At 69.1% G+C, this 57,671-nt stretch carries 42 protein-coding genes and 1 riboswitch (2 of these 43 cut by a window edge); of the genes, 21 read left to right on the top strand and 21 right to left on the bottom strand.

Annotated elements, in window-relative coordinates:
• On the bottom strand, positions 1–384 hold the 5' end (the start) of the coding sequence (locus KRR26_RS23635) for a PEGA domain-containing protein (RefSeq protein WP_217080906.1). 690 nt of this gene lie to the left of the window's left edge; the window shows 384 of its 1,074 coding nt (coding positions 1–384); its start codon is at positions 382–384; its stop codon lies beyond the left edge, outside the window.
• Positions 385–441: 57 nt separating this feature from the next.
• The gene (locus KRR26_RS23630; RefSeq protein ID WP_233576720.1) at positions 442–1,626 is read right to left on the bottom strand and encodes a serine/threonine-protein kinase; all 1,185 of its coding nucleotides are present in this window, start codon (positions 1,624–1,626) and stop codon (positions 442–444) included.
• A 499-nt stretch (positions 1,627–2,125) separates the two neighbouring features.
• Between KRR26_RS23630 and KRR26_RS23625 the strand changes: the two genes are divergently transcribed.
• The 17 genes from KRR26_RS23625 to KRR26_RS23545 all read left to right on the top strand — a co-directional run bounded on the left by KRR26_RS23625 (position 2,126) and on the right by KRR26_RS23545 (position 24,449).
• Positions 2,126–3,322, top strand: a complete 1,197-nt coding sequence (locus KRR26_RS23625) for an OmpP1/FadL family transporter (RefSeq protein ID WP_120203640.1) — start codon at positions 2,126–2,128, stop codon at positions 3,320–3,322.
• A gap of 103 nt (positions 3,323–3,425) precedes the next feature.
• A riboswitch (SAM-I-IV-variant riboswitch) is annotated at positions 3,426–3,545 on the top strand.
• 282 nt (positions 3,546–3,827) lie between these two features.
• On the top strand, positions 3,828–6,323 hold the full coding sequence (thrA, locus tag KRR26_RS23620; RefSeq protein ID WP_217080905.1) for a bifunctional aspartate kinase/homoserine dehydrogenase I: 2,496 nt from the start codon (positions 3,828–3,830) through the stop codon (positions 6,321–6,323).
• 10 nt (positions 6,324–6,333) lie between these two features.
• Positions 6,334–7,461, top strand: a complete 1,128-nt coding sequence (locus KRR26_RS23615) for a trans-sulfuration enzyme family protein (protein ID WP_217080904.1) — start codon at positions 6,334–6,336, stop codon at positions 7,459–7,461.
• Positions 7,373–8,527: a trans-sulfuration enzyme family protein gene (locus tag KRR26_RS23610; protein WP_217080903.1), complete on the top strand. Its 1,155-nt coding sequence runs from the start codon at positions 7,373–7,375 to the stop codon at positions 8,525–8,527. The genes KRR26_RS23615 and KRR26_RS23610 overlap by 89 nt, the downstream gene beginning before the upstream one ends.
• Before the next feature lie 253 nt (positions 8,528–8,780).
• Positions 8,781–10,061: an OprO/OprP family phosphate-selective porin gene (locus KRR26_RS23605; protein WP_217080902.1), complete on the top strand. Its 1,281-nt coding sequence runs from the start codon at positions 8,781–8,783 to the stop codon at positions 10,059–10,061.
• A gap of 15 nt (positions 10,062–10,076) precedes the next feature.
• Positions 10,077–11,105: a sulfate ABC transporter substrate-binding protein gene (locus KRR26_RS23600; RefSeq protein WP_217080918.1), complete on the top strand. Its 1,029-nt coding sequence runs from the start codon at positions 10,077–10,079 to the stop codon at positions 11,103–11,105.
• Positions 11,106–11,115: 10 nt separating this feature from the next.
• Complete coding sequence (gene cysT, locus KRR26_RS23595) at positions 11,116–11,955, top strand: sulfate ABC transporter permease subunit CysT (RefSeq protein WP_120203630.1); 840 nt, start codon at positions 11,116–11,118, stop codon at positions 11,953–11,955.
• Between the two features lie 3 nt (positions 11,956–11,958).
• Positions 11,959–12,807 (top strand): sulfate ABC transporter permease subunit CysW, encoded by an 849-nt coding sequence (gene cysW / locus KRR26_RS23590; protein ID WP_217080901.1) that lies wholly within the window; start codon positions 11,959–11,961, stop codon positions 12,805–12,807.
• Positions 12,804–13,868: a sulfate/molybdate ABC transporter ATP-binding protein gene (locus KRR26_RS23585; RefSeq protein ID WP_217080900.1), complete on the top strand. Its 1,065-nt coding sequence runs from the start codon at positions 12,804–12,806 to the stop codon at positions 13,866–13,868. Before cysW ends, KRR26_RS23585 begins: the two co-directional genes overlap by 4 nt.
• Before the next feature lie 489 nt (positions 13,869–14,357).
• The gene (locus KRR26_RS23580) at positions 14,358–15,104 is read left to right on the top strand and encodes a phosphoadenylyl-sulfate reductase (protein ID WP_217080899.1); all 747 of its coding nucleotides are present in this window, start codon (positions 14,358–14,360) and stop codon (positions 15,102–15,104) included.
• Positions 15,091–15,747: a precorrin-2 dehydrogenase/sirohydrochlorin ferrochelatase family protein gene (locus tag KRR26_RS23575; RefSeq protein ID WP_236069099.1), complete on the top strand. Its 657-nt coding sequence runs from the start codon at positions 15,091–15,093 to the stop codon at positions 15,745–15,747. The genes KRR26_RS23580 and KRR26_RS23575 overlap by 14 nt, the downstream gene beginning before the upstream one ends.
• On the top strand, positions 15,744–16,538 hold the full coding sequence (gene cobA / locus KRR26_RS23570) for a uroporphyrinogen-III C-methyltransferase (RefSeq protein ID WP_217080898.1): 795 nt from the start codon (positions 15,744–15,746) through the stop codon (positions 16,536–16,538). Before KRR26_RS23575 ends, cobA begins: the two co-directional genes overlap by 4 nt.
• The gene (gene cysD, locus KRR26_RS23565) at positions 16,535–17,452 is read left to right on the top strand and encodes a sulfate adenylyltransferase subunit CysD (RefSeq protein WP_120203621.1); all 918 of its coding nucleotides are present in this window, start codon (positions 16,535–16,537) and stop codon (positions 17,450–17,452) included. Before cobA ends, cysD begins: the two co-directional genes overlap by 4 nt.
• The gene (locus tag KRR26_RS23560) at positions 17,452–19,164 is read left to right on the top strand and encodes a sulfate adenylyltransferase subunit 1 (protein WP_217080897.1); all 1,713 of its coding nucleotides are present in this window, start codon (positions 17,452–17,454) and stop codon (positions 19,162–19,164) included. The genes cysD and KRR26_RS23560 overlap by 1 nt, the downstream gene beginning before the upstream one ends.
• Complete coding sequence (locus tag KRR26_RS23555) at positions 19,161–20,990, top strand: assimilatory sulfite reductase (NADPH) flavoprotein subunit (protein ID WP_328707199.1); 1,830 nt, start codon at positions 19,161–19,163, stop codon at positions 20,988–20,990. Before KRR26_RS23560 ends, KRR26_RS23555 begins: the two co-directional genes overlap by 4 nt.
• A gap of 14 nt (positions 20,991–21,004) precedes the next feature.
• Positions 21,005–22,675, top strand: coding sequence for an assimilatory sulfite reductase (NADPH) hemoprotein subunit (gene cysI, locus KRR26_RS23550; protein ID WP_217080895.1), 1,671 nt, complete (start codon positions 21,005–21,007; stop codon positions 22,673–22,675).
• A gap of 67 nt (positions 22,676–22,742) precedes the next feature.
• Positions 22,743–24,449, top strand: coding sequence for a dipeptidase (locus KRR26_RS23545; protein ID WP_217080916.1), 1,707 nt, complete (start codon positions 22,743–22,745; stop codon positions 24,447–24,449).
• 192 nt (positions 24,450–24,641) lie between these two features.
• Here KRR26_RS23545 and KRR26_RS23540 read toward each other — a convergent pair whose 3' ends face one another.
• From KRR26_RS23540 to KRR26_RS36990, 10 genes are all read right to left on the bottom strand, one after another.
• Positions 24,642–26,462: an Ig-like domain-containing protein gene (locus tag KRR26_RS23540; RefSeq protein ID WP_120203613.1), complete on the bottom strand. Its 1,821-nt coding sequence runs from the start codon at positions 26,460–26,462 to the stop codon at positions 24,642–24,644.
• Between the two features lie 17 nt (positions 26,463–26,479).
• A complete protein-coding gene (locus KRR26_RS23535; RefSeq protein WP_217080894.1) occupies positions 26,480–30,700 on the bottom strand; it encodes a M4 family metallopeptidase in 4,221 nt (1,406 codons plus the stop codon).
• Between the two features lie 255 nt (positions 30,701–30,955).
• Complete coding sequence (locus tag KRR26_RS23530; protein WP_217080893.1) at positions 30,956–31,993, bottom strand: ABC transporter ATP-binding protein; 1,038 nt, start codon at positions 31,991–31,993, stop codon at positions 30,956–30,958.
• The gene (locus KRR26_RS23525; RefSeq protein WP_217080892.1) at positions 31,993–33,654 is read right to left on the bottom strand and encodes an ABC transporter permease; all 1,662 of its coding nucleotides are present in this window, start codon (positions 33,652–33,654) and stop codon (positions 31,993–31,995) included. Before KRR26_RS23525 ends, KRR26_RS23530 begins: the two co-directional genes overlap by 1 nt.
• Entirely contained in the window at positions 33,651–34,697 is a 1,047-nt protein-coding gene (locus KRR26_RS23520; protein ID WP_217080891.1) for an ABC transporter substrate-binding protein, read from the bottom strand. Before KRR26_RS23520 ends, KRR26_RS23525 begins: the two co-directional genes overlap by 4 nt.
• Positions 34,698–34,763: 66 nt before the next feature.
• Positions 34,764–36,098, bottom strand: a complete 1,335-nt coding sequence (locus KRR26_RS23515) for a TolC family protein (RefSeq protein WP_236069126.1) — start codon at positions 36,096–36,098, stop codon at positions 34,764–34,766.
• 5 nt (positions 36,099–36,103) lie between these two features.
• The gene (locus tag KRR26_RS23510; protein WP_217080889.1) at positions 36,104–37,279 is read right to left on the bottom strand and encodes an efflux RND transporter periplasmic adaptor subunit; all 1,176 of its coding nucleotides are present in this window, start codon (positions 37,277–37,279) and stop codon (positions 36,104–36,106) included.
• The gene (locus tag KRR26_RS23505) at positions 37,276–40,521 is read right to left on the bottom strand and encodes an efflux RND transporter permease subunit (RefSeq protein WP_217080888.1); all 3,246 of its coding nucleotides are present in this window, start codon (positions 40,519–40,521) and stop codon (positions 37,276–37,278) included. Before KRR26_RS23505 ends, KRR26_RS23510 begins: the two co-directional genes overlap by 4 nt.
• 127 nt (positions 40,522–40,648) lie before the next feature.
• On the bottom strand, positions 40,649–41,422 hold the full coding sequence (locus tag KRR26_RS23500; RefSeq protein ID WP_328707198.1) for a LysR family substrate-binding domain-containing protein: 774 nt from the start codon (positions 41,420–41,422) through the stop codon (positions 40,649–40,651).
• Positions 41,423–41,587 carry a LysR family transcriptional regulator gene (locus tag KRR26_RS36990; RefSeq protein ID WP_236069097.1) on the bottom strand — a complete coding sequence of 55 codons (165 nt, stop codon included), beginning with the start codon at positions 41,585–41,587 and terminating at the stop codon, positions 41,423–41,425.
• A 275-nt stretch (positions 41,588–41,862) separates the two neighbouring features.
• On the opposite strand from KRR26_RS36990, the gene KRR26_RS23495 reads away from it, so the two are divergent.
• Positions 41,863–42,651, top strand: a complete 789-nt coding sequence (locus KRR26_RS23495; protein WP_120203598.1) for a tetratricopeptide repeat protein — start codon at positions 41,863–41,865, stop codon at positions 42,649–42,651.
• A 78-nt stretch (positions 42,652–42,729) separates the two neighbouring features.
• Here KRR26_RS23495 and KRR26_RS23490 read toward each other — a convergent pair whose 3' ends face one another.
• From KRR26_RS23490 to KRR26_RS23475, 4 genes are all read right to left on the bottom strand, one after another.
• Positions 42,730–44,058, bottom strand: coding sequence for an MFS transporter (locus KRR26_RS23490; RefSeq protein WP_236069095.1), 1,329 nt, complete (start codon positions 44,056–44,058; stop codon positions 42,730–42,732).
• Positions 44,059–44,100: 42 nt separating this feature from the next.
• Positions 44,101–44,316, bottom strand: a complete 216-nt coding sequence (locus KRR26_RS23485) for a DUF3185 family protein (protein WP_217080887.1) — start codon at positions 44,314–44,316, stop codon at positions 44,101–44,103.
• Positions 44,317–44,376: 60 nt separating this feature from the next.
• Positions 44,377–47,379: a ribonuclease R gene (gene rnr / locus KRR26_RS23480; RefSeq protein WP_217080886.1), complete on the bottom strand. Its 3,003-nt coding sequence runs from the start codon at positions 47,377–47,379 to the stop codon at positions 44,377–44,379.
• A 128-nt stretch (positions 47,380–47,507) separates the two neighbouring features.
• Positions 47,508–48,923, bottom strand: coding sequence for a protease inhibitor I42 family protein (locus KRR26_RS23475; RefSeq protein ID WP_120203593.1), 1,416 nt, complete (start codon positions 48,921–48,923; stop codon positions 47,508–47,510).
• Positions 48,924–49,116: 193 nt separating this feature from the next.
• On the opposite strand from KRR26_RS23475, the gene KRR26_RS23470 reads away from it, so the two are divergent.
• From KRR26_RS23470 to KRR26_RS23460, 3 genes are all read left to right on the top strand, one after another.
• Positions 49,117–50,346 (top strand): molybdopterin molybdotransferase MoeA, encoded by a 1,230-nt coding sequence (locus KRR26_RS23470; RefSeq protein WP_217080885.1) that lies wholly within the window; start codon positions 49,117–49,119, stop codon positions 50,344–50,346.
• A 120-nt stretch (positions 50,347–50,466) separates the two neighbouring features.
• On the top strand, positions 50,467–51,141 hold the full coding sequence (gene ribA, locus KRR26_RS23465) for a GTP cyclohydrolase II (RefSeq protein ID WP_217080884.1): 675 nt from the start codon (positions 50,467–50,469) through the stop codon (positions 51,139–51,141).
• 73 nt (positions 51,142–51,214) lie between these two features.
• Entirely contained in the window at positions 51,215–52,015 is an 801-nt protein-coding gene (locus KRR26_RS23460) for an MBL fold metallo-hydrolase (protein ID WP_328707197.1), read from the top strand.
• Here KRR26_RS23460 and lipB read toward each other — a convergent pair.
• From lipB to KRR26_RS23435, 5 genes are all read right to left on the bottom strand, one after another.
• The gene (gene lipB, locus KRR26_RS23455) at positions 52,005–53,096 is read right to left on the bottom strand and encodes a lipoyl(octanoyl) transferase LipB (RefSeq protein WP_217080882.1); all 1,092 of its coding nucleotides are present in this window, start codon (positions 53,094–53,096) and stop codon (positions 52,005–52,007) included. The genes KRR26_RS23460 and lipB overlap by 11 nt on opposite strands.
• Complete coding sequence (locus KRR26_RS23450; protein ID WP_217080881.1) at positions 53,093–54,652, bottom strand: ClpX C4-type zinc finger protein; 1,560 nt, start codon at positions 54,650–54,652, stop codon at positions 53,093–53,095. Before KRR26_RS23450 ends, lipB begins: the two co-directional genes overlap by 4 nt.
• Positions 54,653–54,790: 138 nt before the next feature.
• Positions 54,791–56,050 carry a dihydrolipoamide acetyltransferase family protein gene (locus KRR26_RS23445; protein WP_217080880.1) on the bottom strand — a complete coding sequence of 420 codons (1,260 nt, stop codon included), beginning with the start codon at positions 56,048–56,050 and terminating at the stop codon, positions 54,791–54,793.
• Positions 56,051–56,098: 48 nt separating this feature from the next.
• Complete coding sequence (gene lipA, locus KRR26_RS23440; protein ID WP_120203581.1) at positions 56,099–57,028, bottom strand: lipoyl synthase; 930 nt, start codon at positions 57,026–57,028, stop codon at positions 56,099–56,101.
• Positions 57,029–57,191: 163 nt separating this feature from the next.
• Positions 57,192–57,671, bottom strand: the 3' portion of a protein-coding gene (locus KRR26_RS23435) for a hypothetical protein (RefSeq protein WP_236069093.1). The gene runs 426 nt beyond the window's last position; 480 of the gene's 906 nt are visible here — the last part of the coding sequence; its start codon lies off the right edge, out of view — the gene reads right to left on this strand; it ends in the stop codon at positions 57,192–57,194.

Here is a 57,671-nt window from a genome sequence, read left to right as displayed (position 1 = left end):
TTCATGGGGCGCGCGCGCCGGCTCGGCCGCCTTGCGTGACTGCTCGCGGGTACGCAGATCCGCCGCGATGCGCAGCAACTCCACGAGGTCGCCCTTGTCCTTGCGCAGGCTGAGCGCCTCGGTGAACTCAGACACGGCCTTGTCGTAGTCGCGGTCCTCCAGCGCCGCGAGCCCCGCGGCGCGACGCGCGCGCGCCAGCCCCGCGTTCGCATCCTCGACGGCCGGTGCGGCCACGGGCGCGGAGGGGGCCACCTCGGCCGCGACTGGAGCGGACGGAGGCGGCACTGGAGTCGCGGCGCGGCGCCCACGCACCACCATGTACGCGAGCGCGTTGAACGCCAGGGCGCCCACGAGAATGACCACGATCCACGTCTTCTGTTTCATCAATGTCTCACTCCCGCGCCGCGCCGCCTCACGGGCAAAGGCGGCGGCCCAGGTCGATCAGCCGGCGAAGTACCAGAACAGGGCGGAGCCAATGAGCGCGACGCCCGCGGCCGCCGCGATGCCCCATGGGAATCCCTCGGCCACGGCCATGGACCCGCCCCCCGCCACACCCAGCCCCACCGTCGCGGCCGTGGGCATGCGCCCCCCCGAGCCCGCCGATCCGGGGACCGACGCGGGCTCGAGATCCGGCTCGGGCTCGATCACCGAGCGCGGTGCCGACACGCCGCTCGGCGTGCGCGCGGAGCCCGAGCCGCTTCCGCCCGTACCTCCGGGCTGAGAGCCCTGCGCGGGCATGGCCGGCGCGTGACGCCCCGCCTTGTCCGGGGGGAACAGCGTCGCCATCAGCGAGGCCAGCTCGCGTCCGCCCGAGGTCCAGTTCTGCGCCGACCGATAGCGCTCCAGGTCCTCGTGCAGCTCGCGCGCGGTCTGATAGCGGGCGTTCGGATCCTTCTGGAGCAGCTTCAGGATGATGCGCTCCAGCGCCGGATCGAACCCGGGCACCACGTCCGAGGGGCGCGGCACCTCCGCGTGCGACGCGGCCAGGATGGTTGCCTCCATCGAGTCACGCTTGTAGAGCCGGCGCCCCGTCGACGCCTCGTACAGCACGATCCCCAGGGAGAAAAGATCCGAGCGGTGATCCAACTCGCGGTTGGTGATCTGCTCCGGGGACATGTACGCGTACTTCCCCTTCACCACCCCCGCGACGGTGCGCTCGACGTTGACGCTCGTCTTGACGATGCCGAAGTCCGCCAGCTTGATGATGCCGTCGCGCGACACCAGCACGTTGCCCGGCGTGATGTCCCGGTGCACCAGCCCCAGCGGCGTTCCGTCCGGCAGCGTCTTCGTGTGCGCATACGCCAGCGCGTCCGACAACGCCATGCCCACGTCCACCGCGAGCCGAGGCCCCACCGGCAGCCCCGCCGCGCCCGCGTGCCGCAGCAGCCGGTCGAACGACTGCCCTTGGATGTACTCCATCGCGATGTAGTACTGGCCGTCGATCTTCCCGAAGTCGAAGACCTGCACGATGTTCGGGTGCGTCAGGAGCGCGGCCACCTTCGCCTCGTCCACGAACATCCGGCTGAACGCCTCCAGGTTCGCGTACTCCGGCAACACGCGCTTGATGACGCAGGCCTTGGAGAACCCGTCAGGTCCATCCAGCGTCGCCACGAAGAGGTGCGCCATCCCTCCCGCGGCCAGCTGCTGGACTATCCTGTATTTCCCGAAATGAGTTTCGGGCGCTGGAGATGCTGTCGCGTTCCTATCCAACTTTTACCCCGAGACCAGAACTGGAAATTCGAGGAAGATACAGACGCACTTCAGGGTTCACAAGTTTACGCCCGCACTTCAACGAGAATTTCAGCTTAATCAGACTTGTGCACGCCTGATACCTGCTGGGTCTCTCGGAATTGTCCGGTTCTGGACCGGAAGCACTGGAGCCGCGGCGAGCCTGTCTCTCGGCCAGAGCTGTCCGGGAATCCAATGACAGTCATCGCGGGGCGGGCGGTGATACGGCGTGAGCCTGTCTCACCGCGTCACTCACAGGTCGAGTTGGACCCGCATTGTCCGAGCAGGCGAACAGGCTACCGTTCGTCTGTTCCGCGCCCGCGCACGGTCTCCGGCAGTCCGAGTCTCCCGTGCAACCTCACCCTCCTGCGCGTGGCCGGGACCAGAGGATGCACACATGAAGAAGTACGTCTCCCTCGCGACCCTGCTCCTCGCCGGCGGCAGTCAGGCTGCTGGCTTCGCCAACACCACCCACACCGCCCGAGCCACCGGCATGGCCAGCGCCATGACGGCGCACGTCCAGGATGCCTCGTCCGTAGCGTTCAACCCCGCGGGTCTCTCCGCGCTGACGACATATGATCTGGAAGTGGGTGGCAGCGCCGTCATCCCCGTGGCGAACCTCACGCCGCAGGGCTCCAACACCGCGGAGGCCACGAAGTTCGCCGTCTCGCCGCCGCCGCACCTGTTCGCCGCGTTCCCGCTGACGCAGGGGCTGGTGGCGGGCGTGGGCGTGTACACCCCGTATGGCGCCGCGCTGGAGTGGAAGGACGGCTTCTCCGGCCGCTTCGTGGCCACGTACTCGCAGATGGCCACGTTCAACCTCAACCCCACGCTGGCCTACGCGGCCACGGACTGGCTGCGCGTGGGCGTGGGCGCGGACATCCTCTACGGCATGCTGAAGATTCGTCAGCGCGTCCCGCTGCCGACGAACACCGAGGCGGGCGCGAGCATCTCCGGTGACGACGTCGCGTTCGGATTCAACGCGGGCGTGCAGGCGGACCTGGTGAAGAACAAGCTGTCCGCGGGCATCACCTACCGCAGCGCCACCACGCTCGACTTCAAGGGCGACGCGGAGTTCAGCGACGTCCCCGAGCCCCTCCAGGCCGCCTTCGCCAAGCAGGGCGTGCGGGTGAGCATGCCCATGCCGCAGTCGATGGGCCTGGGGCTGGCCTACCATCCGGTCGATCGCATGACGATCGCCGCCGACGCCACCTGGTGGAACTGGTCGCGCCTGCAGAGCCTGAACCTCGAGTTCGACAACGCGGCGTTCAGCACGAGCCAGCCCAAGAACTGGCACAACCGCTGGTCCTTCGACCTGGGCGCCGAGTACGCCGTGACGCCCGCGGTCACCGTGCGCGCGGGCGTGGGCTATGACCCGACGCCCATCCCGGACGCCACGCTCACCCCGGAGCTGCCGGACTCGGATCGCTACCAGGGCGCGCTGGGAGTGACCTATGGCATCGGCAAGCTGTCGCTGACGGCGGGCTACCAGCTGCTCCTGTTCGCGAAGAAGGAGAGCACCACGCCCGCGCTGCCCGGCACGTACACGGGCTCGCTGCACGTGCTGACCTTCACGCTCGGCTACCACGGCTAATCCCTCTCGCTGACGCGGTGAGCTGAACCCGGGGCCGCCCGGGGCCATCTGGCCCTGGCGCGGCCCTTGTCTTGACAAGTGATGCCCTTCAAGGGCTATATGCGCGCAACATCAAGAGCGGCCTCGCTTGCGCGGGTGCCCGACAACCTGGAGACGGACCTCCAAGGTGTCCAAATGATGCGGCCCGGGAGAAGTGATTCCGCGGGCAATCCAAGCGTCCGAAGCCAGGGCCCTCGCCCCATGCTTCGGTGAGAGAGTCTCGCCGTGGTTCACGCGCCTCGACAGACGACGGTCCCCCGCCCCGCTCAGGGTTGTTGCTCGCGCTGTCGCGCGGGGTCGGCGCGAATGCGTCAGCCCTGGCTCGCGCGCTAGGGCTTCGCGTCTATCCCTCTCACGTCTGTCGTTGGCTTCGAGCCCGCTCGCGCGTCCGCGCGCGGTGACGGCGAGCCATTCCCTTTCAATTCCTATCGACGCTCGTCAGCGGGCGTCTGTCTTGGGTTCAGTCATGAACAGTCCTCGGTTCAGGGTCATGAAGTTCGGCGGCTCGTCGGTGGGTTCTCCCCCTCGGCTGCGACAGGTGGTGCAGCTCATCGCGCAGCACTCGCGGAGCGGCCCGCTGGCCGTGGTGGTCTCCGCCATGGGAGACACCACGGACTGGCTGCTGGAGGCAGCGAGCCTCGCGGCGGCCGGCAACCTGGAAGGTGCGCGCGCGGTGCTCTGGCGCATCACCGAGCTGGCGAAGAGCAACGTCGCCGCGCTCCATCCCTCCCCCAGCACGGCCCTCGCGGCGCGCATCGACCTCTTGCTCGCGCCGCTTCAGCTCCTGCTGCAAGGCATCGCGCTCACCCGCGAGTGTTCCCCGGCATCGAAGGACCGGGTGCTGTCCTATGGAGAGCTGCTCACCTCCACGGTGCTGCCGGAGCTGCTCCAGGCCGCGGGTGTGGAGTCACGCTTCTGTGACTCGCGTGCGCTCATCGTGACGGATGACCGGTTCGGCGCCGCGAGAGTGGACGTGGAGCGGACCCGGGCGTTCATCCAGGAGGCCGCGCACACGTGGGGCAACGCGGTGCCCGTCCTCCCCGGGTTCATCGCGGCGACGCCGGATGGGCGCACCACCACGCTGGGGCGCAACGGCTCGGACTACACCGCCGCGCTCGTGGCGCAGGGCCTCGCGGCCTCCGAGGTCACCGTGTGGACGGACGTGCTCGGCCTGCACACCGCGGATCCCGACCTCGTGGCGGATGCGTACCCGGTCGCGCACCTCACGCACGGCGAGGGCCTGGAGCTGGCCGCGGTGGGCGTGCGCATGCTGCACGCGCGCACCATGATTCCGCTCATCGAGTCCGGAATCCCGCTGCGGATCCGCAACACGATGTCGCCCGAGCACCCCGGCACGCTCATCGACGCCGTGGGTTCGCTCGATGGCCAGCGCCCCACCTGTATCGCCACGCGTGAGGACCTCGCCCTCCTCGACATCGAGGTGCGCAAGCTGTCCGACCAGTTCCAGCTCGGAGAGCGGGCGCTGTCCGCGCTGCGACAGGCGGACGTCACCGTGTGGATGACGGCGCAGTCGTCCAACGGGCAGTCCATCGCCGTGGTGGTTCCTCGCCCCGACGCGGAGCGGGCCCGGACGGCGCTGGAGTCCGAGCTGGCGCAAGAGCTCGCCCGTCGCGAGGTGGAGCCGCTGAAGATTCGCCAGCCCGTCACGTTGCTGACGCTCGTGGCCGAGGCGATGGGTCACGGCGTCAACGTGGCCGGCCGCTTCTTCCGTGCGCTGGGCGGCGTGGGCGTCAACGTGAAGGCCATCGCGCAGGGCGCCAGCTCGCGCTCCATCTCGTGCGTCGTCGATGCCTCGGACACGGCCATCGCGGTGCGCACCACGCACGCGGCCTTCAACCTCGCGCACCAACAGGTCAGCGTCTTCCTGCTGGGCAAGGGGACGGTGGGCGGGCAGCTCCTCGCGCAGCTTCGCGCCCAGGAGGCCCAGCTCCGGGAGCGCCATGGCATCGCGCTTCGCGTGGTGGGAATCGCGGACAGCCGTCGCGCGGTGTTCGACGCGCGCGGCCTGCCACTCGACCGCATCGAGGACCGCCTCTCGGGAGGAGACGCGCGCGAGGCCGGGCTCTCGCGGCTCGTCCCGCTGTTGGAGGAGCTGCGCCGGCAGCCCGTGCCCATCCTCGTGGACTGCACGGCCGCCGCGGGCATGGAGGCCGTCTACACGCAGGCGTTCCAGCGCGGCATTCACGTGGTGGCGGCCAACAAGAAGCCGCTCGCCCTGCCCTGGGCCGAGCACGAGCAGCTCCTCGCCGAAGCCCAGCGGCACCACGTGGCCTACCACTACGAGACGACGGTGGGCGCCAGCCTGCCCGTCATCGAGACGTTGTCGAACCTCGTGCGCACGGGCGACACGGTGCGGCTCATCACCGCGTCGCTGTCCGGAACACTCGGCTATCTGTGCAACGAGTTGATGGCGGGGGTCCCGCTGTCCGTCGCGGTGCGCACGGCGCGCGAGCGCGGCTTCACCGAGCCGGATCCACGGGATGACCTCAGCGGCATCGACGTCGCGCGCAAGGCGCTCATCCTCGCGCGCGAGTTGGGCCTGCCGCTCTCGCTCTCGGACGTAGCGCTGGAGTCCTTCGTTCCCGCCGACCTGTGCACAGCGCCCGTGGACGTGCTCCATAAGGGACTGGAGGCGCTGGATGGAACCTATTCAGAGAAGGTGGCCCGCTGCCGGCAGACCGGAACCGTGCTGCGCTATCTGGCGCGCATCGCCCCGGGCCGCTCTGGAGAGGGCCCCATCATCCGCGTGGGCCCCACGGTGGTGGAGGCGGGCCAGCCCGCGGCGGATCTCCGCGGCGCCGAGTCCCTCATCTCTTTCACCACCACGCGCCACAGCGACTACCCGCTCACGGTGCGCGGCGCGGGCGCGGGCGGCGCGGTGACCGCCTCCGGCCTCCTGGCCGACATCCTCCGCATCTCCCAGACCCTCCGCGGTCGCTGAAGGAGCCCCCATGAAGCTCGCCACGGCAGTCGTTCACGCAGGCGTCCGGCGCGATCCCTCCACCGGCGCCGTCGCCGTCCCCATCTACCAATCCGCCACCTTCCAGCACCCGGCGCTCGGGCAGTCCACGGGCTACGACTACTCGCGCACGCGCAACCCCACGCGCTCCGCGTTGGAAGAGGCCATCGCGCGCCTGGAGGGCGGCAGCCGCGGACTGGCCTTCTCCTCCGGCATGGCTGCCATCCACTGTGCGCTCCAACTCCTGGGGCCCGATGACCATCTGGTGCTGACCGAGGACCTCTACGGCGGGACGTATCGGCTCGTGGAGAACATCCTCCAGCGGCGCTGTACCTACGTCGACACCAGTCGCCCCGAAGCGGTGCGCGCGGCCCTGCGTCCCAACACCAAGGCCGTGCTGGTGGAGTCCCCCACCAACCCGGTGATGCGCACGGCGGACATCCCGGTCCTCGCGAACCTCGCGCACGAGGCTGGCGCGCTGCTCGTCGTGGACAACACGTTCCTCACGCCCTGTCTCCAGCGTCCGTTGGAGCTGGGCGCGGATCTGGTCGTCCACAGCGCCACCAAGTATCTGTCGGGCCACAACGACGTCGTCGCGGGCGCGCTCGTCGCGAAGGACGCGGCGCTCGGCGAGCGGCTGGCGTACTTCCAGAACGGCATCGGGGCCATCCTCGGGCCACAAGACTCCTACCTCGTGATTCGCGGGCTGAAGACGCTCGCGCTCCGTATGGAGCGCCATCAGGCCAACGCGCGTGAGGTGGCCGGTTGGCTCGCCTCGCATCCGCTCGTGGAGCGCGTCTTCTATCCAGGCGTGGGCGGCATGTTGTCCTTCACCGTCACCGACGCGGCGCTCGTGCCGCGCGTGCTCGCCTCCGTGCGCTTGTGTCTCTTCGCCGAGTCGCTCGGCGGCGTCGAGACGCTCATCACCTATCCGGCCACCCAGACGCACGCCGACATCCCCGCGGCCCGTCGCGAGGAGCTGGGAATCACTGACCGCCTGCTGCGCCTCTCCGTGGGAATCGAGGACGTCCATGACATCATTGCCGACCTTTCCGAAGCGCTCGCCGGAGCCCACACGTTGCGAGAGCTTCGCCACGCGCCTCTTGCACACGGGTCATGAGCTAGATCCGACGACGGGCGCGGCGGCCGTGCCCATCTACCAGGTGTCGATGTTCGATCAGCCGAGCCTGGACCAGCCCGGCGAGTTCGACTACGCGCGCTCGGGGAACCCCACGCGGCGGGCGCTCGAAGGCGTGCTCGCCAGCCTCGATGAGGCCGCGGGTGCGTTCGCGTTCGGCTCGGGCATGGCGGCGGTCTCCACCGTGCTGATGTTGTTCAGCGCGGGCGACCACCTCGTCGTCACCGACGACTGTTACGGCGGCACCTATCGCGTGCTCACGCGGGTGTTCCGGCGCTTCGGGCTGGACGCCACCTTCGTGGACACGAGCAACCCCGCGGCGGTGCGGGCCGCCGTCCGCCCCAACACGCGCGCCCTGCTCGTGGAGACGGTCAGCAACCCGTTCCTCCGGCGCACCGACGTGCCCGCCATGGCGGAGATCGCCCGCCAGAACAAGGCGCTGCTCATCGTCGACAACACATTCCTGTCGCCCTACCTCTCGCGCCCGATCACCGAGGGCGCGGACATCGTCGTCCACTCCGCGACGAAGTACCTGGGGGGGCACAGCGATGTCGTCGCGGGCTCGGTGGCGGTGAGGACTCCCGCACTCGCGCAGGAGATCTACTTCCTCCAGAACGCGGTGGGCGCGGTGCTCGGTCCGCAGGACTGCTTCCTCCTCCAGCGCGGCATCAAGACGCTTCAGGTCCGAATGGAGCGGCAGGTGCGCACCGCCTCGGCGTTGGCGCAGTGGCTCGAGGAGCGGCCTGAGGTTCGCGAGGTCTTCTATCCCGGCACTGGCGCGGTGGTGTCATTCCGCCTCGCGCGAGACGCCATGGCCGCGCCGTTCGTGCAGAACCTGCGACTGCCGCTGCTCGGTGTCTCGCTGGGTGCGGTGGAGAGCATCGTCACGGTGCCTGCTCGCCACTCGCATGCGTCGGTCCCAGCAGCGGAGCGAGAGCGCCGCGGCATCACCGAGGGCCTCATCCGATTCTCCGTAGGGCTGGAGGACCTGGGAGACCTGAGTGAAGACCTCGCCTTGGCCTTCGAGGCGGCACGTCATGTCGCGTGATGAACAGGGCAGGGCATTGACAGCCGTGAACTCCACAGGCAACGTGTTCCTGCTCATGCGAACCCCCACCACCCCCCTCGCCTCGTGTTGCTGTCAGGCACCTTGGGTGGGCGTGTGTCCGCCGGTGGCCTGAGCGCTATCGGCTGAGCTGACACGAAAGCCCACCCCCGGAAGGGAGGTGGGCTTTTGAGTTTCCAGGACCGGATCTCACCCACCGCCCCTTCGCTGCCCCGTCTCGTCACGAGGTCAACGAATGGCATCCACGACGCGTCTCGCAATCCCTCTCGTCCTGGGAGGACTTCTCTCCCCGCTCAGCGCCCACGCCGAAGGCGACCCGCCCGAGGCCCCACCCGCGGTCACCGTCCAGGCAGGCTCGGACGGCTTCACCCTCACCTCCGCCGACAAAGCCTTTCAGCTCAAGCTGCGCGGCTATCTCCAGACAGACGGCCGCTTCTTCGCGAGCCACGCGGACAAACCCGGCGCCACCACGTTCCTCATCCGGCGCGCACGGCCCATCGTGGAGGGCACGCTCTTCGGCGCGTTCGACTTCCGATTGATGCCGGACTTCGGCGCCGGGACGGTCCAACTCTTCGACGCCTACCTGGACTTCCACCCCGCCAAGGAGGTGCGGCTGCGTGCGGGCAAGTTCAAGCCGCCCGTGGGACTGGAGCGGCTCCAGAGCGCGACGAACACCGTCTTCATCGAGCGCGCCCTGCCCACGGATCTCGTGCCCAACCGAGACGTGGGCCTGCAAGTCCACGGTGAGCTGCACGGGGGTGTGCTCACCTACGCGGTGGCGGCCTTCAATGGCACAGCGGACGGAGCCAGCGCCGACACCAACCTGGATGACAGTTTCGACATCGCCGCGCGCGTGTTCGCCCAGCCCTTCCGCGCGGGGGGGCCGAGCGTCCTGAAGGGACTCGGGGTCGGCATCGCCGCATCGCAGGGACAACAGTTCGGGGCCACCGCGAGCACGGGCGTCGCGCCGCTTCGCACGGTGGGACAGCAGACCTTCTTCAGCTACCGCGCGGGCGCGCTGGCCGACGACACCGCCATCGCCCACGGAGACCACTTCCGCCTTTCGCCACAGGGGTACTTCTACGCGGGCCCGGTGGGCCTGCTGGCCGAGTACGTCACCTCCACCCAAGCCGTCAGCCGCGGCACGGAGCGCGCGCGGCTCCGCAATCAAGCGTGGCAGGTCACCGCGAGCGCGGTGGTGCTCGGCGGCGCGCCGTCATTCGAGGGCGTGCGGCCCCCTCATCCCTTGCGCCCCTCGGAAGGCGCGTGGGGCGCGGTCGAACTGGCGGGCCGGTACCACACGCTCACCGTCGACTCCGACGCCTTCCCCCTCTACGCGGATCCGAACAAGTCCGCTCGCGCCGCGCGGAGCTGGGGGGTGGCCGCCAACTGGTACCTCAACGCCAACGCGCGCCTCGCCGCGGACTTCGACCACACCACTTTCGACGGCGGCGCCCCTGATGCGGACCGGACGCCCGAGTCCGTCTTCCTCTCTCGCTTCCAGCTCAGCTGGTGAAAGGCCGTGACTCCCATGCATCCACGCCACGTCTTGCCGCTCCTCTTGCTGCTCTCGCTCGGCGGCTGCTCCAAGGCCGGAGGCGACGGCTCCAACGGGGAGACCGTCACGCTGCTGAACGTGTCCTATGACCCGACCCGCGAACTCTACGAAGACTTCAACGCCGCGTTCGCGAAGCATTGGGAGGCCAGCCAGGGGCGGAAGCTCACGGTGCAGCAGTCGCACGGTGGCTCCGGAAAGCAGGCGCGGGCCGTCATCGACGGACTCGAAGCGGATGTGGTGACGCTCGCGCTCGCGTACGACGTGGACATGCTCCACGACAAGGCGAACCTCCTGCCGACGGACTGGCAGACCCGCCTGCCGAACAACAGCGCGCCCTACACCTCCACCATCGTGTTCGTGGTGCGCAAGGGCAACCCCAAGAACATCCGCGACTGGGACGATCTCACGCGAGACGGCGTGTCCGTCATCACGCCCAACCCCAAGACGTCGGGTGGCGCGCGGTGGAACTACCTCGCGGCGTGGGGCTATGCGCTGCGCAAGCCAGGCGGCACCGAGGACTCGGCGCGCGCCTTCGTGTCACGCCTCTTCAAGAATGTCCCCGTGCTCGACTCAGGAGCCCGAGGCTCCACCACGACCTTCGCCGAGCGCGGCCTGGGTGACGTGCTCATCGCCTGGGAGAACGAAGCCCTCCTCCTGACGCACGAGGTGGGCAAGGAGCGGTTCGACATCGTCGCCCCCTCGGTGAGCATCCTCGCCGAGCCGCCCGTGGCCCTGGTCGATCGCAACGCGGACAAGCGCGGGACGCGCGCGGTGGCCGAGGCGTATCTGCGCTACCTCTACTCCGACGAGGGACAGGAGATCGCCGCGCGCCATCACTACCGGCCGCGCTCGCAGACGGTGGCGGCGAAGCACGCGCAGGACTTCCCCGCCGTCACACTCTTCACCATCGACGAGGCATTCGGCGGCTGGCGCAAGGCGCAGAAGGCCCACTTCGACGACGGCGGTGAGTTCGACCGGTTCTCCGTCGCCCAGGCCCGATGAGCCCCACGCCATGAGCACGTCCGCGCGCAGACGCATCCTCCCCGGCTTCGGCCTGTCGCTGGGAATGACCTGGGCCTGGCTGGGCCTGTTGGTCATCGTTCCCCTCTCCGGCCTCGTCTTCCAGAGCCTCAACCTGTCGTGGGAGCGGTTCTGGGAGACCGTGGCCTCGCCTCGCGCGTTCGCGGCCTATCGACTGAGCTTCGGCGCATCCCTCGCGGCGGCGCTCATCAACGCGGTCTTCGGACTGCTCGTGGCGTGGGTTCTCGTGCGCTATCGCTTCCCAGGCCGTGCGTGGGTGGACGCGTTGGTGGACCTGCCCTTCGCGCTCCCCACGGCCGTCGCAGGGCTGACGCTGACCACGCTCTACGCCTCGCATGGCGTCTATGGGCGGTACCTGGAGGCGCTGGGCTTGAAGGTGGCCTTCACGCCCCTGGGCGTCGCCATCGCGTTGACCTTCATCGGGCTGCCCTTCGTCGTGCGCACGGTACAGCCCGTGCTGGAGGACTTGGATCCCGAGGTAGAGGAAGCCGCGACGACGCTCGGCGCGACGCCGTGGCAGACGTTCTCGCGCGTCGTCTTTCCCCACGTGCTCCCAGCGCTGCTCAGCGGCTTCACCCTCGCGTTCGCGCGAGCGCTGGGCGAGTACGGCTCCATCGTCTTCATCTCCGGCAACATGCCCATGCGCACGGAGATCGTCCCGCTGCTCATCGTCACGCGGCTGGAGCAATACGACTACGCGGGCGCCACCGCGCTCGCGCTCGTGATGCTCGTCACGTCGTTCACGCTCTTGCTGACCGTCAACCTCCTCCAGCGCTGGAGCCAGCGTCGGCTCGAGTCCCGCCCCGGGTAACCCATGCACGTCGCCACCTTCACGCCGCGCCATGCGACCCGCTCCCTCGCGAGCCCGGCCCTCCTGAAGTGGGGCCTCATCGCGACCGCGCTCGGGTTCCTGGGCGTGTTCCTCTTCGTCCCGCTGATCGCCGTCTTCTCGTACGCCTTCCAGAAGGGCGCGGACGCGTGGTTCGCGGCCATCCGCACCCCCGAGTCACTCGCGGCCATCCGGCTCACCCTCACCGCCGCGCTCATCTCGGTCCCCATCAACCTCGTCTTCGGGCTGGCCGCCTCCTGGCTCATCGCGCGCTTCCAGTTCCCCGGGCGCGCCCTGCTCCTCACGTTGATCGACCTGCCCTTCAGCATCTCGCCGGTCATCGCGGGCCTCCTCTTCGTCCTCCTCTTCGGACGGCATGGCGGGCTGGGCCCATGGCTCATCGAGCACGGCCACCCCGTCCTCTTCGCGGTGCCCGGCATCGTGCTGGCCACGCTCTTCGTCACCTTTCCCTTCGTGGCGCGCGAAGTGTTGCCCGTCCTTCAGGCACAGGGCTGCGACGAAGAGGAAGCCGCCCTGACGTTGGGCGCGAGCGGCTGGCGCACGTTCCTTCAGGTCACCGTCCCGAAGGTGAAGTGGGGCGTGCTCTACGGCGTCATCCTCTGCAACGCGCGCGCGATGGGTGAGTTCGGCGCGGTGTCCGTCGTCTCCGGACACGTGCGCGGCGTGACGACCACGCTGCCGCTGCACGCGGAGATTCTCTACAACGAATACGACTTCGTCGGCGCGTTCGCCGTGGCCTCGCTGCTGACCCTGCTCGCGCTCGCCACGCTCGTCATCAAGAAGTACGTGGAATGGAGGGCTGACGCCCCATGAGTGTCATCGTCGAACACCTGACCAAGCACTTCACTCGGAGCCATCTGCCCGCCGTCGCGGACGTCTCATTTCGCGCGCCCACGGGTGCCATCACGTCGCTTCTGGGCCCCTCCGGCGCGGGCAAGTCCACGCTGCTCCGACTCATCGCGGGCCTGGAGATCGCGGACGCAGGAGCCATCCACATCGACGGCGTGGACTGTACGGGGCTCCCCGCGCAGCAGCGCGGCGTGGGCGTCGTGTTCCAGAGCTACGCGCTGTTCCGTCACATGACGGTGCGGCAGAACATCGCCTTCGGGTTGGAGTTAAGGCGCATTCCCCGTGCGCAGGTCGCCACGCGCGTGGAGGAGATGCTCTCGCTCGTGCAGTTGGATGACCTGGGAGAGCGCCTCCCGGGCCAGCTCTCTGGCGGCCAGCGGCAGCGCGTCGCGTTCGCCCGGGCGCTCGCCATCCAGCCGCGGCTGCTCCTCCTGGACGAGCCCTTCGGGGCGCTCGACACCCGCGTCCGCGTGGAGCTGCGCGAGTGGCTGCATGCGCTGCATGTCCGCACGGGCATCACCACGCTCCTCGTCACGCATGATCAGGAAGAGGCCTTGGAGATCTCCCAGCATGTGGTCGTGATGTCGGGAGGACAGGTCGCGCAGGCGGGGCCTCCCGAGGACATCTATGACCGGCCGACCACCCCATTCGTCGCGTCCTTCGTGGGAGGCACCAGCATCCTCCGAGGTCGGGTGCGCGAGGGCCGCGCGGAGATGGGCTCGCTCGTGGTGAGCGCCCCCGAGGCCGCCCGCGAAGGCGAGCCTGTGCACGCCTTCGTGCGTCCGCATGACATCAAGCTCGCGAGGACACCGGTGGGATTGGGACATCCCGAAGGCGCCAGCCGCGTGCAGCGCCTGAAGCCCGTGGGTGGCTACGTGAAGGTGCTCCTGCGCCTGCCCACCGGCGACGAGCTGGCGGTGGAGGTCCCACGCTCGGAGTTCGAGGCGCTGGGCGTGGTCGAAGGCGACTCGGTCCTCGCGGACGTCCGCTCCGCGAGGGTCTTCGTTGGCGACTACGCCATCTGAGCCGCCATGCACCGCGCCGTCCCCACATTGACGAAGCGCAAGGGATGAACGTACCGTGCACGCCGATGCAAACCTCCACTCCGACCGCCGCGATGTGTTGCCGCCGCTGCTGTCGGATGTGTCGCTGTGCCCTCCCGGGCGCGTGGCACTGAGCAAGCATCCCTTCCGCCACACCTCGCGCCTCAATCCTCTCTGGCCCACCTCGTTTCGAGGTGAGGTCCAGCCCCGCTCCTCGTCTCCGCTGCGCTCGCCCTTCATGTCCTCCACGTCGTCCCACACGTCTTACGCCGCACTGAGCGACCGCTTGGTCGTCGTGCGCCGTGGGACGGGCGCGTGCGGGGCCTGTTGTCGGATGTGTCCGCCTTCTGGCGGGCGCCGAGCAGCGGGGAGTGCGTAACCCACCCTTCCCGAACCCTGTCCTGCTTGCGCGGCCCGCCCTCGGAGACCTCCGAGGCGCGGGCCATTTCGTTTCGTCCAAAGGAGTCCCCGATGTCCGCGGTTCGCCCTGTCCCAGTCGAAACCACTGTCTCTGAAGAAGAGCTGCTCGCCACGGGCACCTCGCTCGCGAGCGCTCCCGCCGAGGAGGTCCTCGCGTGGGCCGAGCATCGCTTCGGCGCGCGCGCGGTCATCGCCACCAGCTTCGGCCCCGAGGACATGGTCCTGGTGGACATGTCACGCCGACATGCGCGGAGCCTTCGGCTGCTCACGCTCGACACGGGCCGCCTCCCGCCCGAGACGTATGAGCTGATGGAGGTGGTGCGCAATCGCTACGGCGTCACGGTGGAGACGTTCTTCCCCGACCACGAGCGCTTGGAGGCCCTCCAGTCCGAGCACGGCCACTTCTCCTTTCGAAAGAGTGTCGACGCTCGAAAGGAATGCTGTGCGATTCGCAAGGTCGAGCCGTTGCGACGCGCGCTCGCGGGGCGACTCGCGTGGGTGACGGGACTGCGGCGTGATCAGTCCAGCAACCGCGCCGATGTCTCCGTGCTGTCCGTGGACCGAGAGCACGGCGGGCTCCTCAAGCTGAGCCCTCTGGCCAGTTGGACCGCGCGTGACGTGTGGAACTACCTGCGCGAGCACGGCGTCCCATACAACCCGCTCCACGATCGCGGTTACCTGTCCATCGGCTGCGCCCCCTGCACGCGAGCGGTGAAGCCGTTCGAGGATGAGCGCGCGGGCCGGTGGTGGTGGGAGTCCGCTGAACACAACGAGTGCGGCATCCATGCGCGGCGCTAAGGCCATGGACTATCCGGTCTGCCTGAGGCTGGAGGACCGGCCCGTCCTCGTGGTGGGCGGAGGCCCCATCGCCGAGGGGCGCGTCCTCGCGCTGCTCGACGCCGGGGCGCGGGTGCGACTCGTGTCGCCCGAGGCCACCATCGTCCTGCGACAGCTCGCGAAGGCGGAGCGGCTGGAGTGGGTGCGGCGACGGTGGATCCCCGGCGACACGCGTGGCTACGCGCTGGTGCTCACGGCGGTCGACGACCCGCGCGTGAGTCAGGCGGTCGCGTATGAGGCGCGCGCGCTCGGCATCTGGCTGAACACGGCGGATGAGCCCGCGGCCTGTGACTTCACGCTGCCATCCGTGGGGCGCCGTGGCGCCATCACCGTGGCGGTGTCCAGCACAGGGCAGTCACCCGCACTCGCCGCCGCGCTCCGGCGCGAGCTGATGACGCAGGTGACGGACCACCACGTGCGCATCACACGACTGAGCGGGTGGCTGCGGCGACGCCTGCCGCGAGGGCTCACCCGTCAGCGCCTGCTGAAGCTGCTGGTGGACGGAGACATTGGCGCGCTCCTGGCTCAAGGCCAGCGCCGGGCCGCATGGGCCCGCGTGCGCGAGGAACTGAACGACCGAGAAGCACGGAGACAGACGACATGAGAGGCACGACAGAAGGTCAGGTGTATCTGGTGGGAGCGGGGCCGGGAGACCCTGGGCTGCTCACCTTGCGAGCGGCCCAGGTGCTCGCGGCGGCGGACACCGTGGTGCATGACCGATTGATCCACCCGGGCGTGCTCGCCCACGCGCGGGCGCGAGCGCGGCTCATCTACGTGGGCAAGGAGGGCCACGGCCCTTCGGTCCGGCAGGAGGACATCCACTCGGTGCTCATCGCGCAGGCTCGACTGGGCCGCACGGTGGTGCGCTTGAAGGGCGGAGATCCATTCGTGTTCGGGCGCGGCGCGGAGGAGGCACTCGCACTGGAGGCCGCGGGCATCGCGTACGAAGTGGTTCCCGGCATCTCCAGCGGCATCGCGGCGGCATCGGCGGCGGCCATCCCCGTCACGCATCGAGGCCTGTCCGGTGCCGTGACCTTCGCCACCGCGCACCGGGCCGATCGCTCCACGGATTGGGCGCACCTCGCGGGCGCGGAGACGCTGGTCCTCTTCATGTCCGGGCGTCGGTTGGAGGAGGCCTCGCGCGAGCTGATCCGCGCAGGCAAGCCGGCCTCGACTCCGGCAGCGGTCGTGGAGGCAGGCACCTGGGAGCACCAGCGCGTGGTCGAGGCGCCCCTCGCCGTCGTGGCGACCGAGGCGCGTCAGGCGGGCCTCGGCTCTCCCTCCCTGCTCGTCGTCGGAGACGTGGTGTCCCTGCGCGCTCGGCTGCCGTCCCTGGCGGCGCGGCGCACCTCGACGCATGAGGCACGCATCGCGAACGCGGGAGGCCGCTCATGAGCACGGCCACTTCGACGAAGGCCTCGCACCTGGCGGACTTGGAAGCAGAGAGTATCCACATCCTCCGCGAGACGGCGGCGGAGTTCGCCAACCCGGTGATGCTCTACAGCATCGGCAAAGACTCACAGGTGCTGCTGCATCTGGCGCGCAAGGCGTTCCATCCCGGGCCCCTGCCCTTCCCGCTCCTCCACGTGGACACGACGTGGAAGTTCCGCGAGATGTATGCGTTCCGCGACGCGTTCGTGGCGCAGCATGGCTTGCGCCTGCTCGTGCACCAGAACCGCCGCGCGCTGGCCGAGGGCATCAACCCCTTCGACCATGGCAGCCAGAAGTACACCCACGCGATGAAGACCCAGGCGCTCCTCGAAGCGCTGGCGATGCACGGCTTCGACGCGGCCTTCGGCGGAGCGCGGCGGGACGAAGAGAAGTCGCGCGCGAAGGAGCGGGTCTTCTCCTTCCGAGATCGCCACGGGCAGTGGGACCCTCGGCGCCAGCGCCCGGAGCTGTGGAACCTCTACAACGGGCGCGTGGACGCAGGCGAGAGCATGCGCGTCTTCCCGCTGTCGAACTGGACGGAGCTGGATGTCTGGCTCTACGTCCTCCAGGAGCGCATCCCCGTGGTGCCGCTCTACTTCGCGGCCGAGCGGCCCGTCATCGAGCGCAGCGGCGCGCTGCTCATGGTGGATGACGAGCGCATGCGGCTGAAGCCGGGCGAGCGCGTCCAGTCCCGCCGCGTCCGCTTCCGCACGCTGGGCTGCTACCCGCTCAGCGGCGCCATCGAGTCCTCCGCCACCACGGTGGAGGCAGTCATCCACGAAATGCTCTCCGCGCGCCAATCCGAGCGGCAGGGCCGACTCATCGACCACGACGAAGAGGGCTCCATGGAGCTCAAGAAGCGCGAGGGCTATTTCTAATGGACACCGCACGACTGGCCAGTCCCGTCCCCACCCTGCAGCAGCTCTTCGCCGAGCACGGACGCAAGGAGCTGCTCCGCCTCGTCGTCGTCGGCTCGGTCGACGACGGCAAGTCCACCCTCATCGGTCGTCTGCTCTACGAGTGCGACGGATTGTTCGAGGATCAGATCCTCGCGGTCCGTCGAGCCAGCGCGAAGCGCGCGGCCTCGGCGGGGCTGACGGGCGCGACACACGAGGCGCCCCCGGTGGAGGAGCTCGACTTCTCCCTCTTCACGGATGGCCTGCGCGCCGAGCGTGAACAGGGCATCACCATCGACGTGGCCTACCGCTATCTGTCCACCGCCCGGCGAAAGATCATCGTCGCGGACACGCCGGGACACCTCCAGTACACGCGCAACATGGCCACGGGCGCCTCCACGGCGGACGCGGCCGTCATCCTGGTGGACGCACGGCTGGGCGTGCTCGCGCAGACGCGGCGGCACGCGTACATCGCCTCGCTCCTGGGCATCCCCTACCTGGCTGTGGCCGTGAACAAGATGGACAAGGTGGACTTCGACCGCGCCACCTTCGAGCGCATCAGCTCCGAGCTGGAGCACTTCGCGCGCACGCTGGGCTTCGAGCAGGTGCGCCTCTTCCCGGTGAGCGCGAGCCAGGGAGACAACATCACCCGCACCAGCGCGCGCACCCCCTGGCACGAAGGCGGCACGCTCCTGTCGTGGCTGGAGTCCCTGCCGCGCCAGTCTCCGCAGGCGCCGCAGACCTTCCGCTTCCCCGTGCAGTACGTGCTGCGTCCGCACTTGGACTATCGCGGCTTCGCTGGGCAGATCGCCTCTGGCACCCTCCGAGTCGGTGACGAGGTCCGGGTCGCGCCCTCGGGCCGCACGACGCGCGTCGCGGGCATTGACACGTTCGACGGCCCCTTGAGTGAAGCGTCCGCGCCCGCCTCCGTCACGCTCCGGCTCGCGGACGAAGTGGATGTCAGCCGAGGTGACGTCCTCACCCACGTCCACCAACCCCCGCTCGCCCTCCATCATCTCGACGCGATGCTCGTCTGGTTTGGCGAGCAGCCCCTCGACTGCTCTCGAAGATACCTGGTCAAGCACACCAGCCGTACCGTGCCCGCGCACATCGAACAGGTCGTGTGGCGCAAGGAATTGGAGGACCTATCGGAGGTCCCCGCGGAGACACTCGCGCTCAATGAAATGGGACGGGTCCGCTTGCTCTGCCGGCGTCCCCTGCTCGCGGATGCCTACCGAGGCAATCGCCGCACAGGCGCATTCATCGTCATCGACCCATTGACCCAGGACACGGTGGCGGCCGGCATGATCGTCGGGGCCTCCGAGACGACTTCGGGCACCGCGCACGCGCACTCGCTCGTCACGTCTTCGGAGCGGACGAGTCGCCTCTCGCAGCGCGGTGGCGTCATCCTCCTCCCAAGCGGCCCGGACACGCGGGCGCACGCCTTCCAACTCGAGCGCGCGCTCTTCGATGCGGGACGCCATGTGGCCGTGGCGGGTGAGGACACCGAGGCGGCGCTGGCGCTCGCGGGTGCCGGGCTCTACGCCATCGTGCACCCATCCGCCCCCCAAGCGCGGCGAGCGCTCCGAGGGCTCGCACGCGACGCGGACGTCTCCTGGTTCGAGGCCGTAGCCGATGCGTCTCCCGAGCAATGGCTCCAAGCCATCGTCGGCCCCGAGGAGCGTGCGTCGTGACCACGTCCTCTCGTGCGGAGTTGTCGCGCCTGGGGCCGCCGCCCGTCATCACCAGCCGACTCGGCGCGGATCAGGGCGCACAGCTCCTTCAGTTGCTGGAGGGCATGGACGCCCCCGGACTCCAGTGGCTGAGCGGCTACGCCGCGGGGCTGGCTTCAGGACGCGCGGGGCCTGCCGCGGCTCCGGCCCCCGCCCCCACTCCCGCCGGTCACCTCGCGCTCGTCTATGGCACCCAGACGGGCAACAGCCGGCTCCTGGCCGAGCGCCTCAAAGCGCAAGCGGAGGCACAAGGCGTCGCGGTCCGCCTGTTCCGCGCGGGCGAGTACCCACTTCGAGAGCTGCACAAGGAGCGGGTGTTGTGTGTAGTCATCAGCACGCAGGGCGATGGGGATCCGCCCGACGACGCGCGAGGCTTCTACGACTTCATCCTGAGTCGCCGCGCGCCCCGGCTGGAGTCGCTCCGCTTCGCCGTGCTCGCGCTGGGTGACTCGTCGTATCCAAAGTACTGCGAGACGGGCCGAGTCCTCGACGCACGACTCGCGGAGCTGGGCGCCTCCCGTCTGCTCGAGCGCGCGGACTGTGATGTGGACTTCGAGCCGACCGCCACCGGCTGGCTCACGCGAACACTCGACCTCACGCGCGAGACACTCGCCCCCGCCGAGCCCCGCGCGGAGGTCGTCCCGCTGCGCGGCATCACGCTCACGCCCGCGCATGGCCGCGATGCCCCATTCGCCGCCGAGGTCCTGGTCAACCAGCGCATCACCAGCCGGGGTGCGCTCAAGGACGTAAGGCATCTGGAGTTGTCGCTCGCGGGGTCGGGCCTCACGTACGAGCCGGGGGATGCCCTCGGGGTCTGGCCTCGAAATCCTCCGGGATTGGTGACCGCGCTGTTGAACACGCTCAACCTGGAGGCCGAGACGACTGCCACGCGTGATGGAAGGACGCTCCCACTCACGCAATGGCTCACCGACGAGTTGGAGATCACCCGCCTCTCACGCGCCTTCCTGGAGCGCCACGCCGCGCACTCTGGCGGAGAGTCCCTGCGGCCCTTGCTGACTCCCGAGGGCACCAGCGGACTCCGCGCCTTGCTCAACAGCCATCAGGTCATCGACCTGGTGCGCGAGCACCCCGTCTCCTGGCGCGCGGAGGAGCTGGTGCAAGCGCTGCGGCGACAAACGCCGCGGTTGTACTCCCTGGCATCGAGCCAGCGCAGCGTCGGCGACGAGGCCCACCTCACGGTGGCCGTCGTGGACTACCGGGCGTTCGGCACGGCGCACGTGGGAGCCGCCTCGTCCCACCTCGCCACGCGGGTGGCGGGTGAGCACACGGTGCGGGTGTTCATTGAACCCAACCCTCGCTTCCGCCTGCCCAGCGACACCCACCGAGACGTGATCATGATCGGGCCCGGTACAGGCGTGGCGCCCTTCCGCGCCTTCGTCCAGGAGCGAGCACACGTTGGCGCGACGGGACGCAACTGGCTCTTCTTCGGCGACCAGCACCGGCGCAGCCAGTTCCTCTACCAAACGGAGTGGCAGGAGGCGCTCAGCGCGGGCACGTTGCATCGCCTGTCCGTCGCCTTCTCCCGGGACCAGGAGCAGAAGGTCTACGTCCAGCACCGCCTGCGCGAGCAGGGTCGGGAGCTCCATGCCTGGTTGGAGGAAGGCGCCTCCCTCTACGTGTGCGGCGAGGCCCAGCGCATGGCCCCCGATGTCCACGCGGCCCTCGTCGACATCCTGATGACACACGGAGGCAAGAGCCGCGACGACGCGGAGGCCTTCCTCCAATCCTTGCGCGAACAGCAGCGCTACCAACGCGACGTCTACTGAATGCGAGCCACCCCATGAGTTCCCCCTCTCAGCCTCTCTCGGAGGTCGAGCACACCAAGGCTCGAAGCAACCTCCTGCGCGGCACCTTGAACGAGAGCCTCGCGAATCCCCTCACCGGCGGCCTCGCGACCAGCGACACCCAGCTCCTGAAGTTCCACGGCAGCTATCAGCAGGACGACCGCGAGCTTCGCGAGGAGCGCCGCCAACAGAAGCTGGAGCCCGACTACAGCTTCATGATTCGCACGCGGCTACCCGGCGGTGTCTGCACGCCCGCCCAATGGCTCGCACTGGACGCGCTCGCCCGCGAGCACGCCAACGGCACCTTGCGCCTCACCACCCGACAGGCCTTCCAGCTCCACGGCGTCTTGAAGGAGGACCTCCAGCCCACCCTCGCGCGCATCCACCAGACGTTGCTGGACACCATCGCCGCCTGCGGCGACGTCAACCGCAACGTGATGTGCAACCCCAACCCCGTGGACTCGCAGGTCCACGCGGAGGTCTATCAATGGGCCGTCCGCCTGTCGGAGCACCTGCTCCCTCGGACGCGCGCGTACCATGAAATCTGGCTGGGCGAGGAGAAGGTCGCCGGCGGCGAGGAGGAGCCCATCTACGGCGCCACCTATCTGCCCCGGAAGTTCAAGACCGCCATCGCCGTGCCGCCCCTCAACGACGTGGATGTGTTCGCCCATGACCTGGGCTTCATCGCCATCCTCGAGGCGGGGCGACTGGCGGGCTTCAACGTGACGGTGGGCGGCGGCATGGGCGCGACGCACGGTGATGCGGCCACCCATCCCCGGCTGGCGGATGTCATCGGCTTCATCCCTCCCGAGCAGCTTCTCGCGGTGGCCGAGCAGGTCGTCACCGTGCAGCGCGACTTCGGAGACCGGTCCAATCGCAAACATGCACGCCTCAAGTACACCCTGGAGGACCGGGGCGTGCCCTGGTTCACCGCCGAGCTGGAACGACGGCTGGGCTTCCGCCTGGAGCCCGCGCGACCGTTCCGGTTCGATCACAACGGCGACCGGTTTGGCTGGACCGAGGGCCACGACGGAACGTGGCATCTCACGCTCCAGCTCGACAGCGGGCGCGTGGCGGATGTGCCGGGCGCCTCGCGGCTGACGGGCATGCGGGAGGTGGCGCGGATCCATCGCGGCGACCTCCGGCTCACGGCCAACCAGAACGTCATCATCGCTGGCGTGGCACCCGAGGACCGCCCCGCCATCGAGGCGCTCGTGACGGCCCACGGCCTGGATGACTTCCGGAGGGCGAGCCCACTTCGACGCGATGCGCTGGCCTGCGTGGCGCTGCCCACCTGCGGACTGGCCATGGCCGAGGCCGAGCGCTACCTGCCCCGCATCGTGCCGCTCCTGGAAGAGCGGCTGCGCGCCCATGGCCTGGAGGGAATCCCCCTCCACCTGCGCATCACCGGGTGCCCCAACGGCTGCGCCCGACCCTACGTCGCGGAGATTGCGCTCGTGGGCAAGGCGCCCGGGCGCTACAACCTGCTGCTGGGTGGAGATCGACGCGGGCAGCGGCTCAATCGCCTGTACCGCGAGAACATCGACGAGCCGGCCATCATCGCCGCGCTCGACCCGCTGTTCGCCGCCTATGCACGCGACCGAACGCCGCAGGAAGCCTTCGGGGACTTCGTCGTCCGCGCGGGCCTGCTCAAGTCGGCCATCTAAGAGGCGGGCGGGCATGCGCACACCACGAACCGCGCCGCCGGCCGGTTGGCCTGCTAGCATCCGCGACATGACCCAACGCCTCTTCACGTTCCTCGCGGCGCTGCCCGTCACGGCGGCGCTCGTCGCTCCGGCCGCGGACGCATGCACCAGCATGCTCGTCACCAAGGGCGCTACGACGGACGGTGCCACCCTCATCACCTACGCCGCCGACTCGCACGAGCTCTACGGCGAGCTGTACTACACGCCCGCGCGCCGCCACGCGGCCGGCGCGATGCGCGACATCATCGAGTGGGACACGGGCAAGTTCCTGGGTCGCATTCCCGAGGCCCCCGTCACCTACTCGGTGGTGGGGAACATGAACGAGCACCAGCTCTCCATCAGCGAGTCCACCTTCACCGGCCGCGAGGAGTTGGAGGCCCCCACCGGCATCATCGACTACGGCTCGCTCATCTACATCGCGCTGGAGCGCGCCAGGACGGCCCGCGAGGCCATCCAGGTGATGACCACCCTGGTCGCCGAGCACGGCTATGCCTCCACCGGCGAGACGTTCTCCATCGCGGATCCGAAGGAGGCGTGGATCCTGGAGATGATTGGCAAGGGCGAGGGCAAGAAGGGCGCCGTCTGGGTCGCCCGCCGCCTGCCGGATGGGATGATTTCCGCGCACGCCAACCAGTCGCGCATCCGCCAGTTCCCCCTGGCCGACGCAGAGAACGCCGTCTACGCGCCGGACGTCATCAGCTTCGCGCGCGAGAAGGGCTGGTACACCGGCGCGGACAAGGACTTCAGCTTCGCGGACACGTACCACCCGCTCGACTTCGAGGGCGTGCGCTTCTCCGAGGCGCGCGTGTGGAGCATCTTCCGCCGGGCCGCGCCGTCGCTCGGCCTGGGCGATGAGTACGCGGATGGCTCCAATCCGGCCAAGCGGCTGCCGTTGTGGGTCAAGCCGGACAAGAAGCTGTCCGTGCAGGACACCATGGCGCTGATGCGCGATCACTTCGAGGGCACCAAGCTCGACATGACGAAGGACGTGGGCGCGGGCCCGTACCAGGTCCCGTATCGATGGCGCCCGATGACGTGGGAGGTGGACGGCAAGAAGTACGTCCACGAGCGCGCCATCTCCACGCAGCAGACGGGCTTCTCGTTCGTCGCGCAGATGCGCTCGTTCATGCCGGACCCCATCGGCGGAGTCCTATGGTTCGGCGTGGATGACACATTCACCACCGTCTACACGCCCATGTACGCGGGCATCCGGCAGGCGCCCCACAACCTCGCGCAGGGCGTCGCGAACCGCGGGTCGTTCTCCTGGGACTCGTCCTTCTGGGTGTTCAACTGGGTGTCCAACCAGGCCTACTCCCGCTGGAGTGACATGATTGTCGACGTCCAGAAGGAGCAGGGCGCGCTGGAGGGGCAGTTCCTGGCGGACCAGACCGACATCGAGAAGTCGGCGCTGGAGCAGTACAAGCGCGACCCCGAGCAGGCCCGCAAGTACCTCACGGACTACTCCTCGCAGCAGAGCGACGCGGTGCATGCCCGCTGGCGCAAGCTGGGTGAGAACCTGCTCGTGAAGTACATCGACGGCAACGTCCGCGATGAGTCCGGCAAGGTGACCCACCCCAAGTACCCGGAAGGCTGGTACCGCCACATCGCCCGGGACGCGGGTGAGCGCATCGAGGTCCGCGAGGCGCCGAAGGCCGAGCCGAAGCCCGTCCAGAAGCCCGAGCCGAAGCCGCTGCCCAAGGCGGAGCACAAGCCTACGGTGGCCCCCGCCCCGTAGTCCCATCGGTGCACCGGGCCGGATCCGCGCCGCGCCGCGCGCCCCGGATCTGGCCAGTCCCACGAGGGATGCTGCGCGGAGCAACTCCGTGCTCCCCTCGCTGGCTCGGCGCCCTGTCCAATCTGGGTGCATGAAATGAAAACGGCGGCCTTCCCTGAGGAAGGCCGCCGCTCTCACTGCGTCAATCGATGACTACTGCGCGGTCGTGATGGTGCCCACGGCCACGTTGATGGTCTGCAGCGAGCCGGAAGCCGGCAGCGCATGCGCCTTGAGGACGTTGAGCGGCACAACCGTACCCGCCGGCGTCTCGGCCGAGGCATTCACGGTCAGCGCCACCGACAGCAGCGCGCCGGTGTACGCCTGCGCCGGAGCGCCCTTCTGGTACACGCCCACGCGAAGCGTGCTGCCCTTCACGCCCGACTTGAGCAACCGGGGCGCGGCGCCAAGCGTGTAGCCACGGTTGGCCACGTACTCGGAACCCTCCACGGTGGACCAGGACGCAGTGGCGGCATCCAGCCCCAGCGTCAGGTCCGCGCCGCGACCGGACTGGCCCGTGGGGCCCACCAGGTCCAGCACCAGCGTGTTGCCCGAGGACAGGGCGGCGTTGCGAACCAGGCGCCAGCCCGTCGTCTCCGAGGGGTCCACATAGCTCACCGTGCCGGCGACGGGCACGGTGATGGTGGCGGAGTCACTCTTCGACGCATCCGCCACGCTGGTCGCCGTCACCGTGTACGTGCCCGGCTTGTTCGGCGCGGTGTACACGCCGGAGCTGGTGACGGTGCCGTTGGTCGCACCGCCCTCGACAGCCCAGGTCACCGCGACGACGGAGGCGCCCGTGACTTCGGCCGTGAGGTTGACAACGGCGCCCTGCCCCACGGTGGCCGTCTTCGGAGTGACGCTCACCGCCACCGTCGGAACGACGATGGGGTCCACGGTGAGGGTGGCCGAGTCGGACTTCGTCGGATCCACCACGCTCGTGGCCGTCACGGTGAACGTGCCCGCGCGGCGCGGCGCCCGGTACACGCCCGTGCTGCTCACGGTGCCGTTGTCGTCACCACCGTCCACGGACCACAGCACCGCGACGTTGTTCGTCCCGGTGACGTGAGCGGACAAGGTGAAGGAGGCATCCTGCACCACGGTGCCCGTCTTCGGAGAGACAGCCACCACCACCGCCTCGACGACGACCGCCTCCACCGTGATGGAAGCGGAGGCCTTCTTCGTCGAATCCGCCACGCTGGTGGCGGTCACGGTGAACGTGCCGGTCTTCTTCGGCGCCCGGTACACGCCCGTGCTGCTGACGTAGCCGTTCGCGTCTCCACCCTCCACGGCCCACTGCACCGCGAGGTTGTTGGTGCCCGTGACCTCGGCGGTCAACTGGACCGTGCCGTCCCAGGTGGTGCTGGCTGACGCGGGGGTCACCGCCACCTTCACATCCGCGACGACGACAGGCTCCACCGTGATGGCCGCCGAGGCCTTCTTCGTCGGGTCCGCCACGCTGGTGGCGGTCACGGTGAACGTCCCCGCCTTGTTCGGCGCCGTGTACCGGCCCGTGCTGCTGACGATGCCGTTCTCATCTCCACCTTCCACGGCCCACTGCACCGCGGTGATGGAGGAGCCGGAGACTTCCGCCGTGAGGTTCGCGACAGTCCCCTGACCGATGGTCGCCACCTCCGGCGTCACCTTCACGATGACGGTCGGAGTCTGGACCGCCTCCACCTTGACGGTGGCAGAGTCCTGCTTCGAGGTGTCCACCGCGTTGGTGGCCACCACGGTGTACGTGCCGGCCGCAGCAGGCGCGGTGTAGATGCCCGCGCTGCTGATGGTGCCGTGGGAGTCGCCTCCCTCCACCGACCAGAGGACGCGAGGGTCCTTCGCGTCCTTCACCGAGGCGGAGAAGGTCGTCTTCGCACCGGCCTTCACCGTGACGTTCTTCGGAGTCACCGTCACCGGCCCCGAGTCAGGGTCGGAGCAGGCCGCCAGCGCCCCAATCAGGAGCGGAACAATGAGCTTCATCCACGTTTTCATGGGGATTACCGTCCGAACTGGCTGACGAAGAGGGTGATGTCGCTGTCGTTCACAGAGCCAACGCCGTCGAGGTTCGTCGCCTCGGAGCCGTCGGTGCCGTAGTCCTGCGCGAGCAGGCCCATGTCCTCTCCGTCCACGACGTTGTCGCCATTGATGTCGCCCGTGTAGACCCGGACGGTCGCCACGGCCTTCGCCGTCGGTACCACGACGCTCGCCGCGGACACGTGGCACAGACCTCGGATCGCCGGAGCGGCGTAGACGCCGGCCTCGCTGACGGTGCCGCAGATGCGGCCCTCCGCCACGGACCACGTCACCGCCGTGTTCACCACGTTCGCCACGTTCGCCTGCAGGGCAACGGAGCTCCCCACCGGCACCACGTGCTGCGCCTCCGCGAACTCCACCGTGACGGGCTGGAGCGTGAAGGGAGTGGTCGCCTTGGACCAGTGGCCATAGGCGTCATACGCCACCGCCTCGAGGACGTGAGCCCCGGGCGCCAGCGGAATCGTGAACAGCGGCAGCGTGTACGGCGCAGACGTGCTCCGACCCTGCAGAGCACCGTCCACGTAGAACTCCACGAACGTCACGCCCGTGTCGTCGGTGGCCTCGGCCCGCATCGTGTAGGTCTCGAACAGGCCCTCCACGCTGGCGGTGACGTGCGGCGCGCCCTGATCCTGGACGGTGGAGTTGTACACGGTGAAGTCCACCGTCCGCTCCGTCGTGTTGCCCGCCTTGTCCGTGGCCGTCGCCTTGAACTGGTGAGGACCGTTGGACAGGTTCTTCGTGTCGAACGCTGCCGCGTAGGTCCCCTCGACGTCCGTGAACGAGGTCACCGGGGCGCCATCCACCGCGAACGCGAGGGTGGACGTCCAGATGTTGTCGCTCACCGTGGCCCGGAGCTGCACCGTCCCGTAGCTGCCCTCGACCGCCGCGGAGAGCGTGGGGCTCTGGAGATCCGCCTGGGTCGAGGTGACCAGGTTGACGTCATCCAGGAAGAACTGGGTGTTCTCGCCCGCAATCTGCGGGGCCGCCGTCTGGTCCACGTCGAAGAACAACTGCACCGTCTGGCCTCGGTAAGCGGTCAGGTCGAAGCGGTGCTGGACGTACTCGGCGTTGGTGTCATCCACGTTGGAGAGCACCTTCAGCGTCGCCAGCTCGGTGCCAGCGGAGTCCCGCACCTTCGGGCTGAAGGTGTGGTGGGGCAGCGTGTCGGTGAACGCACCGTTGTAGATGCGCAGCCAGAAGCTGAAGATGGCCGAGGTCGAGTTCGCCGGGATGGCCACGGACTGACGCACGGAGTGCCGCGCCAGACCCGCGTTGGTATAGAAGATGAAGAAGCGGGCGCCCGAGTGCGCGAAGGACGCTTGGGGGAGTATGCCCGCCGAGCCCGACAAGGTCGTCGCGACCGTCCAGTTCGTGCTGGTCTCGAAGCTTGGGTTGAGCACGCGCTGGGTGGCGGTGGTGTCCACGTAGAACGTCACCGCGGGAGACTCACCCACGTTGCCGTCCGCGTCCGTGGCCCGGGCAACGAGCGTGTGCGCGCCCGCCGTCAACGTGGAGAGGTTGACGATCCGCATGAACGACTTGACGGAGTTGCCCAGGGACACGCCGTCAACGAGGAACTCCACCGCGTTGACGAAGCCGTTGTCGGCCACCTCCGCGAGGTAGCCCACGCGCGTACCGGAGAAGACCACGCTGGCCTTCACGCGGGGCACCTCGGCATCCGCCGCGTAGCTGACGCGCAGCGAGAAGTCATCGAGCTGGAAGTTCGTGGCGAGCGAAGCGTTCTCGCTGCCCTCCAGGAAGATGCGCACCGTCTGGCCCGCGTAGGCCGTCAGGTCCGCGCTCTGCTGCACCCAGCCGAGGGTCGTGTTCAGATTGGACCACGTCGTCACCGTCCCCAACACCGTGCCCGAGGTGTCCCGCACCTGCAGCGTCAGCGTGTCGCGGACAGCGGTGGTCGTCGTCTCTTCGGTGGTGAGATTGAGGAAGAAGGTCAGTGCGGCCTTGGTGACGCCGGCGGGAATGGTGACGTCCTGCCACAGCCGGTCGACGTGCGTCTCACCCCAGCCATTGAGCCACACAAACCCCTGGCCGGAGCGCGGGCCAGAAGAGACCGGGAAGTTGATGTCCCCCGGCGGGTCCGCCACCCAGCCCTGGCCCAGCTCGAAGCCCGGGTCGATCAGGAGCTGATCGAAGGAGTTGGCGACGGTGAAGCTCGCCGGAGCGGACGCAGCGGAGTTGCCGGCCGCGTCGAATGCCACTGCAACCAGACCGTGCGAACCGTTGGACAGCGAAGTGGCGTCCAGCGGGGCCTGGAACGGCCGGGAGTAGACGTTCCCCACCAGGGCACCGTCGACATAGAACTCCACGTGGGCCACGCCGACATTGTCGTCGGCCTGCGCTTGCATCTGGAGGTCAGGCGCGCTGCCAGCGACGCTCGCGACGACGGTGGGAGCCGTGCGGTCATCGTACGTCCCGGCGGTGTAGCCCACGTTGATGGCCGCGAAGGCATTCTGCACCGCGCGGTACTCGTTGGACTGGGAGCCAAAGAGGTCCGCCGCGGCCTGGAGACCGCTGGTGCGGGCCGACATGTAGTTGGACGCGGGGAACATGTAGACGGTGAGCGCGCGGTACCAGATGGCCGCCGCCTTGTCGTTGCCGATGCCCCGCATACCTGCTGGCAGATAGGTACTGGAGAAGTCGGTGCTGACAGCCAGCGGCTGCACGCCCTGGGACAGGAAGTAGAAGGCGCGGTTCATCGGGCCGCTGCTGTAGTGCACGTCGATGTTGCCGAGGCCGGGGTACCAAGCGTCCGCGCTCGACCCATCCAGAGACGGGCGGAACATGACGCGCAACGGGAAGTCGCTGAGTTGCTCGGCCATGAGCCAGTTGCCGCCGGTATCACCAATGGTGCTGCCACGGCCGTTGGCCACCCAGAACTCCGTCATGGTGCCGAAGATGTCCGAGCTGGCCTCGTTGAGGCCGCCGGACTCGCCGTCATAGATGAGGCCAGCCGAGCGCGAGGTCACGCCGTGGGTCATCTCGTGGCCCGTCACGTCGAGCACGCCCATCGACTTGAAGCCGCCGGCCGCCGGGTACGAGCCGTCGCCGTAGCTCATGCAGAAGCAGCCGTCACTCCAGAACGCGTTGTTGTATTTATTGCTGGCGTGCACCCGGTTGTAGGTGGGGGAGCCCACGCCGTCCACGCCGTTGCGCCCGAAGATCTTCTTGTAGAAGTCCCACGTCGCCAGCAGGCCGTAATGCGCGTTGACGGCGGCCGTCTGACCGTTGGCGCTCAGGGTGTTGTTGGCGCCAATGACGTAGTTCTGACCGTCGCCCCAGACGTTGTCCTCGTCCGTGTAGAGGGTCAGCGTGGGAATGGCGCCCTTCTGCACCTCAGCGTGGTTGACGTCGTAGGTCCGGATGCCCTCGCCGCCGGTACGCGTGAAGTCACGCAGCTCAAACAGCCCGTCGGCGTTCTGGAAGACGTCCAACGAGACATCACCGCTGTACTGCGAGTGGCCGAGGCCCTTGGCGGCGGCCGTCTGGAGCGAGTTCCACTTCTTCAGCACCTCGCCCGACTGCGCGTCGATGATGAAGTCCGTGTGCTTGACGCCGTCCTTCGCGTTCTCCAGCTCGGTGTGCACATGGTACGAGAGCCGGTAGCCAATGACCTCCGTATCGAAGTCCGCCGCGTTCTGCTTCGCGAGCGGCTTGCCGGGGTAGCGGTTCACGAGCCGCGTCTGGGGATAGACGATGAGTTCGCTACTCGGCGTGGCGCCGAACTCGCCCTTGGGCGCCAGTTCCTGGGTGGCCTTCGTCACCGCGGCCTTCGCGTCCAGTGTGGGCGCCACGTTCAGGCGGATGCCCTTGCGCAGGCCCTCGGTGGTGATCTGGATGTCCCGCGAGGACAGCCCCTGGTGGGTGATGGCCATGGCGCCCCACACGGGTACGCCCTGATACGTCTGCGCGAAGCGCGCGTGCGTCTGGCCAAAGGAGTCCGTGCTGGAACTGGACAGCTTGAAGTCGTCCCGCGTGCCAAGCCCCAGTTTGAGGCTTTGCGCTTTGAGGTTGGCCAGAGACTCCGCCACACGGGCGGGCTCCCGGACCTGGAGCTGCGCCAACGTGGATGGAGCAACAGGGGTGAGTTTCTCAGCCGCGAGGGATGAGCTCGCCGAGAAGAGGCCGGCGAGGAGCAGAGGCCACCGGGGCCACAGCTTGGACATGGATTTGACTCCACACAGCGTTCAGGGGAACTCCCGCCGTCGGCACCCGAGGTGGCGCACCTCCGTCGGAAGGATCACGCTCATGGCGGAGGGTCTTAAAAGCCTCAGACCACGACCCTCCGGGGGTTCCATGGTCAGCGTAATTGTCCGCCAGCATACACCGTTGTAACCCCAAAGAAACAGGGGGCCCCGGATGGCAACGAAGCGGCAACAGGCGGGGTTCAAGCCCGCGAAATACCGCCATCACCGCGGGCGTCACGGAGCGGCGAACACCCTCGCCCTCCGCGCGCGGATTCGCAGCACCTGTCCTGTGCGGACGCCCTCCATCGGAGGCGCCACGACTCGCAGAAGCGAGGTGCCCACCGCGAAGCGATACTCCACCGAGTTCCCCAGGAAGAGCCGCGCGGCCAAGGGCAGCGGGGTCCCCTCCGTTCCCAGCTCCAGGTCCTCCGGACGAAGCACCAGCGTCGCGGGGCCTTCGCTGCGCGCCACCTCGTTGGGAAGCGCGAAGGTCGCCTCGGACTGCGCGCAGTGGAAGACGCCGTCGCGCACCACACCCGGGAGGACGTTCGCCCCGCCCACGAAGCGCGCGACGAAGGCCGAGGCCGGCGCGTGGTAGAGCCGCTCCGGCGCATCCACCTGCTCCAACACGCCGCCATTCATCACCGCGATGCGGTCCGACAACGCGAGCGCTTCGGCCTGATCGTGCGTGACGAAGACGAGCGTGGTCCCGAGCCGCTCACGGAGGGCGGCGAGCTCCGCGCGCAGCTCCTCGCGCAAGGCCGCGTCCAGGTTCGAGAGCGGCTCATCCAACAACAGCACCCGCGGGTTGGAGACGAGCGCGCGCGCCAGGGCCACCCGCTGAAGCTGACCACCCGATAGCTCGTGCGGCATGCGCTCCGCGAACGCTTCGAGGCGAACCCAGCGCAGCGCGGTCCGCACGCGCTCGGAGATCTCGCTGCGCGCGAGCCGCCGCAGGGCCAACGGATAGGCGACGTTCGCCTCGACCGAGCGATTGGGCCACACGGCATAGCTCTGGAACACCATCCCCAGACCACGTCGCTCCGGCGGCACGCGAACGCCGGGGCCGGCGACCCGGGTTCCACCTATATCGATGGTGCCCTGGTCTGGGTGCTCCAGGCCCGCGAGCATCCGCAGCGTCGTCGTCTTGCCGCAACCCGAGGGCCCGAGCAGCGACAGCAGCTCGCCCTCGTGAACCTCCAGGCTCAACCCGCGAACCACCGGGTTCTTGCCATAGGCCTTCACCACGCCGTCGAGCACGATGGTCGCCATCACCCCTCCACCGACGAACGAGGCCCGAGCGCGAGCACGCCACGCCCCACCAACACGAGCACGACCAGCGCGCAGGCGAGCACCGCCGCGGCGGCCGGGTCGTCGTAGCTCTGAAGTTCAAACAGCAGCGTGCCCAGCACCTGCGAACCCGCGGGCACCAGCAGCACCGACATGGTCATCTCCGAGGCACACGTGAGGAACGCGAGCACGAACGCCGAGATGAGCGCGGGCCTCAGCACCGGCAGCGCCGCGTCTCGGAACGCGCGCAGCGGCCCTGCCCCGCTCAGCCGCGCCGCCTCGACGAGCGACAGGTCGAGCTGCGCAAGCCCCTCGGAGCTGTTGCGCTCCCCCAGCGCCAGGTACTTCACCGCGTAGGCGATGAGCAGCAGCCACGGGGTATGCGCCAGCGCGAGGACCCAGGCGATTCGCTCGAACGCGATGAACCGCCAGTCTCGCGAGAAGGCCACGAGCAGCGCCAGCGCCAGCACCGTCCCTGGGACGGAGAATGGCCCCACCGATAGCGCCTCCACCATCCCGCGCGAACTGCGGCGCAGCATGGCCGCGGAAAGACCGAAGCCACACACCAACACGCCGGCCCCGGTCGCCAGCACCACGCTGTTGGCCAGCGCCCCGCGCGCCCGCTCACTCCCCAGCACACTCCCCCAGCGCGTGAAGGTCAGAGACTCCCATGACAGCGGCGCGCCAAAGCTCCGCTGGAGCGACGTGAGCACCAACGCGCCCAGCGGCAACACGATGCAGGCCGCGCACACGAGCGACACCGCGATGACCCAAGGCCCGCGCGCCTTGCCGAGCGCCATGGGTCGAGGCGACAGGCCCTTGCCCGCGCCCAGCCGCACGCGTCCGCCGCGCCCCAACCACCGCATCACGCCCAGCGCGATGGGCGTCAGTCCCAGCAACAACGTGGCCAGCGCCATGGCACGGGGAAGCCCCTCCGCGCCGCCCATCAACACCAATTCGTAGATCCGAGTGGTCAACACCCGCGTCGGAGGCGAAGCAGAGACACCAAGCAGATAGGGCACGCCAAACGACGAAGCCGTCAGGAGAAAAACCATGACCGCGCCGGAGAGCACCGAGGGGAGCATCAAGGGCAGCGTCGCCGTCGTCAGCGCGCGGAACGGAGACGCCCCGCACACGCGAGCTGCCTCCTCCAGGGCGGGATCGATGCGCCGGAGCGCGGCGGCACCCGCGAGCAGGACGAAGGGCAAGCCGGAGAGCCCCTCCACGAAAGCGATGCCTCCGACTCCGTAGATGTCGAATGGGCCCGTCCCCCACAACCGATTGAGATAGCCCGCGCGAGGGCTCGCGAGCGACAGCCAGCCCATGCCCCAGATGAACGCGGGAATCGCCGAAGGCAGCGTGAAGAGGACACCAAACACCCGCCGGAACGGCAGGTCCGTGCGGAACAGCAGCAACGCCAGAGGCGCTCCCAAGCCGAGCGCCAGCAGACTCGCGCCTGTCGAGATCACGATCGTGTTCGACAATGCACCCCACTCGCCGCTCCAGGCCGTATCCGAGCGAGTGACGAGGAACTCCAGGCCGCGGACCCACAACACGCCCAGCGGCCCTACGCCGAAGAACAGCACCGGCACCAGCCACGCGCTCAGGCCGAATCGCGCGCCCCAGGCTCCGTCGCGGATCATCGGGCGAACGCCTCACTGAAGGCCGCCTTGATGGTCGTCCCTCGCGACAAGCCCAACTCCAACAACTCGGGCGTCCACGGCTGCGAGCGGCTGAGCAGCGCTTCCACGCCAGCCTCGCCTCGCGGCCCCTCCAAGCGTGGATCCACGCCGTGCATGTCTCCGCGCTCCACGATGATGCGCTGCCCTTCGGGCGACAGCAGGAGGTCCACCAGGGCGCGCGCGGCCACGGGATTGCGCGTCGATTGGAAGATGGCCACCGGGCCCGGGATGACGACCGCGCCATCCTCGGGCCAGGTCACCGCGAGGGGACTCCCACGCCCCTTGGCCGCGAGCGCGTTCTCCAGCAGGACGACCCCCACGTCCACCTCGCCGCTCTCGACCTTCTGCAACACGGCCGCGTTCCCGCCAGCCACGAGTGCTCCGCGCGCCCGCAGCGCCGAGAAGAACCCCTCGCCATACCGAGACCTCAGGAACACCACCCAGGTGTAGGCCGTCCCAGAGGTGAGTGGATCTCCAATCGCGGCGCGGCCCGACCACGGCCCCCTCGCCAGCGCCGCGAAGGAGGTCGGCGGGGGCACCGAGTCCTCGCGATGGACGAGCACCATGGTGGACACCCGGGCCGCTGCATAGCGCGCGTCCAGGTCGAGCAGTGTTCGAGGAACGCGCAGGACGTTCGGCGAGGCGTACCGAAGGAAGGCACCCTCCCGAGCGAGTCGCTCATACAGGAACGGATCGGACGTCAGCAACACGTCCGCGCGCACGGCCCCAGCCAGACGCTCCGCCTCCAGCCGGCTGGCCACCTTCTCGCTGCCCGCCTGATACCAGTGCACCTTCACGCCCGGCAGTCGCTGAGCCAACAGGGGTGCCAGCGCGTCCAGCACGTGCTGGTACATCGACGTGTAGACCCACACGTCGCCCATCACGCTCTCCGCCGATGCCACGGGTCCCCCGCTCGCTGGCGCCGCGGATTCAATGCGGCACGCTGCGAGCAGGAGAACCGCGAGCAGGGAGCAGACGCCTCGGAACCGCGTTCGGACGCGCATGGCGGGTGATGATGCACCACCCACGCGCCATCCTCACGTTCCGCCCGCGTCACCGCGAGCAGCGCCCTACTTCCCGGCCACGTCGCGCGGGAACTCGCCGCTGGCCACCAGCAGGTTCAGCCGAGCCTGAAGCACCGCGTCCTGGGCGAGCAGCGCATTCGTCTCGGCGTCCCGCGCCGTGCGCTCCGCGTCCACGACGTCCAGGTTCGTGGTGGCGCCCGCCCGGTAGGCCTCGGTGGAGAGCTGAAGCGTCTCGCGCGCGGACTCCGCCGAGTGTCCCTGCTCCACCGCCGCGGCCGTCGCGCCTTGGAGCTGTTCGTCCGCTGAACGCACCTCGCCCCGGGCCCGCTGCATCAAGGTGTCCAACGCACCCCGGGCATCCGCCACCAGCGCCGCGCGCTCACGTCTGGCGCCATACCGGAAGCCGCCGTCATAGAGCGGCACCGACAGCAGCACCTGAGCCTGGAAGCCCCACGTGGGCAGCGTGACGGTCTCCGGCGTCTGGAAGTACGGCTGCGCCGAGGCGGACAGCGTGGGCATGAAGTCCGCCCAGCTCTCCGCGTACGTGCGCTCGGCCAGCGACAGCCGCGCGCGCTGCGAGGCGATGTCCTCGCGCTGCTCCACCGCCTTCAGGGCCTCCGCGAGCGCGGGAGGCGAAGCCAGCACCGCATCGCCCGCCGCGTCGAGCGGACCATCCACGCCCACCGCCACGCCGAGCGCTTCGCGAGAACGGTTCAGCGCCGTGGCGGCGAGTTGCACGCGCGCCTCGTTGTCGTACAGCTCGCGCTGCGCCCGCGCCTCGTCCAGCCGGGTGCCCAAGCCCTTCGAGCGCCGAGCCTGGGAGAACTCCAGATGCGCCCGCGCCGTGTCTCGCGCTTGCACGGCCACGGCCAGCAAGCGCCGCTGCAGCACGACGGACAGGTAGGCCTGGGCCGCGCCCGAAGCGACCAAACGCCGGACATCCGACTCGCTGGCGCGCGCCACATCCACGGCTTGCTTCGCGCGGCTCGCGGCGAGCCATCGCTGGGGCGCCACCAAGGGCACGCTCAGGTTGAGATTGGCGTTGAACGCGCTGCCGGGTTGCACCACGCGATCGTTCTGCACGCGGTCCCCGTCCAGCTGCGTATACACGCCGTTCGCCGTGAGCACCGGCAGGAAGGCCGCGCGGGCCTCGGTCACCAAGGCCTGCGCTCGCGCCACCTGGGCCTTGGCCTGGGTGAGCGTCGGGTTGCGCGCGAGCGACTGCTGCACGGCGTCCTCGAACGTCAGCGCCGGAGCCTGCACCGTCGCGGGGACCTGTGTGGCCTCGGGAGCCTGGGTCGCCGTCGTCGGCGGCCCCCCTCGCGCCGCGCCAGACAACAGCGCGGCGACCATCACTCCACCCTCCATCCACGCTCGCATCGCGCTCACCGCTTCTCCGCCGAGGCCAGCACCGCGTCCACCGGGCCGCCATCCGTCACGTCACTGCCCGCGTTGAGAGCGACCACCTCTCCGCCCTGAAGTCCGCTGACGATCTGCGCGACCTTTCCGTCGTGTCGGCCCACCACCACCGGCACCACGCGCGCGCGCCCATCCTGAACGACGGCGACGAACTGCTTGTCGGCGCGCATGAACAGGGCCTCGGCGGGCACCATCGGATAGGGACGGGCCTGCAGGTGGAGCGTGGCGTGGATGAAGCTGCCCGGGTACAGGCCCACGTCCTTGTTGTCGATGTCCACCTCGCACAGCATGGTGCGCGTGCGCGCATCCAGGTTGCGCGTCATGCGCGTCACCTTCGCCTCGATCGTCTGCCCCGGGCGCTGGTCCACCGACAGCGTGACGGCGTCGCCCTCGTGCACGGAGTCCGCGTCGTCCTGGCCCAGGTAGACGTAGATGCGCAGCTTGTCCATGTCCGCCAGGTCCAGCACCGGCTGGGCGCTCGTCGTGGAGCCCGTGGCGGCCGGGAGCAGCGCACCCGTGTCCACGTAGCGCGCGGTGACAATGCCCTCGAACGGCGCGGTCAGCGTCCCGTAGGACTGGAGCGACTGCGCGCGCGCGAGGTTCGCCTCGGAGATCTTCACCCCCGCCTGCGCATCGTCCACCTGCTGCTGAGAGCTGACGCCCGTCGAGACGAGCGACAAGTGACGCTGGAGGAGTTGCCGCTTCACATCCAGGTCCGCTCGCGCGGCGGCCACCTGCTGCTCGGTGTCGGGAGACTCGAGCGTGGCCAGCAACTGGCCCTTCTTCACCCGGTCACCCTTGTCCACGCGAATGTCGCGCAGATAGCCGCTCACCTTCGCGTAGAGCGTGGCTTGAGCCCATGCACGGGCCTCGGCCGGCAACGTGACGTCTCGGCCCGACGCGGCCAGGGTGACCTTGACGGCGCGCAAGCGCGGACCCGCGGCCACCGCAGCGCGCCGCAACTCCGCTTCGCGCGCCTCGGCGTGGCTGCGCGTGGTGGCCAGGAACGCCACGCCGCCCATGGCGACGCTGACGCTCACCACGCCCACCGCGAACAGGCCGCGCGCGGAGGGAGGTCGAGGGGGCGTGGGAGGCACCGGCTCGGGCGAGGGAGGAATGACGGGCACGGGAGCGGAGCTCATGTGGAGTGACCTGCGGACGGAGAAGGAAGGAGCGCGGCCTCGGCCTCGAAGCGCTTGTCCAGCTCGTGCTGGCGAGGCGGGGCCTTGCGCAGAATCGAATAGACGACCGGGACCATGAACAAGGTGACGAAGGTGGCCACCGAGAGCCCCCCGATGACGGCGCGGCCCAGCGGCGCGTTCTGCTCACCGCCCTCGCCCAGCGCCAGCGCCATGGGCAACATGCCGAGCACCATGGCGAGCGCCGTCATGAGGATGGGACGCAGTCGCGTGCGCCCCGCTTCGAGCGCGGCCTCCAGCGCGCTGATGCCGCGCTCGCCGCGCACGTCGTTGGCGAAGTTGACCAGGAGGATGGAGTTACTCACCGCGATGCCCACGGCCATGATGGAGCCCATGAAGGACTCCACGTTGAGCGTGGTGCCTGTCACGGCCAGCATCCAGAGGATGCCCACCAGCGCGCCCGGCACCGCGACCATGATGATGAACGGGTCCAACCAGCTCTGGAACAGCACGACCATGAGCAGGTAGACGAGCACGATGGCCAGGAGGAGCCCGGTGCCCAGGCTCTTGAACGAGGTGAACATGCTCTCGCTCTGGCCTCGGATGCTGATGCGCGTCGTCTTGGGCACGTCCTTCAGGCCGCTGATGGCCTTCTGGATGTCGCGGGTGACGCTGCCCAGGTCTCTCCCCTCGGCGGAGGCCTGCACGTTGATGACCCGCTGAACGGTGGCGTGATTGATGAGGGCCTTGTCCTGCGTGGCCCGCATCGAGGCGATGCTCCCCAGGTAGAGCGTGGTGCTGGAGGCCGAGTCCCCCACCCCGCGACTCTGGGTCTGCCGCAGCGGCGCCGTGCCTCCGGCCACCGGCGTGGTCATCAGGTCGTTGACGCTCTGCATCTGGACAATCGGCGTCTGCACCACGACCGGGTAGTTCACGTTGTTCTGCGGGCTGAGCCAGAACGAGGGCGACACGGTGGAGCTGGACGACAGCGTGGTGAGGAGGTTGTTGGCCACGTCGCGCTGGGTGATGCCGACCTGCGCGGCGCGCACGCGGTCCGTCTCCACCTGGAGCGCGGGATGATCCAACACCTGCGCGATGCGCACATCCACGGTGCCGGGAATCTCGCGCATGCGGTCGCGCAGCTCGCGCGCCAGCAGGAAGGACTTGTCCAGGTCACTGCCCTCGATCTGCACATCGATGGGCGCTGACAGACCGAAGTTGAGCACCTGGCTGACGATGTCCGGCGCCTGGAAGTAGGCGCTCACGCCGGGGAAGTCCTTCGCCAGCATCTCGCGGATGGCCTGCATGTATTGGCGCGTGGGGTGGTGATGCTCCTTCAGCGCGATGAGCACCTCCGCGTCCTGGCTCCCGATGTTGTCCGTAGGGACGAGCGCCAGGTTGAAGGAGATGGGCAGGCCGATGTTGTCGTTGATGGTCTCCAGTTCGTTCTCCGGGATGAGCTCCCGGACGCGCTGCTCCACCGCCTCGACGATCTCCTCCGTGGCCTCCAGCCGCGTGCCAATGGGCGCGCGCACGTGCAGGCGCATCTGGCCGGCGTCCACGGAGGGGAAGAAGTCGAAGCCCACCACGAACGGCAGGACCGCGGTCGCGCCCACCAGCAGCGCCGCGCAGCCGAGGACGAATCCGCGATGAGCCAGCACCACGGCCAGGGCTCGGCCATACACGTCCGTGAAGCGATCGAAGTGCCGATCGCGCCAGGCGTTGAAGCGCCCCCAGACGCTTCGAGCCGCCTCGGGCCCATGCGCCTCGTGCTCCAGGAGCTGGCGCGCCAGCGTGGGCACCAGGGTCCGGCTGAGCACGTAGCTGGCGAGCATGGAGATGACCACCGACAGCGCCAGCGGCGTGAAGAGGAAGCGCGCGGGCCCCACCAGCAGCACCACCGGGAAGAACACGATGCAGATGGTCAGCGTGGCCGCCAGCGCCGGGGTGGCGATCTGCTCGGCGCCGATGAGGATGGCGGGCGTCAGCGGCATCCCCAGCGTGCGGTGGCGGTGGATGTTCTCCACGGCCACCGTCGCGTCATCCACGAGCATGCCGATGGCGAGCGCCAGGCCGCCCAGCGTCATGATGTTGAACGTGTGGCCCAGGAGGAACAGGCCCGTCACCCCCACCGCCATGGCCAGCGGAATGGAGGTGGAGACCAGCAACATGCTGCGCCAGCTCCCCAGGAACAGGAGGATCATCACCGACACCAACACCGAGCTGATCAGCGCCTCATGCAGCACGTTCATCACGGCGGCGCGCACGAACACGGACTGGTCGAAGTCGATCTTCAGCTCCATGCCCTCGGGCGCCGCCGCCTTGAGCTGCGGCAGCAGCTCGCGCGAGGCATCCACCACCGCCAGGGTGGAGGCGTTGGCGTGCTTGAGCAGGGCCAGGTAGGTGGCGCGCTTGCCGTTCACCCGCGCGACGTTGGTCTGCACGGCGAAGCCGTCATGCACGAACCCCACGTCCCGCAGGTACACCGGCGCGCCGTCCACCACCTTCACGGGCAAGGCGTTGAACTCATCGACGGTGCTGGGACTCGAGTTGAGCTTGACGTTGTACTCGGTGTGGCCGATCTGCGCGGTGCCCGCGGGGACGAGCACATTGGACTGGAGCAGCGCCTGCACCACGTCCTGCGGCGTGAGTCCCTTGGCCGCCACCTTGGCGGGATCCACGTCCACCATCACCTGCCGGGCCTTGCCGCCATACGGTGACGGAATGGACATGCCCGGGATGGTGAACAGCTTGATGCGCAGGAAGTTCAGTCCGTAGTCATAGAGCTGCTGCTCGGACAGGTTCTGGCTGGAGACGGTGAGCTGGGCCACCGGCACGTTGGACGCGTTGTAGCGGATGACGTTGGGCGGGCTGATGCCTGGAGGCATGAGCCGGCTGGCCGTCTGCGACACGCTGGCGATCTGCGCGATGGCCGCGCCGATGTCCGCGTCCTGCTCGAAGTAGACCTTGAGGATGCCGATGCCGGAGATCGACTGCGAGTCGATGTGGCTGATGCCGTCCACCGTCGTCGAGTAGGCGCGCTCGCTGATGAGCACCACGCGGCGCTCGATGTCCTCGGCGGACATGCCCGGATAACTCCAGACCACCATGACGACCGGGATGTCGATGGCAGGAAAGATGTCCACCTTCATCCGCGCCGCGGACATCACTCCCGCCAGGAGGATGAGCGCGGACATCACGGCAATGGTGTAGGGGCGCCGCAGCGCCAGCCGCACGATCCACACGGAATGGCAACTCCCGGGAGCGGCTCCGTCACGCCAGTGTCAACACCGTGCGCGAAACGCTCCCTGTTGAATGCCGTGCTAAATGCGCTCCGAGTCCGTCCGCGTCCAATACTTTGGAAACGCGATTTCAATACTTCGGAGATATCGAAACCACGTTCCCCGAGCGGCGTGCTTCGTGGAGGGCCGCCGTCTCGCGGGCCACGTCCAGGAAGGCCCGCACGAGCGGAGACCGATCGCCCTGTCGCCACGCGACGGTGAGGTCCACCCGCGGCGCGGGGTCCGTGAGGGGACGAAACACCACGCCCTCGCGCTGGAGCACCTGGTACGTGGCGGGCACCATCGTCACGCCCAGCCCTCCCGCCACCAGCGCGATGCGCGCGTGAAGTTCGGTCGCCTGCTGGGCGATGCGCGGGGTGATGCCGTGCAGGGCACACGCCTGCACGACGAGGTCATGCAGCGTCCCACAGCCACTGTGTCGCGGAGGCAACACCACCGGCTCACGGGCCAGATCCGCGAGCTCCACCCGCGCGCGAGAGGCCAGCGGATGCCCCTCCGGCAGCACGGCGACCAACTCCTCGGCCAGCACGGACTCCTGGCACAGCCCGCTCACGTCCTTCATCGACCGCAGCAACCCCACCTGGAGCTTCTCCTGGAGAAGCGCCTCCACCTGATCCGGCGAGCGAAGCTCCTCGAGGTGCAGCTCCACGTCGGGGTACTGCCGGCGGAAGGCCCTGAGCAGCGCGGGGAAGAAGTGGAACGCCACCGAGCCCACGAAGCCCACGGACAGGTGCCCGGAGTCCCCGCGCGCGGCCTTCTGGGCGGCCAGCGCGGCGTGCTCGGCCCGCTCCAGGACCCCGCGCGCTTCCCGCAGGAACGCCGCGCCCGCCTCGGTGAGCTTCACCTAGCGCCGCTGGCTGCGCTCCAGCAGGAGGACGCCCAGCTCCTCTTCCAAGCGGCGGATCTGCTGACTCAGCGGGGGCTGCGCCATGTGCAGCCGCGCCGCCGCGCGTCCGAAGTGGAGCTCCTCCGCGACCGCGATGAAGTAGTGCAGGTGGCGCAGTTCCATGGCACGCACCTATACGAGAGCCCGCCCCCGCCGTCACGCACCGCTCGGACGCTCCGCGTGCCCCGGACCTCCCCGGCCCCAGAAGGCGGGCATCTATCCAGGCCCTCACACGTCCATCCCCTCCCGAGTCGAGGCCCCCTGTCAGGGCGGGAACGTGGTAGGCGAGTTCGGGTATGCTCCCAGGCCCGTGAGGGGCCCCTGGAGGGAGCCCCAAAGGCTGTTTTCCGAACCGTGTCCGGCACGCGAGGCCGGGCATCCGCCAGAAAGGCTTGTCGATGAAGCACATCGGACGTGTTGGATTGGTGCTCGGGGTGCTGGCCCTGGGCGGCGTGACGGGCTGCAAGAACGAGCAGGAGGAGCAGGCGAACTCCCACCGCATCGCCGGCACCAACTTCCTGGCGGACAAGAAGTACGCCGAGGCCATCAAGGAGTACGAGCTGTCGCTCCAGGCCAACCCGAACCAGGAGAAGGTCTGGGAGAAGAAGGCCTTCGCGCACCTGCAGGCGGGCGACCCCGCCGCGGCGGCGACCTCGGCCCTCAAGCTCCTCGAGTACCGCAAGGAGCCCGCCCAGAAGGCGGAGGTCTACCGGAACATCGCCGGCTTCTACATGCAGGGCGGCCCGGTGGAGAAGGCCGAGGAGTACTTCAACGAGGCGCTGAAGATCGACCCGAAGGACGAGGCCTCGCTGGGCTGGATCGCGGAGATCTACTCGCAGAAGGGCGGCGCGCGCTCCATGACCGCGCCCGTCGTCCCCGAGAGCCTCGACAAGGCCCTCTCGTATTACGACAAGGTCCTGGCCATCAACCCGAACTCGGCCAACACGTACCTCAACAAGCGCATCGTGATGTTGAAGTACATCCAGTACGAGAACGACCAGAAGGACGCGGCCCTCTCCGAGGCCACCGAGAACGCCAAGGACGCCGCCATCGTGGCCGAGGCCAAGGCCCGCGCGGACCAGCACCAGGCCCGCGCCGAGGAGTTCAAGAAGCAGTTCGACGAGGTGAACAAGAAGTTCGGCGAGCTGGCCAAGGCCGCCAAGGGTCAGGCCGCAGCGAAGCCGTAGCCCTCGCCCTCGCGCCGTGACACCCGGGCCCGGAGTCCCGAGGCAGCTGCCTCGGTGCTTCCGGGCCCTGTCACATCCTCACGACTCTTGAGGACCGGTGCGCTCCGCCCCCGCCGCCATCCCCGACGCCACCTCGGCTGGGATGATGCCCAGGCGCGCGTAGATGGGGCGCACGTGCTCGCGCAGCGACGGCAGTCGCCACCGGAACAACACCGCGGCGACGATGCACGCCGCCCCGCCCAGCGCGATGGTGAAGGGAGCCCCCACCCGCGACGCGAGCGAGCCCGCCAACAGACTGCCGAACGGCACCGTCCCCATGAAGGCCATGGAGTAGAAGCTCATGACGCGCCCGCGCATGCGCTCCTCGACGATGGTCTGCAGGACGGTGTTGCACGCGGCCATCGTCACCATCATCCCGAAGCCCGTCGCCACGAGCGTCACCAGCGACAGCACCAACCCGCGCGAGAGCGAGAACGCGAGCTGCCCCACGCCGAACACCGCCGCGGTGGTGACGATGACACGGCCCAGGCCCCGCACGGAGCGGCGCGATGCGAGGAAGATGGCGCCAATGAGCGCGCCCAGCCCCGAGGCCGCCATGAGCCAGCCCAGCACGTTCGCTCCACCCTGGAGCACCTTCGAGGCGATGATGGGCATCAGCACCGTGTAGGGCGTGCCCATGAGGCTCATCACCGCCAGCAGCGCGAGCACCGTGCGGATGGGCGGGAAGTGGTAGGCGTAACGGAAGCCCTCGCGAAGCTCCGAGAGCACGTGCTGGTGCTGCGCGTTCGGCGCCCGAGGGCGCACGCGCATGGCCAGCAGCGAGGCGATCACCGCCAGATAGCTGAACCCATCAATGAGGAAGCAGCCCCCCTCCCCCACCGCGGCCACGAGCGCGCCCGCCACCGAGGGCCCCAGCAGGCGCGCCGCATTGAACATGCTGGAGTTGAGCGCGATGGCATTGGGCAGGTCCTCACGCGCATCAATCATCTCCACCACGAAGGACTGTCGCGCGGGGATGTCGAACGCATTGATGACGCCTTGAACGACGCTCAGCACGACGATGTGCCACACGGCGATGACGCCGGAGAGCGCCAGGGCCGCCAGCGCGAACGACTGGAGCATCGCCAGCACTTGCGTCCACACCAGCACGCGGTGCCGATTCCAGCGGTCCGCCAGCACACCCGCGAACGGCGCGACCAGGAACGTGGGGAGCTGTCCGCAGAAGCCCACCACGCCCAGGAGCATCGCCGAGCCACTCAAGCGATACACCAACCAGCTCGTCGCCACCCGCGTCAGCCACGTCCCGATGAGCGAGACGCTCTGCCCCGAGAAGAAGAGGCGGTAGTTGCGGTGACCCAGCGCCCGAAGCATGAACCGCCAGTCGCTCGCAGCCCGCTCTGCCGCCATGGTGCTCCGCTCCTCCGCGCTGGGTGCCGACGAAGTCAGAAGCTAACGCCGCCGCCCACCGCCCAGCACGAGCAGGGCGAGCCCGCCCACCAGCGCCGCCCCGCCGCCCGCCAGGTAGCCCGTCGTCGTGTCACTGTTGCGGCCGGTGAGCAGCTCCGTCGCGCGCTCCGACAAGGAGTCGCGGGCTTTCATTCCCGTCCACAGCAGCACGCCCCCCACCACGACGAGCATCAGTCCCACGACGCGGGCAGCACCCACATGTCCTCCTTGATGGTTCCCCGTGGGGCACGCAGCCCCGCGGGGTCGGTCCGACCCGGGTCAGCGCTTGCGCCCGGGGGACTTCTTGGAGCGTCCCACGGACTTCTTGGGAGCGCGCGACATTCCACCGCTCGACTTCTTCGCGCCGCCAGCCTTCACCTTCTTGCGCGGCGCAAGCGCGCCCGCATCACGCGGAGCCCACCCGCCCGAGTCCGCCGGACCGCGCGGCTCCGTGCCCACCTCGCGCCCCCGCGACGCATCCCACTTGCGCTGCGAGGCCAGGGCCCGGATGCGGTCGAAGCCCGGATGCGGCGAGGGTGATGCCTCACCCGAGGCAAGCGACTCCGACTCAGGCACCTCGGGAGTCGGTTCAGCGGAAACAGGAGACTCACTCGGAGCCGTGGGCACAGCCGCCGGGCGCACGAACATGCGCCGCTTCGGCGTCGCGGGCGCCGGCGTGGACTCCATCCCCGGCCAACGTGTCGTGGACGCCTCCGCCTCGACGGAACGGGAGCGAGGCCCGCGCGCGGGAGCGGCCTCTTCGCGACGCCCCTCTCGGCTGAAGCGCCCGCGAGGGCGCGTGGGCTCCGGCTCGGTCCACGGCAGCGCCTCCGCGATGGGCTCGGGAAGCGCCTCCAGCGCCTTCGCCACATCTGAGTCCGCGGGGGGAGGCATCCAGGGCCGCCCTGACTTCGCGGCCTCGCGCTCGCGGCGTCCAGGCCGCTTCGCGCGCTCGCCAGGCCGGTGCGCGGGAGCCGGCGCGGGCGGAGCCCACTCTCGGCGACGGCGGGGTGGCGCGAAGCCACCGCGGCTGGGCAGCGGGGCCTCTCCCGCGAACTGGAGCGCCTCGAAGTCGATCTTCCGCGACGTGGGATTCGCTGACACCAACCGCACGCGCAGCGCCTGGCCCACGCGGACGCGGCGCCCGTTCGGGTACACGAGGGCGTGCACGCGCTTGTCCAGCTTCGAGCCCGGCCCCAGCGTCTCCGCCTTCACCAGCCCCTCGACGTGCACCGTGTCCAGCTCCACGAAGAAGCCGAAGTCGGCGATGCCCGCCACGGTGGCGTCGAACTCCTCGCCCACCCGGTCTTCCATCATCAAGGCCGCGTAGAAGGACACCACCTCGCGCTCGACCTGCATGGCGGCGCGCTCGCGCTCGGAGCACTGCACGGCCATGTCCTCCAGCCGCTCCTCCTCGCGCTCCAACTGCGCCTCGGTGGGCTTGCGCCCCTTGCGAGCCCAGTGCGCCTTCAGCAACCGGTGCACCAGCAAGTCCGGGTAGCGCCGGATGGGCGAGGTGAAGTGCAGGTAGTACTCCGCCGCGAGCCCGTAGTGGCCCACGCGCGAGGACGTGTAGACCGCCTGCATCATCGAGCGGAGCAGCAGCTGGTTGAGCGCCCTCTGCTCGGGGTGGCCCTCCAGTTGACTGACGAAGGCGTCCAGTTCCTTCGAGGACACGCCATCCTCGATGTGGAGCACGAAGCCATAGGCCTGCGCGAGCGCGGCGAAGGCCGCCAGCTTGTCGGGGTCCGGCTCGCCATGGAACCGGTACACCGTGGGCAGGCCTTCATCTTGGAAGAACGCTGCGACCGCCTCGTTGGCGGCGAGCATGCACTCCTCGATGAGTCGATGGCTGTCCTTGCGCTCGCGCTTGTCCATGCGCTCGGGCAGGCCATCCGGGCCCAGCACCACCTTGTGCTCCGGCAAATCGAAGTCGATGGCGCCGCGATCCTTGCGCATGCCCATCAACGCGCGCGCCAAGGCCATGAGCTGCTGGAAGTGCGGCTTGAAGGCGTTGCGGTGCGGCACGTCCTTGTCATCGAGGACGTCCTGCACCTCGTTGTACGTGCACCGCGCCACGCTGCGCATCACCGCCGGATACAGCTCCGACGAGCGCCGGTGGCCCCGCGCATCGAACGTCATGTCCGCCACCATGCACAGACGGTCCTCGTCCGGACGCAGCGAGCAGATGCCGTTACTCAGGCGCTCGGGGAGCATGGGCAGGACGCGATCCGGCAGGTACACGGACGTCGCGCGGCGCAAGGCCTCGGTATCCAGCGCGCGGCGCTCACGCACGTAATGCGTCACGTCCGCGATGGCCACCACCAGCCGCCAGCCATTCCCGTGGGGCTCGGCGTACACCGCGTCGTCGAAGTCCCGCGCGTCCTCTCCGTCGATGGTGACGAGCGGCAGCGCGCGCAAATCCTTCCGCTGCTCGCCGCGCGCCTCCTCCTCGGACACGCGCACCTCGAAGGCGTCCGCCTCGTCCATGACCTCCGGAGGGAACTCATCGGAGAAGCCCTGGGAGTACGCGATGCCAATCACCTCGGCGCTGGGCGTACCGGGGCGCCCGAGCGAACCCGCGACCTCACCGATGAGATCCCGTCCCGGGGAGAGCAGATTCGCGCCAATGCCCAGTCGCACCTTCACCAGGTCGCCGTCTCGCGCCATCTGCGTGAGCGGCACGCGAATGGGCCCCGGCAGGCTCGCGTCCGTGGGCACGACGAGTCCGTGACGGCCATGCGTCACGTAGGTCCCCACCGCCAGCTCGCGCCGCCGTTCGACGACGCGGATCAGCCGCCCCTCGAAGCGACCGGGACGCCCCGACACCTCGACCACCACGCGGTCGTTGTCGAGCGCCCGCTGCGCTTCATGCGGAGGCAGGAAGATGTTCTCCCCCTCCCCCGAAACGGGGTGCACGAAGCCGAAGCCGTCGCGGTGGACGTGGAGCGTTCCCTCCACCGTGGACTCACCATCGGCGTCCCAGTCGTCCTGCGAGGCAGGGGCGCGCGACAGGCGGCCTGGAGGACGGGGGCGCTCACGCTCGGCGCGTCCACCACGCGTGGGGGAGCGCTCAGGGCGCGGGGACTGGGAGACGACGTTGAGGCGGAAGCGCTTGCCGTCCTTGGCGATGTCGCCTTGGCGAACCAGGTCGCGAAGGGCGCGCTTGAGCGCGGTCTGCTGGCCAGGGTGCAGACCCGCGAGGCGCAGGAGTTCCTTCACCCCAAGGGGGTGATCGGCGTCAGCGAGGAGTTGCTTGAGATGTTCGGGAGTCAGAGTCACGGGAGGGATGCGGCTCGGCCGCTACGGGAACGGGTAGGCCCGGAGTGGCCGGGCGAGAACCCCCCGGCGAGCGCTCGCCCCCCCGGTCCCATTCGGTCCGGGTGGGGGGCGCGCGGCACTTCCACGTCTCAGGGCTTGACCGTCACGTTGATCTTGAAGGAGCGCTCGACCTGACCGGGCATGAAGGCCTTGGCCAGGAAGAACTCCACTTCGAAGGTGCCGGGGTTTCGCGGCGTGAAGAAGAATTCGCGGGTCGCCTGGCCGCCGCCACTGGCACCCGACTCGAAGTTCGCCTCGCGCAGACCTACGCGCTTGGCGATGGTGGGCTCGATGGCCCAGGTGGCGCCGGGCTGCTCGGGCAGGCGCACGGTGAGGCCGTGGTTGAGCTTCACGTCCACGCTCGTGGGCACCTCGCCCTCGATGTGAACGATCTCCATCTCGTCGCGAAGAACCGCGCGCGCTTCGGAGGGCCGAGGCTCCACGGTCTCAGCGCCGATGCGCCCACCCCAGCCAGCCAGCTTGTCCACGACGCCCGTCACCTGCAGCGTCTGACCGACAAACTTGCGCAGCCCCTTACCGGCCGCCTTGCCCTCCACGATGAAGGACACCTGCTGGCGCGTGCCTCCGTTGGACACGACGAGCACGTACTCCTCGCCCGTCATCTCCAGGTTGCCCCGGATGCTGGCGAAGCCCTTGATGCCGGCGCCCATGCCCGCGGCCACCAGCATCGACACCTCACCTGGCGACAGGTAGCGCAGCTTGGGCTCGGTCTCGACCGGAACGACCTCCGGGACCTCGACCTCAGGCTTCTTCGCCGAGTACTTGCGCACGTCCACCACGCCGCTGTGGTTGGTGGTCTTGCGGATGAGGCCGCTGACGGAGACCTTGTGGTCCACGTACGCCGGCAGCACCTCCTGGTCCGGGCCCTGGAGCAGGAACAGCAGCTCGCGCTTGTCCCGGCCCACCACGACCAGATGCGGCATCTCGCCGTTCACGATGAGGCGGCCCTTGAGGCTGCCCTCGCCCATGACACCCCGGCCCTCGCCAGCCGTGAGGAGCTGCTCCATCTCACGCTTGGTCAGGGGCTCGCCGGGAGGAGGGAGCTTGGTGGCGCGAGGACGGGGGCGATCCACGGCCGGAGCCGCAGGGGCCGCGGCAGCGCCCTTGGCGCCCTTGCCCGTCGCCTTCTTGCCAGCGGGAGCCTCGGCGGGGGCGGCCTTGGCGGCGGGGGTCTTGCCCACCGCCTTGGCGGCGGGCGCGGCGGCCTTCATCCCCGACGCGGCCTTCGCCTTGCCCTTGGCCTCCACGACCTTCTCGGCCTTCTCAGGCTTGGCCTTCTCGGCGGGAACCTTCTTCGCCGCTGCGGCCTTGCCCTTCGTACCCTCGGAGGGCGCCTTCGCCGGCTTCGCCTCGACCTTCGCCACCTTCTTGGAGGCGTTCTTGATCAGGTCCAGCCGGGCTGCCTTGTCCTTCTTTGCGGCGGGCTTGGCACCAGCCTTGGCAGCGGGAGTCGCCTTCTTCGCCCCGGACTTGGGCTTGGCCATCGACGCCGTCTCCTTGAAAGTTCCCGTGTCTTATCAACGGGTTGGCGGGACGCCCCCGAGTGGGACGCGGGCCTCGCGATCACGATTGCTTGTAACGATGATCAGGAGGGCTGTCAAACTAACACTTGATTTTCCCACGGACTTTGGTCGTGAAAACGCCCCCGTGACGCGCGCTCGGGACTATAAATCCGCCATGACTGACGCCCCCGCCCTCTTGCCCGTGGAGGACGCCCGAGCCCGCGTGCTGGAGCGCGTGGACCCGCTCTCCCCAGAGTGGGTCCCGCTGGATGACGCGCTGGGGCGGGCGCTGGCCGAGGACGTGGTCGCGCGCCGCACGCTCCCGCCTTGGGACAACTCGGCCATGGACGGGTACGCCGTGCGCGCGGCGGACCTCACCCGGCCCCTCCCCGTCCGGCTCTCCGTGGGCGAGACGGTCTATGCCGGCCACGTGCCCACACGGCCCCTCCAGGATGGTGAGTGCGCGCGGATCATGACCGGTGCGCCGCTGCCCCCCGGCACGGACGCGGTGGTGATGCGCGAGAAGACCCGCGCGGCCGAGGGGCCTGGAGACGCGGTGGACATCCTGGAAGCCGTGGCGGTGGGGACCTTCGTGCGGCCCCGGGGTGAGGAGGCTCGCGCCGGCGAGGTCCTCCTGCCGCGTGGCACGCCCCTGGGCATCCCCGAACTGGGGCTCTTGTGGGCGCAGGGGCTCGGCGCGGCGCGGGTGCCGCGGCGCCCTCGGGTGGCCATCCTCTCCACGGGCGATGAGCTGTGCCGCCCGGACGAACCGCCGGAAGGCCGCATCGTCGACACCAACGCCCCCGCGCTGGCGCTGGCCGTGCGGCGCGCGGGAGGTGTTGCGAGCCTCCTGGGCATCGCCCGGGACACGCGCGCGGACGTGGAGGCCGCCCTCGCTCGGGCCGAGGGCTTCGACGTGGTCCTCACCAGCGCGGGCGTCTCCGTGGGCGAGCGGGACTTCGTCAAGGACGCCCTGGAGGCGCTCGGCGTGCAGCGGCACTTCTGGCGCGTGGCCATCAAGCCCGGCAAGCCGCTGCTGGTGGGCACGCGAGGGGCCACCCTCTTCCTGGGCCTGCCTGGCAACCCCACGTCCTCCCTGGTGACGTTCGAGCTGTTCGTCCGGCCCGCCCTGCGCCGCATGCTCGGCCACGTCCAGGTGGAGCCACCCCGAGTACCCGGCCGCCTGGAGGGCGCGCTCTCCAAGCCCCCGGGACTGGCCCACTTCATCCGGGTCTCGGCGGCCTGGAGAGAGGGCGAGCTGTGGGCGCACCCCTTGGCCACCCAGACCTCGGGTGTTCTCAGGTCAGCGGCCCTGGCCACGCACCTGCTCCACTTCCCCCAGGCCGCCAACAGCCTGGCTCATGGCGCCCATGTGGAATTGCTCCCGCTGTCCTGGGTGGGATGAGGAACACACGACCGGGCGTTGCATCTGACCTCGTGATTTGTTCGAAGGGCCCTCCCCTGTCGCCTTGACATGATTCCAGGGCGACCCCAAAGAGAGTCCGGCAACGGGAGAAGACACACCATGTCTGACACGCGCTCACCACAGGTCCTGCCGACCCGCAAGCCGACCCAGTTCCTGGAGCGGTATTCCGAGGCGGACGTGCCCACGGCGCGGGGTGTCCTGCGGACCATCGTGTTCCGGGACAAGCGCAATGGCCGGGAGCACGTGGCGCTGACCGTGGGCAACGTGACGGGCCTGGAGGGGGTCCCGGTGCGGATCCACTCCGAGTGCCTCACGAGCGAGGTTTTTGGCAGCCTCAAGTGCGACTGCCGGCAGCAGCTCGACCGGTCGCTGGATTTCATCGCCCAGCAGGGGCTCGGGGTGGTCCTGTACCTGCGCCAGGAGGGCCGGGGAATTGGCCTGGGCAACAAGATCAAGGCCTATGCGCTGCAGGCCAAGGGCCTGGACACCTACGAGGCCAACCGGCAGCTCGGCTTCGCGGATGATCTGCGCACCTACGACATCGCGGCGGAGATGCTGCGCGGCCTGGATGTACGCTCCGTGGATCTGATCACCAACAACCCGCTGAAGATCGCGGGGCTGGTGGAGGAAGGCATCCCGGTACGTCGCCGAATCCCTTCCCGGACCGAGCACAATCCGCATAACGTCGACTACTTGAAGACGAAGCGTGAGCGTACGGGGCACCTGATTGAGCTCTTCGCCGAGGACGACGACACGGAAGCCCAGACCGGCTGAGCGCCCGGCGAAGGGACGCAACACGCTGGCCCGCAACAAGGCGCGAGGTCCCTTCGAGGTCCGCTTCTGGGGCGTGCGCGGGTCCATTCCCGCGCCAGGTCCGGCGACGAAGCGCTACGGCGGCAACACGCCCTGCGTGGAGGTGCGGTGCGGAGGTGAACTCCTCATCTTCGACCTGGGCTCTGGCGCACGAGCGCTGGGCGATGAGCTGGGGCTCAAGCCGCTCAACGCCTCCATCTTCATCTCGCACTACCACTACGACCATTTGCAGGGCCTGCCGTTCTTCGCGCCCATGTTCGGGCCGGACAACGCCATCACCCTGTTCGGCTCGCCTCGCAACGGGCAGTCGGTGAAGCAGATTCTCGCCGGACAGATGATGCCCCCGTACTTCCCGGTGACGGCGGAGGCGGTCTTCCGTGCGCGCGTGGAGTACCGCGACGTGGTGGCGGGCGAAGTCCTCGAGGTGGGCCCCGCGCGCGTGCGCACGCTGGAGCTCAACCACCCAGGTGGCAACCTCGGCTATCGCGTGGACTACCAGGGACGGTCGCTCGTGTACGCGACGGATGTCGAGCACGGCAGCGAGTTGGACTCACGCCTCTTCGACTTCGCGCGCGGCGCCGACCTGCTCATCTACGACTCGATGTACACCGAGGACGAGTACCACGGCCGCACCGGGCCCGCGCGCACGGGCTGGGGCCACTCCACCTGGGAGGCGGCGGTGCACGCCGCCAACGCCAGCGACGTGAAGTCGCTCGTCCTCTTCCATCACGATCCCACGCGTGACGACGCGAAGATGGACAAGTTGGTCCGCCAGGTGCGCAAGCATCGCCCCGAGGCCATCGCGGCCAAGGAGTCGATGGTCCTCAAGCTCTGAGGGCGAAGCGCGCCACCGCGCGCCGCACCGTCTCGCGCAGGCCCTCGAAGGGCAGTCGCTCCAGCGCGGCGGGGACGTCTACCCACTCGAAGGCATCGTGCTCCGGGCTCAGGCGAACGCGCGCATCGGGCACGCCCTGGGCGCCGAAGCCGTGCTCTTGGACGAGCCGCAGGGGGGCTGCGTTCCCCACCGCGAAGGCGTGGCGGTAGTCGAGATCCATCGGAGTGAGCACCAGGCCCGTCTCCTCCGCGAGCTCGCGGGCCGCGGCCTGCGCTGGCGTCTCCCCTGCTTCGATCCTCCCGGTGACGACCTGCCAGAAGCCTCCGCGTTCGGGGCGCCGACGCAGGAGCAGGACTTGAAGCTCCGGACCGTGGCCGCGCAGGGCCGCCACGCTCACGGTTCGCGTGGGCTCGGGCGCCTCGATGCGCTGACTCTCGAACACCTCGCAGACGTTGCGCGCGAGCACCTCCTCCACATCGGGAATGGCGAGCGCGTGCCCCAGCTCGCGCTGCATGGAGGTGACCCCGGCCTCGCGAATGCCGCAGGGAACGATGAGCTGGAAGTGCTCCAGTCGCGTGTTCACGTTCAGCGCGAAGCCATGCGTGGTGAGCCAGCGCGACAGGTGCACGCCGATGGCGGCGATCTTCCGCGCATCCGGAGAGCCCTCGCCACCGACCCAGACTCCCGGCCACTTGGGGATGGTGCCGGACGTGATGCCGAAGGTGGCGAGCGACTGGATGATGCAGCGCTCGACGTCGCGCACGTAGCGGCGCACGTCCTGGCGTTCGGAGGGCAGGAGGAAGATGGGGTAACCGACGATCTGCCCAGGCCCGTGGTACGTGACGTCCCCACCGCGATTGGTGTCGAAGGTCGTCACGCCCTCGGCCGCGAGGTCCGCGTCGCTGGCGGTGATGTTCTCGCGCCTGGCGGCGCGCCCGAGCGTGAGGACCGGCGGATGCTCCAGCAGCAACAGCGAGTCCGACACCTGTCCCTGCAAGCGGGCTTCACCCAGCAACTGCATGAGGCGCAGGCCGTCCTCGTATTCAACCCGGCCGAGCCGGTAGACGGTGATGGTGTTCACGACGAGCCCTTCCGCCGCCCTCTGCCACGGGCACGGGCTGGCTTTGCGCGGGGCTCCAGTCGCCAGGAGCCCGCGATGACACGAGACAAGAGGGCGCGCAGCTCATGGCCCGCACGCGGCGAACGCAGAGCCTCGGCCGCGAAGGCGGCCAGCACGTCCTCGGACAAGGAGATCGCGGGCGAGCGCTGTGACAGCCACGTCTTCGCCATCTCCACGAAATCCGCCCGCGAGGGCATGGGCAACGGAACGAATCCCTGAACGTGCTCCAGCACGGCAAGGTGCATCCGGCCCTCGACAGCTTCCGATAGTCCCGCGGTGCTGGGCACGAACAGTCGGCCCGCATCGCCGCGCAAGGTCCACCCCGCTGACTTGGGTATCCCACGCGCGCTGAGGACAACTGGAGACCGCGACGGCTTCGACAGGAACGCCGCCAACGCGCGCTGCGAAGCAGGGCCCAGGCGATCCACGTCCTCCACCAGGAGACATTCCGCGGAAGTCCCCTCCTCCAGCGAGCCCACTGTGGCCATGATCCCCTGGCCTGACTTCGAGAAGGCCTCCAGCAACGTGCTCTTACCGCTCCCTTCGAGCCCGACGAGCAGGACACAGCGGGCCCCTGCGCGGAGGGCGTCCGCGATCATCGCGAACGGCCGCTCCTGTCCCGCGCGCACAGGCGCCACCGCCACGGGCGGAGAGGCGACATGCGCGGTCCCGGCCCGAGGAACCGCGGTCACCTCGGACAGAAGCCGCGTGGACTCATCCAAGCAAGCGCGACAGATGAACGCGCCCGCGGGGCTCGCGACGAGCGCCCCCACTTCTCCTCGCGGACGGCAGCAGAAGGAGCACCACGCCTCGACCTCCTCCGGCGCGCGAACGGGACCGCGCTCGATGAGACGAGGAGTGCCTCGACGCCCGCGACCTTCGCGCCGGGGGGGCGCCTCCTTCAGCACCTCCTCCAACCGCTGAAGATCCGCTTCGATTGGAGCATCGAGCACCCAGCGCTCCTGCTCAGTCGGCTCGTCGTTCCGTGCATCGGTAGCGGACACCGCGAGCAGCGCTTCGTCAATGAGGCGCTGGCGCAGCGAAGCCTCCACCTCGGACTCCGGTACCGAATCGAACTGAGGAGTCCCCACAAGGAACTCCGCGTCGCCCCCGAGGGAGCGCACCGGCTCCGATTCAGGCCGCCACTCCGAACGCTCCGAATCCGCCGCGTGCGACGGCTCCGCATCCAGTGCCGTGCGGATGGACTCCAGCGAGTTCAGCTCACGCGCATCCAGTGCAGAGGTCTCCTCGACGCGGATGGACTCCCGCGAGTGCGCCGCATGCACGACGTCCAGACTGAGGCGCGTCGCCATCAGTCGATTCGCGGCGTCCGAGCCTGCGCTTCGCGGCGCGTCCAGCCGCTCCGCGTGCCGGAGCAACTGTGCGGCGCGCGCGGCCATGCCCGCCCGCTGATAGAGCGCGGCCGCCCGCTGGAGGCAATCGACAGCGTGAGCCGTGTTGCCCTGGCTCTCGGCGGACTGCGCGGCGCGAAGGAGGTCGCGAGGGTTCTCGGACATACAAGAGAAAGACTAACCGTCCCGGCTCGCCGACGCGCGCTCTCCGACGCGGAACAGGGGCCTCGCCTCCCGGCCTCCCGACAGGCGGGCTTGCGCGCGCCCGTCAAGGCCGGGCGCGCGGGAACGACTCACGTCACCTCACGACATCGCGAGGAAGAGCAGGTCCGGCTTCTCCAGATACTTGATGACCTCGTAGACGAAGCTCGCGGCCACGTCCCCATCGATGACCCGGTGATCGCACGACAGCGACAGATTCATCATGTCGCGGATGACGATCTGATCATCCTTCACCGCCGGGCGCTTCTTCAGCTTGTGCACGCCCATGATGCCCACCTCGGGGTGGTTGATGATGGGCGTGGCGAAGAGGCCACCACTCTGGCCGAGCGAGGTGATGGTGAACGTGCCACCCGTCAGCTCCTCCATCTTGAGCTTCCGATCACGCGCGGCGTTGCTCAGGCGGGAGATCTCCTTCGCCAGCTCGCCCAGCGGCAACCGGTCCGCGTGCCGCACCACCGCCACCGTGAGCCCGTCCGGCGTCGCCACCGCGATGCCGATGTTGAAGTCGCCGCGCACCACGAGTTCCTGCGTGGACTCGTCGAAGTTGGCGTTCAGGTGCGGGAACTTCTTCAGCGCGGCGATGGTCGCCTTCACGATGAACGGCAGGTACGTCAGCTTCGTGCCGTCACCCGACGACGCGAGCTGTGCGTTGAGCCGCGTGCGCAGCGTCACCAGGTCCGTCGCGTCCACCTCCTCCACGAAGGCGAAGTGCGGCATGGTGAACTTCGAGCGGACCATCTTCTCCGCGATCTTCTTGCGCAGGCCCCGGAGCGGGATGCGCTCGTCGGTACGGCCCGAAGCCACCGGCGCAGCCGCGGGACGAGTCTGCTGCGCGGCGGGAGCCGAGACCTCGTTCTTCTGCTGCGTGCCGCCCTCGAGGGCCGCGACGACATCCGCCTTCGTCACCCGCCCCTGTGGCCCCGTACCGGGGATCTCCGCCAGATTGAGGCCATGCTCACGCGCCATGCGCCGAGTCACCGGCGTGGCGAGCACCTTCGACGCCGCCGCAGGAGCACTCGCCACCGCGGCCGGTGCAGCCGCTGGAGTCACCGCCACGGGCGCCGCGCCGTGCGAAGTCGCGGCCTGAGCCGGGGCCGCGCCCTCGATCTCCAGGATGGCCAGGAGCTGGTGCACCTTCGCCATCTCCCCTTCCTTGCCGAACGTCTTCATGACGCGGCCGGCCTTGGGGCTGGGGACCGTGACGGTGGCCTTGTCGGTCATCACCTCGGCGAGCACCTGGTCCTCCTTGACCAGATCGCCCTCCTTCACGTGCCACTTCACCAGCTCCCCCTCCATCACGCCTTCACCAAGGTCCGGGAGCTTGAATTCGAAAGTCGCCATGTGTGGGGTGTGTCTTTCCGTGACGAGAGAAAAGGAATGCGGCGGGGCTCAGCCCAGGCGCTCGATGCGCTCGCGCTCCATGAGGCCCTTCATGAAGAACTCGGCCGCCCGGTAGCTGGAGCGAACCAGCGGCCCCGACGCGACGTAGAGGAAGCCCATGGACTCGGCCAGCGCCTTGTACTCCGCGAACTGAGCCGGTGACACGAAGCGCTCCACCCGCAGGTGGTACTGCGACGGCTGCAGGTACTGCCCCAGCGTGAGCACGTCCACGCCCACGCTGCGCAGGTCCTTGAAGGTCTGCTCCAGCTCGGCGTCGGTCTCGCCCAGGCCCACCATGACGGACGTCTTGGTGTACAGGCCCTCGGGGCGGTGCTTCAGGAACTCCAGCACGCGCAGGGACTGACGGTACGTCGCGCGGCGATCGCGCACCGTGGGCGTGAGCCGCTCCACCGTCTCCACGTTGTGCGCCACCACGTGCGGTCGCGCCTCGGCCACCGTCGTGAGGTCCTTCTCCACGCCCTTGAAGTCGGGGATGAGCACCTCGACGAGGGTGCGCGGGCTCTCGCGGCGCAGCTCGCGAATGGCCGACGCGAAGTGGCTGGCGCCTCCGTCCGGGCGATCATCGCGGTTCACCGAGGTGACCACGATGTACTCGAGGTTCATCTCCTTGACGGCCTGGGCCAGATGGATGGGCTCCATCGGGTCCAACGGAGGGGGCGCGCCCACCTTGACGTGGCAGAAGCGGCACGCGCGCGTGCAGACCTCGCCCATCAACATCACCGTGGCGGTGCCGCCGCCCCAGCACTCCGCGATGTTCGGGCAGCGGGCCTCTTCGCACACCGTGGCCAGCTTCGTGCGCTTCACGATGGCTTTGACCCGCTCGTATCCCTCTCCGTGCGGGAGGCGCACCTTGAGCCACTCGGGCTTCCGGGTGGACTCAGAGACCTGTGGGAGGGGAAACCTGTCGGGAGTCGCCATGGGTCGCGGGCCTTCTAAGGGTTGGGCGAAAGCAGGGTCAAGCGCGAAGCCACTAACGCGAGGCGTTAGCTCCCGCCACCTGCTCTCGGGACTGCCCTTCAGATAACGAAGGGCGCGCCATGTCGCTCCCCTCGAACGAGCAGTCAGCCAACCGTCCCGAGCCTCAGCGCAGCACGTGGCCCGCCCACATCCCCGCGCCAAACGCGAACGTGACGAACACCCACACCCAACGTGCCGGCAGCCCCGAGGGCGGGGGCACCGCCTGCGCCACGCTCGGCCGCGCGGGGACCGACTCGTCCGGAACCAGCACGCGAACCTTGATGGCCGCCGTGGCGAGCACGTGCTCCACGTCCTGGAGGAAGCGCTCGTACTCCTCGGGCGCCAGCTCCAGCGTCTCGCCGTGCTGCGCCTCGAAGCGCCGCGCCACCGCGTCGAAGTTGCGCAGCGCCGCCTGCCCCTTGGCCACGTCCACCCAGCCGCACACCAGTGCGGGCCCGGTCCCCTTGCGCGGCACCAAGGACAGCGCCTGGCGGGCCAGCAACCCACCCGCCGTGCTCGGCCCCTCGGGCTCCTCCACGCGCAGGATTCGATGCGGCGTGCGGCCGTACATCTTCGTCGACAGCTCGCCCTTCAGACGGTCCGC

Origin of the sequence: Citreicoccus inhibens, assembly GCF_019039035.1 — a bacterium.
Taxonomy (GTDB): Bacteria; Myxococcota; Myxococcia; order Myxococcales; family Myxococcaceae; genus Citreicoccus; species Citreicoccus inhibens.
This window is presented reverse-complemented; position numbering and strand designations above follow the sequence as displayed.

Coding starts and splice junctions, on each gene's coding strand:
- cysW (WP_217080901.1), top strand. CDS start 11,959: ATGCACGTCGCCACCTTCACGCCGCGCCATGCGACCCGCTCCCTCGCG.
- KRR26_RS23445 (WP_217080880.1), bottom strand. CDS start 56,050: ATGGCGACTTTCGAATTCAAGCTCCCGGACCTTGGTGAAGGCGTGATG.
- KRR26_RS23520 (WP_217080891.1), bottom strand. CDS start 34,697: ATGCGCGTCCGAACGCGGTTCCGAGGCGTCTGCTCCCTGCTCGCGGTT.
- KRR26_RS23585 (WP_217080900.1), top strand. CDS start 12,804: ATGAGTGTCATCGTCGAACACCTGACCAAGCACTTCACTCGGAGCCAT.
- lipA (WP_120203581.1), bottom strand. CDS start 57,028: ATGGCGACTCCCGACAGGTTTCCCCTCCCACAGGTCTCTGAGTCCACC.
- KRR26_RS36990 (WP_236069097.1), bottom strand. CDS start 41,587: ATGGAACTGCGCCACCTGCACTACTTCATCGCGGTCGCGGAGGAGCTC.
- KRR26_RS23495 (WP_120203598.1), top strand. CDS start 41,863: ATGAAGCACATCGGACGTGTTGGATTGGTGCTCGGGGTGCTGGCCCTG.
- KRR26_RS23470 (WP_217080885.1), top strand. CDS start 49,117: ATGACTGACGCCCCCGCCCTCTTGCCCGTGGAGGACGCCCGAGCCCGC.
- KRR26_RS23545 (WP_217080916.1), top strand. CDS start 22,743: ATGACCCAACGCCTCTTCACGTTCCTCGCGGCGCTGCCCGTCACGGCG.
- KRR26_RS23530 (WP_217080893.1), bottom strand. CDS start 31,993: ATGGCGACCATCGTGCTCGACGGCGTGGTGAAGGCCTATGGCAAGAAC.
- cysD (WP_120203621.1), top strand. CDS start 16,535: ATGAGCACGGCCACTTCGACGAAGGCCTCGCACCTGGCGGACTTGGAA.
- KRR26_RS23580 (WP_217080899.1), top strand. CDS start 14,358: ATGTCCGCGGTTCGCCCTGTCCCAGTCGAAACCACTGTCTCTGAAGAA.
- KRR26_RS23615 (WP_217080904.1), top strand. CDS start 6,334: ATGAAGCTCGCCACGGCAGTCGTTCACGCAGGCGTCCGGCGCGATCCC.
- cysI (WP_217080895.1), top strand. CDS start 21,005: ATGAGTTCCCCCTCTCAGCCTCTCTCGGAGGTCGAGCACACCAAGGCT.
- KRR26_RS23575 (WP_236069099.1), top strand. CDS start 15,091: ATGCGCGGCGCTAAGGCCATGGACTATCCGGTCTGCCTGAGGCTGGAG.
- KRR26_RS23450 (WP_217080881.1), bottom strand. CDS start 54,652: ATGTCCGAGAACCCTCGCGACCTCCTTCGCGCCGCGCAGTCCGCCGAG.
- cysT (WP_120203630.1), top strand. CDS start 11,116: ATGAGCACGTCCGCGCGCAGACGCATCCTCCCCGGCTTCGGCCTGTCG.
- KRR26_RS23600 (WP_217080918.1), top strand. CDS start 10,077: ATGCATCCACGCCACGTCTTGCCGCTCCTCTTGCTGCTCTCGCTCGGC.
- KRR26_RS23625 (WP_120203640.1), top strand. CDS start 2,126: ATGAAGAAGTACGTCTCCCTCGCGACCCTGCTCCTCGCCGGCGGCAGT.
- thrA (WP_217080905.1), top strand. CDS start 3,828: ATGAACAGTCCTCGGTTCAGGGTCATGAAGTTCGGCGGCTCGTCGGTG.
- KRR26_RS23535 (WP_217080894.1), bottom strand. CDS start 30,700: ATGTCCAAGCTGTGGCCCCGGTGGCCTCTGCTCCTCGCCGGCCTCTTC.
- KRR26_RS23560 (WP_217080897.1), top strand. CDS start 17,452: ATGGACACCGCACGACTGGCCAGTCCCGTCCCCACCCTGCAGCAGCTC.
- KRR26_RS23515 (WP_236069126.1), bottom strand. CDS start 36,098: ATGCGAGCGTGGATGGAGGGTGGAGTGATGGTCGCCGCGCTGTTGTCT.
- KRR26_RS23525 (WP_217080892.1), bottom strand. CDS start 33,654: ATGATCCGCGACGGAGCCTGGGGCGCGCGATTCGGCCTGAGCGCGTGG.
- KRR26_RS23475 (WP_120203593.1), bottom strand. CDS start 48,923: ATGGCCAAGCCCAAGTCCGGGGCGAAGAAGGCGACTCCCGCTGCCAAG.
- KRR26_RS23605 (WP_217080902.1), top strand. CDS start 8,781: ATGGCATCCACGACGCGTCTCGCAATCCCTCTCGTCCTGGGAGGACTT.
- cobA (WP_217080898.1), top strand. CDS start 15,744: ATGAGAGGCACGACAGAAGGTCAGGTGTATCTGGTGGGAGCGGGGCCG.
- KRR26_RS23510 (WP_217080889.1), bottom strand. CDS start 37,279: ATGAGCTCCGCTCCCGTGCCCGTCATTCCTCCCTCGCCCGAGCCGGTG.
- ribA (WP_217080884.1), top strand. CDS start 50,467: ATGTCTGACACGCGCTCACCACAGGTCCTGCCGACCCGCAAGCCGACC.
- KRR26_RS23540 (WP_120203613.1), bottom strand. CDS start 26,462: ATGAAGCTCATTGTTCCGCTCCTGATTGGGGCGCTGGCGGCCTGCTCC.
- KRR26_RS23610 (WP_217080903.1), top strand. CDS start 7,373: ATGACATCATTGCCGACCTTTCCGAAGCGCTCGCCGGAGCCCACACGT.
- KRR26_RS23630 (WP_233576720.1), bottom strand. CDS start 1,626: ATGGCGCACCTCTTCGTGGCGACGCTGGATGGACCTGACGGGTTCTCC.
- KRR26_RS23490 (WP_236069095.1), bottom strand. CDS start 44,058: ATGGCGGCAGAGCGGGCTGCGAGCGACTGGCGGTTCATGCTTCGGGCG.